The sequence below is a fragment of the Oceanobacillus sp. AG genome (assembly GCF_009746545.1).
GTDB lineage: Bacteria > Bacillota > Bacilli > Bacillales > Amphibacillaceae > Oceanobacillus > Oceanobacillus indicireducens.
This window is the reverse complement of record NZ_WOWT01000026.1, coordinates 1-57671: the sequence shown is the minus strand read 5'-3', so window position 1 is coordinate 57671 and position 57671 is coordinate 1. Positions and strand designations below refer to the sequence as shown.

General features: G+C 41.1%; 67 protein-coding genes and 2 other annotated features. Of the genes, 62 read left to right on the top strand and 5 right to left on the bottom strand.

Annotated elements, in window-relative coordinates; translation table 11 throughout:
• Nucleotides 1–174: 174 nt before the first annotated feature.
• From GN217_RS14070 to rpsI, 62 genes are all read left to right on the top strand, one after another.
• Nucleotides 175–639: a CtsR family transcriptional regulator gene (locus GN217_RS14070; RefSeq protein ID WP_156857296.1), complete on the top strand. Its 465-nt coding sequence runs from the start codon at nt 175–177 to the stop codon at nt 637–639.
• Between the two features lie 25 nt (nt 640–664).
• The gene (gene mcsA / locus GN217_RS14065; RefSeq protein ID WP_308425608.1) at nt 665–1216 is read left to right on the top strand and encodes a protein-arginine kinase activator protein McsA; all 552 of its coding nucleotides are present in this window, start codon (nt 665–667) and stop codon (nt 1214–1216) included.
• Nucleotides 1213–2274: a protein-arginine kinase McsB gene (gene mcsB / locus GN217_RS14060; protein WP_156857294.1), complete on the top strand. Its 1062-nt coding sequence runs from the start codon at nt 1213–1215 to the stop codon at nt 2272–2274. The genes mcsA and mcsB overlap by 4 nt, the downstream gene beginning before the upstream one ends.
• Nucleotides 2275–2286: 12 nt before the next feature.
• The gene (gene clpC, locus GN217_RS14055) at nt 2287–4716 is read left to right on the top strand and encodes an ATP-dependent protease ATP-binding subunit ClpC (RefSeq protein ID WP_156857293.1); all 2430 of its coding nucleotides are present in this window, start codon (nt 2287–2289) and stop codon (nt 4714–4716) included.
• A gap of 395 nt (nt 4717–5111) precedes the next feature.
• A complete protein-coding gene (gene radA, locus GN217_RS14050) occupies nt 5112–6482 on the top strand; it encodes a DNA repair protein RadA (RefSeq protein ID WP_156857300.1) in 1371 nt (456 codons plus the stop codon).
• Nucleotides 6483–6578: 96 nt separating this feature from the next.
• Nucleotides 6579–7676 (top strand): PIN/TRAM domain-containing protein, encoded by a 1098-nt coding sequence (locus tag GN217_RS14045; protein ID WP_156857292.1) that lies wholly within the window; start codon nt 6579–6581, stop codon nt 7674–7676.
• Nucleotides 7677–7931: 255 nt separating this feature from the next.
• Nucleotides 7932–9404 carry a glutamate--tRNA ligase gene (gene gltX, locus GN217_RS14040; protein ID WP_156857291.1) on the top strand — a complete coding sequence of 491 codons (1473 nt, stop codon included), beginning with the start codon at nt 7932–7934 and terminating at the stop codon, nt 9402–9404.
• A 55-nt stretch (nt 9405–9459) separates the two neighbouring features.
• Nucleotides 9460–9675, top strand: a binding site (T-box leader).
• Nucleotides 9676–9779: 104 nt separating this feature from the next.
• Nucleotides 9780–10442: a serine O-acetyltransferase gene (gene cysE, locus GN217_RS14035; protein ID WP_198042671.1), complete on the top strand. Its 663-nt coding sequence runs from the start codon at nt 9780–9782 to the stop codon at nt 10440–10442.
• Nucleotides 10432–11832, top strand: a complete 1401-nt coding sequence (gene cysS, locus GN217_RS14030; protein ID WP_156857290.1) for a cysteine--tRNA ligase — start codon at nt 10432–10434, stop codon at nt 11830–11832. The genes cysE and cysS overlap by 11 nt, the downstream gene beginning before the upstream one ends.
• 2 nt (nt 11833–11834) lie before the next feature.
• Nucleotides 11835–12254, top strand: coding sequence for a Mini-ribonuclease 3 (locus tag GN217_RS14025; protein ID WP_156857289.1), 420 nt, complete (start codon nt 11835–11837; stop codon nt 12252–12254).
• Nucleotides 12247–12993 (top strand): 23S rRNA (guanosine(2251)-2'-O)-methyltransferase RlmB, encoded by a 747-nt coding sequence (gene rlmB, locus GN217_RS14020; protein WP_156857288.1) that lies wholly within the window; start codon nt 12247–12249, stop codon nt 12991–12993. The genes GN217_RS14025 and rlmB overlap by 8 nt, the downstream gene beginning before the upstream one ends.
• A complete protein-coding gene (locus GN217_RS14015) occupies nt 12993–13502 on the top strand; it encodes an NYN domain-containing protein (RefSeq protein WP_188858467.1) in 510 nt (169 codons plus the stop codon). The genes rlmB and GN217_RS14015 overlap by 1 nt, the downstream gene beginning before the upstream one ends.
• A 122-nt stretch (nt 13503–13624) precedes the next feature.
• Complete coding sequence (gene sigH, locus GN217_RS14010; protein ID WP_156857298.1) at nt 13625–14275, top strand: RNA polymerase sporulation sigma factor SigH; 651 nt, start codon at nt 13625–13627, stop codon at nt 14273–14275.
• Between the two features lie 79 nt (nt 14276–14354).
• On the top strand, nt 14355–14504 hold the full coding sequence (gene rpmG / locus GN217_RS14005; RefSeq protein WP_156857286.1) for a 50S ribosomal protein L33: 150 nt from the start codon (nt 14355–14357) through the stop codon (nt 14502–14504).
• Nucleotides 14505–14535: 31 nt separating this feature from the next.
• Nucleotides 14536–14703 (top strand): preprotein translocase subunit SecE, encoded by a 168-nt coding sequence (gene secE, locus GN217_RS14000; protein WP_156857285.1) that lies wholly within the window; start codon nt 14536–14538, stop codon nt 14701–14703.
• 147 nt (nt 14704–14850) lie between these two features.
• Nucleotides 14851–15384, top strand: a complete 534-nt coding sequence (gene nusG, locus GN217_RS13995) for a transcription termination/antitermination protein NusG (protein ID WP_156857284.1) — start codon at nt 14851–14853, stop codon at nt 15382–15384.
• Between the two features lie 322 nt (nt 15385–15706).
• Nucleotides 15707–16132, top strand: a complete 426-nt coding sequence (gene rplK, locus GN217_RS13990; RefSeq protein WP_156857283.1) for a 50S ribosomal protein L11 — start codon at nt 15707–15709, stop codon at nt 16130–16132.
• 391 nt (nt 16133–16523) lie between these two features.
• Nucleotides 16524–17216, top strand: a complete 693-nt coding sequence (rplA, locus tag GN217_RS13985) for a 50S ribosomal protein L1 (RefSeq protein ID WP_156857282.1) — start codon at nt 16524–16526, stop codon at nt 17214–17216.
• A gap of 44 nt (nt 17217–17260) precedes the next feature.
• Nucleotides 17261–17408: a sequence feature (ribosomal protein L10 leader region), on the top strand.
• 54 nt (nt 17409–17462) lie between these two features.
• Nucleotides 17463–17966, top strand: coding sequence for a 50S ribosomal protein L10 (gene rplJ / locus GN217_RS13980; protein ID WP_156857281.1), 504 nt, complete (start codon nt 17463–17465; stop codon nt 17964–17966).
• Nucleotides 17967–18011: 45 nt separating this feature from the next.
• Entirely contained in the window at nt 18012–18377 is a 366-nt protein-coding gene (rplL, locus tag GN217_RS13975) for a 50S ribosomal protein L7/L12 (RefSeq protein WP_156857280.1), read from the top strand.
• Nucleotides 18378–18534: 157 nt separating this feature from the next.
• Nucleotides 18535–19137, top strand: coding sequence for a class I SAM-dependent methyltransferase (locus GN217_RS13970; protein ID WP_156857279.1), 603 nt, complete (start codon nt 18535–18537; stop codon nt 19135–19137).
• Between the two features lie 508 nt (nt 19138–19645).
• Nucleotides 19646–23182, top strand: a complete 3537-nt coding sequence (gene rpoB, locus GN217_RS13965) for a DNA-directed RNA polymerase subunit beta (RefSeq protein WP_156857278.1) — start codon at nt 19646–19648, stop codon at nt 23180–23182.
• A 106-nt stretch (nt 23183–23288) separates the two neighbouring features.
• Nucleotides 23289–26897 carry a DNA-directed RNA polymerase subunit beta' gene (gene rpoC, locus GN217_RS13960; protein WP_156857277.1) on the top strand — a complete coding sequence of 1203 codons (3609 nt, stop codon included), beginning with the start codon at nt 23289–23291 and terminating at the stop codon, nt 26895–26897.
• A 319-nt stretch (nt 26898–27216) separates the two neighbouring features.
• Complete coding sequence (gene rpsL / locus GN217_RS13955; RefSeq protein ID WP_156857276.1) at nt 27217–27633, top strand: 30S ribosomal protein S12; 417 nt, start codon at nt 27217–27219, stop codon at nt 27631–27633.
• 40 nt (nt 27634–27673) lie between these two features.
• Nucleotides 27674–28144: a 30S ribosomal protein S7 gene (rpsG, locus tag GN217_RS13950; protein ID WP_156857275.1), complete on the top strand. Its 471-nt coding sequence runs from the start codon at nt 27674–27676 to the stop codon at nt 28142–28144.
• A 42-nt stretch (nt 28145–28186) separates the two neighbouring features.
• Nucleotides 28187–30265 (top strand): elongation factor G, encoded by a 2079-nt coding sequence (gene fusA / locus GN217_RS13945; RefSeq protein WP_156857274.1) that lies wholly within the window; start codon nt 28187–28189, stop codon nt 30263–30265.
• A gap of 124 nt (nt 30266–30389) precedes the next feature.
• Nucleotides 30390–31580: an elongation factor Tu gene (tuf, locus tag GN217_RS13940; RefSeq protein ID WP_156857273.1), complete on the top strand. Its 1191-nt coding sequence runs from the start codon at nt 30390–30392 to the stop codon at nt 31578–31580.
• Nucleotides 31581–32165: 585 nt separating this feature from the next.
• Nucleotides 32166–32474: a 30S ribosomal protein S10 gene (rpsJ, locus tag GN217_RS13935; protein ID WP_156857272.1), complete on the top strand. Its 309-nt coding sequence runs from the start codon at nt 32166–32168 to the stop codon at nt 32472–32474.
• Between the two features lie 27 nt (nt 32475–32501).
• Nucleotides 32502–33134: a 50S ribosomal protein L3 gene (rplC, locus tag GN217_RS13930; protein WP_156857271.1), complete on the top strand. Its 633-nt coding sequence runs from the start codon at nt 32502–32504 to the stop codon at nt 33132–33134.
• 25 nt (nt 33135–33159) lie between these two features.
• A complete protein-coding gene (gene rplD, locus GN217_RS13925) occupies nt 33160–33783 on the top strand; it encodes a 50S ribosomal protein L4 (RefSeq protein ID WP_156857270.1) in 624 nt (207 codons plus the stop codon).
• The gene (rplW, locus tag GN217_RS13920) at nt 33783–34070 is read left to right on the top strand and encodes a 50S ribosomal protein L23 (RefSeq protein ID WP_156857269.1); all 288 of its coding nucleotides are present in this window, start codon (nt 33783–33785) and stop codon (nt 34068–34070) included. The genes rplD and rplW overlap by 1 nt, the downstream gene beginning before the upstream one ends.
• 29 nt (nt 34071–34099) lie before the next feature.
• Nucleotides 34100–34930 carry a 50S ribosomal protein L2 gene (gene rplB / locus GN217_RS13915; protein ID WP_156857268.1) on the top strand — a complete coding sequence of 277 codons (831 nt, stop codon included), beginning with the start codon at nt 34100–34102 and terminating at the stop codon, nt 34928–34930.
• A 57-nt stretch (nt 34931–34987) separates the two neighbouring features.
• Nucleotides 34988–35266, top strand: a complete 279-nt coding sequence (gene rpsS / locus GN217_RS13910; protein ID WP_156857267.1) for a 30S ribosomal protein S19 — start codon at nt 34988–34990, stop codon at nt 35264–35266.
• 21 nt (nt 35267–35287) lie between these two features.
• The gene (gene rplV, locus GN217_RS13905) at nt 35288–35629 is read left to right on the top strand and encodes a 50S ribosomal protein L22 (RefSeq protein ID WP_156857266.1); all 342 of its coding nucleotides are present in this window, start codon (nt 35288–35290) and stop codon (nt 35627–35629) included.
• Between the two features lie 3 nt (nt 35630–35632).
• On the top strand, nt 35633–36274 hold the full coding sequence (gene rpsC, locus GN217_RS13900) for a 30S ribosomal protein S3 (protein WP_156857265.1): 642 nt from the start codon (nt 35633–35635) through the stop codon (nt 36272–36274).
• 17 nt (nt 36275–36291) lie between these two features.
• On the top strand, nt 36292–36726 hold the full coding sequence (gene rplP / locus GN217_RS13895) for a 50S ribosomal protein L16 (RefSeq protein WP_156857264.1): 435 nt from the start codon (nt 36292–36294) through the stop codon (nt 36724–36726).
• Nucleotides 36716–36916: a 50S ribosomal protein L29 gene (rpmC, locus tag GN217_RS13890; RefSeq protein WP_156857263.1), complete on the top strand. Its 201-nt coding sequence runs from the start codon at nt 36716–36718 to the stop codon at nt 36914–36916. The genes rplP and rpmC overlap by 11 nt, the downstream gene beginning before the upstream one ends.
• 26 nt (nt 36917–36942) lie before the next feature.
• A complete protein-coding gene (rpsQ, locus tag GN217_RS13885) occupies nt 36943–37206 on the top strand; it encodes a 30S ribosomal protein S17 (protein WP_156857262.1) in 264 nt (87 codons plus the stop codon).
• 43 nt (nt 37207–37249) lie between these two features.
• Nucleotides 37250–37618 (top strand): 50S ribosomal protein L14, encoded by a 369-nt coding sequence (gene rplN / locus GN217_RS13880; protein ID WP_156857261.1) that lies wholly within the window; start codon nt 37250–37252, stop codon nt 37616–37618.
• Between the two features lie 34 nt (nt 37619–37652).
• Nucleotides 37653–37964: a 50S ribosomal protein L24 gene (gene rplX / locus GN217_RS13875; RefSeq protein ID WP_156857260.1), complete on the top strand. Its 312-nt coding sequence runs from the start codon at nt 37653–37655 to the stop codon at nt 37962–37964.
• A gap of 27 nt (nt 37965–37991) precedes the next feature.
• Nucleotides 37992–38531: a 50S ribosomal protein L5 gene (gene rplE / locus GN217_RS13870; RefSeq protein WP_156857259.1), complete on the top strand. Its 540-nt coding sequence runs from the start codon at nt 37992–37994 to the stop codon at nt 38529–38531.
• A 26-nt stretch (nt 38532–38557) separates the two neighbouring features.
• Nucleotides 38558–38743, top strand: a complete 186-nt coding sequence (locus GN217_RS13865) for a type Z 30S ribosomal protein S14 (protein ID WP_156857258.1) — start codon at nt 38558–38560, stop codon at nt 38741–38743.
• Between the two features lie 29 nt (nt 38744–38772).
• On the top strand, nt 38773–39171 hold the full coding sequence (gene rpsH, locus GN217_RS13860) for a 30S ribosomal protein S8 (RefSeq protein ID WP_156857257.1): 399 nt from the start codon (nt 38773–38775) through the stop codon (nt 39169–39171).
• A 28-nt stretch (nt 39172–39199) separates the two neighbouring features.
• Nucleotides 39200–39736 (top strand): 50S ribosomal protein L6, encoded by a 537-nt coding sequence (gene rplF / locus GN217_RS13855; RefSeq protein WP_156857256.1) that lies wholly within the window; start codon nt 39200–39202, stop codon nt 39734–39736.
• A 30-nt stretch (nt 39737–39766) separates the two neighbouring features.
• Entirely contained in the window at nt 39767–40129 is a 363-nt protein-coding gene (rplR, locus tag GN217_RS13850; protein ID WP_156857255.1) for a 50S ribosomal protein L18, read from the top strand.
• 24 nt (nt 40130–40153) lie between these two features.
• A complete protein-coding gene (gene rpsE / locus GN217_RS13845; RefSeq protein ID WP_156857254.1) occupies nt 40154–40657 on the top strand; it encodes a 30S ribosomal protein S5 in 504 nt (167 codons plus the stop codon).
• Nucleotides 40658–40670: 13 nt separating this feature from the next.
• A complete protein-coding gene (rpmD, locus tag GN217_RS13840) occupies nt 40671–40853 on the top strand; it encodes a 50S ribosomal protein L30 (protein WP_156857253.1) in 183 nt (60 codons plus the stop codon).
• Nucleotides 40854–40881: 28 nt separating this feature from the next.
• The gene (gene rplO / locus GN217_RS13835) at nt 40882–41322 is read left to right on the top strand and encodes a 50S ribosomal protein L15 (RefSeq protein WP_156857252.1); all 441 of its coding nucleotides are present in this window, start codon (nt 40882–40884) and stop codon (nt 41320–41322) included.
• Nucleotides 41322–42617 carry a preprotein translocase subunit SecY gene (gene secY / locus GN217_RS13830; RefSeq protein ID WP_156857251.1) on the top strand — a complete coding sequence of 432 codons (1296 nt, stop codon included), beginning with the start codon at nt 41322–41324 and terminating at the stop codon, nt 42615–42617. Before rplO ends, secY begins: the two co-directional genes overlap by 1 nt.
• 35 nt (nt 42618–42652) lie before the next feature.
• A complete protein-coding gene (locus GN217_RS13825) occupies nt 42653–43303 on the top strand; it encodes an adenylate kinase (protein WP_156857250.1) in 651 nt (216 codons plus the stop codon).
• Between the two features lie 345 nt (nt 43304–43648).
• A complete protein-coding gene (gene infA, locus GN217_RS13820; protein ID WP_156857249.1) occupies nt 43649–43867 on the top strand; it encodes a translation initiation factor IF-1 in 219 nt (72 codons plus the stop codon).
• Nucleotides 43868–43895: 28 nt separating this feature from the next.
• Nucleotides 43896–44009, top strand: coding sequence for a 50S ribosomal protein L36 (rpmJ, locus tag GN217_RS13815; RefSeq protein ID WP_010095733.1), 114 nt, complete (start codon nt 43896–43898; stop codon nt 44007–44009).
• 18 nt (nt 44010–44027) lie between these two features.
• On the top strand, nt 44028–44393 hold the full coding sequence (gene rpsM, locus GN217_RS13810; protein ID WP_156857248.1) for a 30S ribosomal protein S13: 366 nt from the start codon (nt 44028–44030) through the stop codon (nt 44391–44393).
• A gap of 24 nt (nt 44394–44417) precedes the next feature.
• On the top strand, nt 44418–44807 hold the full coding sequence (gene rpsK, locus GN217_RS13805; RefSeq protein WP_156857247.1) for a 30S ribosomal protein S11: 390 nt from the start codon (nt 44418–44420) through the stop codon (nt 44805–44807).
• 250 nt (nt 44808–45057) lie between these two features.
• Nucleotides 45058–46002: a DNA-directed RNA polymerase subunit alpha gene (locus tag GN217_RS13800; protein ID WP_156857246.1), complete on the top strand. Its 945-nt coding sequence runs from the start codon at nt 45058–45060 to the stop codon at nt 46000–46002.
• Nucleotides 46003–46042: 40 nt separating this feature from the next.
• Nucleotides 46043–46396 carry a 50S ribosomal protein L17 gene (gene rplQ, locus GN217_RS13795; protein ID WP_156857245.1) on the top strand — a complete coding sequence of 118 codons (354 nt, stop codon included), beginning with the start codon at nt 46043–46045 and terminating at the stop codon, nt 46394–46396.
• A 1025-nt stretch (nt 46397–47421) separates the two neighbouring features.
• The gene (locus GN217_RS13790) at nt 47422–48261 is read left to right on the top strand and encodes an energy-coupling factor ABC transporter ATP-binding protein (RefSeq protein ID WP_156857244.1); all 840 of its coding nucleotides are present in this window, start codon (nt 47422–47424) and stop codon (nt 48259–48261) included.
• On the top strand, nt 48237–49109 hold the full coding sequence (locus GN217_RS13785; RefSeq protein WP_156857243.1) for an energy-coupling factor ABC transporter ATP-binding protein: 873 nt from the start codon (nt 48237–48239) through the stop codon (nt 49107–49109). The genes GN217_RS13790 and GN217_RS13785 overlap by 25 nt, the downstream gene beginning before the upstream one ends.
• Complete coding sequence (locus GN217_RS13780; protein WP_156857242.1) at nt 49102–49905, top strand: energy-coupling factor transporter transmembrane component T family protein; 804 nt, start codon at nt 49102–49104, stop codon at nt 49903–49905. The genes GN217_RS13785 and GN217_RS13780 overlap by 8 nt, the downstream gene beginning before the upstream one ends.
• A gap of 10 nt (nt 49906–49915) precedes the next feature.
• Entirely contained in the window at nt 49916–50689 is a 774-nt protein-coding gene (gene truA, locus GN217_RS13775; protein WP_156857241.1) for a tRNA pseudouridine(38-40) synthase TruA, read from the top strand.
• A 175-nt stretch (nt 50690–50864) separates the two neighbouring features.
• Nucleotides 50865–51302 (top strand): 50S ribosomal protein L13, encoded by a 438-nt coding sequence (rplM, locus tag GN217_RS13770; protein WP_156857240.1) that lies wholly within the window; start codon nt 50865–50867, stop codon nt 51300–51302.
• An 18-nt stretch (nt 51303–51320) separates the two neighbouring features.
• Nucleotides 51321–51713 carry a 30S ribosomal protein S9 gene (gene rpsI / locus GN217_RS13765; RefSeq protein WP_156857239.1) on the top strand — a complete coding sequence of 131 codons (393 nt, stop codon included), beginning with the start codon at nt 51321–51323 and terminating at the stop codon, nt 51711–51713.
• Between the two features lie 294 nt (nt 51714–52007).
• Here the strand turns inward: rpsI and GN217_RS13760 are convergent, their stop codons facing one another.
• The 5 genes from GN217_RS13760 to GN217_RS13740 all read right to left on the bottom strand — a co-directional run bounded on the left by GN217_RS13760 (nt 52008) and on the right by GN217_RS13740 (nt 57087).
• Entirely contained in the window at nt 52008–52544 is a 537-nt protein-coding gene (locus GN217_RS13760) for a tyrosine-type recombinase/integrase (RefSeq protein ID WP_156857238.1), read from the bottom strand.
• A 150-nt stretch (nt 52545–52694) separates the two neighbouring features.
• Nucleotides 52695–54539, bottom strand: a complete 1845-nt coding sequence (locus GN217_RS13755) for an FtsX-like permease family protein (RefSeq protein ID WP_156857237.1) — start codon at nt 54537–54539, stop codon at nt 52695–52697.
• Nucleotides 54529–55290: an ABC transporter ATP-binding protein gene (locus tag GN217_RS13750; RefSeq protein WP_156857236.1), complete on the bottom strand. Its 762-nt coding sequence runs from the start codon at nt 55288–55290 to the stop codon at nt 54529–54531. The genes GN217_RS13755 and GN217_RS13750 overlap by 11 nt, the downstream gene beginning before the upstream one ends.
• A gap of 115 nt (nt 55291–55405) precedes the next feature.
• Nucleotides 55406–56398, bottom strand: a complete 993-nt coding sequence (locus GN217_RS13745) for a sensor histidine kinase (protein ID WP_156857235.1) — start codon at nt 56396–56398, stop codon at nt 55406–55408.
• The gene (locus tag GN217_RS13740; protein WP_156857234.1) at nt 56395–57087 is read right to left on the bottom strand and encodes a response regulator transcription factor; all 693 of its coding nucleotides are present in this window, start codon (nt 57085–57087) and stop codon (nt 56395–56397) included. Before GN217_RS13740 ends, GN217_RS13745 begins: the two co-directional genes overlap by 4 nt.
• Nucleotides 57088–57671 lie beyond the last annotated feature (584 nt).

The following is a 57671-nucleotide window of genomic DNA, read 5'->3' as shown; positions in this document are numbered from 1 at the left end:
CTCCGTTTATTTTCATGAAAAGTGTCTAGAATAGAATATTGGTTATTACTTTTCAACGGTTACATTTTGGCGTATAATTAATTTATAGTCAAAGATAGTCAAAGTCAATGTCATTCCTTTTGTTCCGGCATAGCTAGAAATGAGTGATATGTAAGGAGAGGGGAATTCTTAGCAATGAGCAATATTTCAGATATTATTGAAGCATATCTAAAAAAAGTACTACATTCCACAGGAAAAAATGCAATTGAAATTAAGCGGAGTGAAATTGCGGATCAGTTTGAGTGTGTGCCTTCACAGATTAATTATGTGATTAACACAAGATTTACAACGGAAAAAGGGTATATTGTAGAGAGTAAGCGTGGTGGTGGGGGATATATACGGATTATTCGTGTAAAACATGAAGACAAGGCGGAATTGATTGATGGCATTATTAAAATGATTAATCCAAGTATTTCACAGCAGGCAGCAATTCATGTGCTGGAGCGTCTGCGGGAGGAAGAAATCATTACGAATCGAGAAGAAAAGCTGATCTATAGTGCGATTGAGCGGACGACTTTACCATTTCAACTACCGGAACGTGATCAAATTCGAGCACGTATTTTAACGGCGATGCTTAATACTCTAAAATACTATAATTAACTCTATTGTGTTGAGAAGGGGGAAGATGCGTGTGGAATGTCAAGAGTGCCAAAAGCGGCCAGCTACGGTTTACTTTAAACGAGTAATAAATGGGGAGAAAAAAGAAGTCCGTGTGTGCGAAGTTTGTGCTCAGGAAAAAGGTTATATGCAGTCTCAAGATCAAGGCTCTTCTCTCCATGATTTACTTACTGGATTATTTAACTTTGATTCGTATCCATTTGGAGCCCACGTGGCTGATACAAAGCAAACGAAAGAGCTGCAATGCCCGAATTGTAAACTGACCTTTTCCACTTTTAAGGAAATGGGCAAATTCGGTTGTGCAACCTGTTATGAAACTTTTTCGGAAAGCTTAAGCCCGATACTACGACGGGTCCATGCCGGAAATACAACACATGCTGGTAAAATACCAAAGCGAACAGGTGGAAATATACAAAAAAAACGTAAATTAGAGGAATACCGTAACCAGATGAAGAAGTTAATAGAGCAAGAGGCTTTTGAAGAAGCCGCAGTACTCCGAGATAAAATAAAAGCGTTGGAAACGGATGAAGCAGTTAAGAGGGGGGAGAGTGAAGGATGACATTGGAGCACTTTCTAAACGAAGCGATTAGTCCGTGGATGCGAGAGGAGGGTGCTGATAGTGATATCGTGCTGAGCAGCCGGATTCGTTTAGCTCGGAATTTCGCTAATGTTACCTATCCCATCCTAGGCAAAGAAGAGGAATTAAAGAAGGTTCATGATTTCATGAAACAGACATATAATGAATCTTCCTTCCAGGATTACACAGATTTTTACTTTTTATCAACAAAGGATTTATCGGAAATAGAGAACCAGATACTCATAGAGAAGCATCTTATTAGTCCTAGTCTAGCAAGATATCCGCAGTCAGCAGCACTTATTTCTAAAAATGAGCAGGTCTCCATCATGATCAATGAAGAAGATCATTTGAGGATTCAACTTTATTTACCCGGATATCAACTTACTGATGGTCTGAAACAAGCTTCAGAGCTGGATGATTGGATAGAAGAACGGATTGATTATGCGTTTGATGAGAATTTCGGGTATCTAACGAGTTGTCCAACGAACGTGGGTACAGGAATGCGGGCATCCGTGATGATGCACTTGCCGGCCCTTGTTATCACAAAGCAGATGAGCCGTATGATTCCCGCGATTAACCAGTTCGGTTTAGTCGTAAGGGGGATATACGGGGAAGGCAGTGAATCTCTAGGTAATATATTCCAAATATCTAATCAAATTACCCTTGGGAAATCAGAGAAGGACATTATCTTTGACCTGGCAAGTGTTGTCAAGCAACTGATTGAGCAAGAACGACTTGCCCGGAGCTATATTACCGAACAACTTGGAGTCAGTCTGGAAGACCGCATTTTCAGGTCTTACGGAACACTGAAGAACGCCCGAATCATCGAATCAAAGGAAGCTGCTAAATGCATTTCTAACGTGCGTTTAGGTATAGACTTGGGTATTATTGAAAATATATCTAAAAATATATTAAATGAATTAATGATTTTAACGCAGCCAGGATTCTTACAATATTATGCTAATAAACGCTTGATACCACGGGAGCGCGATGTATTTCGTGCTTCGCTCATCAGAGAAAGACTTGAATTAGAGAAATAGGAGGGATGCCAGATGATGTTTGGAAGATTTACAGAAAGGGCGCAAAAGGTACTTGCGCTATCACAGGAAGAGGCAGTTCGTCTCGGACATAATAACATTGGAACAGAGCATATTTTGCTCGGGCTTGTTCGCGAAGGCGAAGGGATTGCCGCTAAAGCGTTGCAATCATTAGGCGTACAAGTGGAAAAAATTCAAGAAGAAGTGGAGAAATTAATCGGAGTCGGTAAACAGCCGATGCAATCAATTCACTATACTCCCCGGGCAAAAAAGGTTGTGGAATTATCACAAGATGAAGCACGTAAGCTTGGTCATTCCTATGTAGGAACGGAACATATTTTACTCGGTCTTATCCGTGAAGGGGAAGGTGTGGCAGCACGTGTCCTCAACAATCTCGGTATAAGCTTAAATAAAGCTCGTCAGCAGGTTTTGAAGCTACTTGGTAGTAATGAGTCTCAAGCTGGCAGAAGAGGGCGTGCAGGGCAACAATCGAATGCAAGTACCCCAACACTAGATTCCCTTGCAAGAGATTTAACTGTAAGTGCAAGAGAAGGTAAAATTGATCCGGTTATTGGTCGTTCTAAGGAAATTGAGCGTGTCATTCAGGTGTTAAGCCGCCGGACGAAGAATAATCCTGTATTAATTGGAGAGCCGGGTGTCGGTAAAACAGCTGTTGCTGAAGGCCTTGCCCAGCAAATTATCGATAATGAAGTACCGGAAACGTTACGTGATAAGCGTGTTATGACGCTTGATATGGGAACGGTCGTTGCAGGGACGAAATACCGTGGGGAATTTGAAGATCGATTAAAAAAAGTGATGGAAGAAATTCGTCAAGCCGGAAATGTTATTCTTTTCATCGATGAATTGCATACATTAATTGGTGCGGGGGGAGCGGAAGGTGCAATTGACGCATCCAATATTTTAAAACCATCCCTTTCCCGTGGAGAAATTCAGTGTATTGGTGCAACGACGCTAGATGAATACCGAAAATACATTGAAAAAGATGCAGCACTTGAACGTCGTTTCCAGCCAATTCAAGTAGATGAGCCATCTGTTGAGGAAACGATTCTCATCTTAAAAGGTCTGCGTGACCGCTATGAGGCCCACCACCGCGTAACGATTACGGATGAAGCGATTGAAGCAAGTGCGAGCCTTTCTGATCGTTATATTACAGACCGCTTTTTACCGGATAAGGCGATTGACTTAATTGATGAGGCCGGTTCAAAAGTTCGTCTTCGTTCCTACACGATTCCACCGAACTTAAAGGAATTAGAACAAAAACTGGCTGACGTAAGGAAGGAAAAAGATGCAGCTGTCCAGAGCCAGGAATTTGAAAAAGCAGCATCTTTACGCGATACTGAACAGCGTTACCGGGAAGAACTCGAGAAGACGAAAAATGAATGGAAAGAGAAGCAAGGTCAAATGGATTCTGAGGTAACTGTTGAAGACATTGCGAGCGTCGTATCGATTTGGACTGGTGTTCCTGTAGCTAAGCTTACGAAGGATGAATCGAAACGTCTTCTTGATATGGAAGAAATACTCCATGAGCGTGTTATTGGTCAAGAAGAAGCGGTGAAAGCTATATCGACTGCAATACGCAGAGCTCGCTCAGGACTGAAAGATCCGAAGCGTCCAATCGGTTCATTCATCTTCTTGGGTCCTACTGGTGTCGGTAAAACAGAGCTGGCAAGAGCCCTTGCTGAAGTGATGTTTGCTGATGAGGATGCGATGATACGCGTGGATATGTCGGAGTATATGGAGAGGCATTCCACTGCTAGATTAGTCGGATCACCTCCGGGGTATGTCGGTTATGAAGAAGGCGGACAGCTAACGGAAAAAGTACGCAGAAAACCTTACTCCGTTGTTCTTTTAGATGAAGTGGAGAAAGCCCACCCGGAAGTGTTCAACATCCTGCTTCAAGTTCTGGAAGATGGACGCTTAACCGACTCCAAAGGAAGAACGGTTGATTTTCGTAACACGGTTATCATTATGACGTCAAATGTCGGTGCAAGTGAACTGCGCCGTAATAAATTTGTCGGCTTCAATGTTGCGGATGAAAGCCAGCAGCATGCTGATATGAAGTCGAAGGTCATGGATGCGCTGAAGAAAGCCTTCCGTCCAGAGTTTTTAAACCGGATTGACGAGACAATTGTCTTCCATTCCTTAGAGAAGAAACATATGAAAGATATTGTTGTACTCATGCTGGAAGAGTTAAAAGAACGATTGCAACAACAAGAAATTGAACTATCAATGACAGATAAAGCAATCGAGAAAATTGCTAACGAAGGATTCGATCCGGAATACGGAGCAAGACCATTAAGACGCTCCATTCAGCAAAATATTGAAAATATGTTATCAGAAGAATTACTGAAAGGAACAGTCGAAAAAGGCAAGACCGTGAAAATCGGACTAAATAATAAGGGCGAATTCATCATACTAAAATAAAACAGCACGACTATCATAGAAAAGCTAGAAGAGCCACCTCTTCTAGCTTTTACTACACTCGAACCCGAGTTCCGCAGTTCAAAGCGCACTTAATTATATTTTTTTACAATATAAGAAACTACTAGGTAAATAAGTAGATACAAAATCAATTTTAAACGTACTTCCAGGAGATCCCCATTACACCGAAGACTCCTGCAGGAAGAGAGGCATATCAGCCGCTTGCGGGAAGCGAAGGTGTAAGGGGGCAGCATGAGCTCTGGACCTTCAAGGGAGTTAGTAACATGCATTTATCACCGAATGTGGCATAATTTAGGAAGATAGTTGTGAAATTGAAACTATTATGTAACCTATGAGAATCAATATTCGTATACAATAGAAGAAGGGACCGAATGAGTTTGGCTAAACGCAAGAATACGTTTGTCTGCCAAGACTGCGGCTATGAATCTCCGAAATGGATGGGGAAATGCCCGGGCTGTGGTAACTGGAATACGATGGTTGAAGAAGTCCAGGCTGGAGCTAGCGGCGGCAGGCATGTCACGACCGGTAAGCGGACGGTCAGTAAACCAGAACCGATTACACAACTTGAATCACAGAAAGAACCACGAATTACAACCGAAATGCGAGAATTCAACCGTGTACTAGGCGGTGGGATTGTTCCTGGTTCACTCGTATTGATCGGTGGGGATCCAGGGATTGGGAAATCGACATTGCTGTTGCAAATATCAGCCCAGATCGCTAAGAAAAAAATGCGTGTCCTCTATATATCAGGAGAAGAATCAACGAGACAAACGAAACTTCGAGCAGATCGTCTAGGTGTCCAAGAAGCGGAATTATACGTATTGAGTGAAACCAATTTATACGATATTGGTCAACAGATTGAAAAGCTGAAACCAGAACTTGTCATCGTTGATTCGATTCAAACGATCTACAGAGAAGAAGTAACGAGTGCACCAGGAAGCGTTTCCCAAGTACGGGAGAGCACTGGGGAACTTATGCGGATTGCTAAATCTAATCATATATCAGTTTTTATTGTGGGGCATGTTACGAAGGAAGGCGCTATTGCTGGGCCAAGATTGTTGGAACATATGGTAGATACAGTTTTGTATTTTGAAGGGGAACGACATCATACTTATCGGATTTTACGGAGTGTGAAAAACCGGTTCGGCAGTACACATGAGATGGGAATTTTTGAAATGCGTGAAGAAGGGTTACGTGAAGTCTTGAACGCTTCGGAAATTTTCTTGGAAGAGCGAAAGGCAGGAACAGCAGGTTCTACTGTCGTTGCATCGATGGAAGGGACGCGTCCTATTTTAGTAGAAATTCAAGCTTTAATATCACCTTCCAGCTTTGGAAATCCACGTAGAATGGCAACCGGGATCGATTCGAACCGTGTTCCGCTGCTCATGGCTGTATTGGAAAAAAGGGTCGGCTTCATGCTGCAGAACCAGGATGCTTATTTAAAAGTAGCCGGTGGAGTGAAGTTGGATGAGCCTGCAATTGATTTAGCGATTGCGATTAGTATAGCATCAAGCTTCCGAGACCAGCCGACAGAACCAAAGGATATTTTTATCGGCGAAGTTGGGCTGACTGGAGAAATTAGGAGGGTGTCCCGGATTGAACAACGTGTACAAGAAGCGGCTAAACTCGGCTTCGAGCGCGTTATTTGTCCACAACATAATTTGGATGGTTGGACGGTACCGAAGGATATTCAAGTAGTTGGTGTTTCCACCATTCAGGAAGCATTAGAAATTGGACTTGCAAGGTGATTTTATCGTTTTTAGTGAAGAAATGAGCTTATCTCTCCTATCCGTAGGGTTATAAATGAAAAATAAAGGTAATAATAAACTTAAGGAGGTGAGAAAATGTTGAAGAAGGTTGTTCGTATCTTTTTTATTGTTCTTGGGGGAACGATTGGTTTTCTATACATCCCCATGATTATTGATTTATTGAATATAGATATGAACTTGCTGAAAAACCCATATTTAGGCATGGCCTTAGGTGCAATTATTTTATTTTTACTCTCCTATGTTATTGTGGATCATGTAGTAAACTTTTTTAAATGGATAGAAGATACCCTGATTAAGCTGCCGGCAATGGATTTACTATTTGGTAGCTTAGGAATGATTGTCGGACTCGTCATATCTTATCTCGGTACGATGCCGCTCCAGGATATCAATATCCAAGTAGTCTCCCAGGTACTGCCGATTTTCATCACGATTATCCTTGGTTATTTAGGTTTCCGTGTCGGTTTTCGCCGGCGGGAGGAATTCTCCAGTTTATTGCGGACAGGGAAAAAGGATAAATTGAAAGAAACTACTGATGAAGGTGACGCGGAGCAAAAAGATGAGGTGCCGAAACCGAAAATACTCGATACAAGTGTTATAATAGATGGCAGGATTGCCGATATTTGCAGTACAGGGTTTCTGGAAGGGACATTAGTGATTCCTCAATTTGTATTAGGAGAGCTGCAGCATATTGCTGATTCGTCGGATGCATTGAAACGCAATCGAGGCCGGCGTGGACTCGATGTGCTGAATCGTATTCAAAAGGAATTACCGATTAAAGTAGAAATCTATGAAGGTGATTTTGAAGAGATAGCTGAAGTGGACAGTAAATTAATCAAACTTGCTAAAGTGACGGATGGAATTGTTGTAACGAATGATTTCAACTTGAATAAAGTGTGTGATCTGCAGCGTGTTCCTGTGCTCAATATTAATGATCTTGCAAATGCAGTAAAACCTGTCGTCCTTCCGGGAGAAGAACTGGTCGTCCAAGTAATCAAGGACGGGAAAGAACAGCGACAGGGGATTGCTTATTTGGATGATGGAACGATGATTGTTGTAGAAGAAGGCCGTGACTATATTGGGAAAACAATTGAAGTCATCATTACAAGTGTCCTGCAGACTTCCGCAGGTAGAATGATCTTTGCAAAACCAAAAACACTTGAAAAAGCACTGTAAAAACGGTATAACTTATTAAGGATAATACTTGAAAAGTGATAACATGTATATTGTTATCACTTTTCAAGCATTCACGGTCTGGAATCCCTCTAAACATGAGTATCTAATTAAGAGGAAGATAAGGGGGAAAGTCCGTAAATACGTGATTCTGTTCAACTATCTTTCAATGGGAGTGAAAGACGCCCCCATTTGAGTGAGGTTTACTATATCACTCATGTTACGGTACATATTTTTTAAAAAGAGAGGGGAAACATCATGACGAATGAGGTTCGGGTACGCTATGCACCAAGCCCTACAGGTCATTTGCATATTGGTAATGCAAGAACAGCATTGTTTAACTATCTGTTCACAAAACATTATAACGGGAAATTTATTATTCGAACGGAAGATACTGACGAGAAGCGAAATGTGGAAGGGGGCGAAGAGAGCCAGCTCCGCTATTTGAAATGGTTAGGTATCGAGTGGGATGAAGGACCGGATATTGGCGGAGAGTACGGCCCATACCGTCAGACCGAGCGTCTTGATTTATACGAAAAATATGTAGACGAGCTCTTGGAGCGTGGCCTTGCATATAAATGCTATATGACGGAAGAAGAGTTAGAACAAGAGCGGGAGGAGCAGAGAGCGAAAGGCCAGGTGCCGAAGTATTCTGGTGCTCATCGCAACCTGACGGACGAGCAAATTGCAGCATTTGAAGCGGAAGGCAGACTTCCGAGTATTCGTTTCCGTGTCCCTGAAAATGAAACTTATACATTCCATGATCTTGTACGTGGCAATATCACATTTGAATCTAGTGATTTTGGTGATTGGGTAATCGTGAAAAAGAACGGTATTCCAACCTATAACTTTGCCGTTGCGATAGATGATCATTTAATGAAAATCACTCATGTGCTCCGTGGAGAAGAGCATATTTCTAATACACCGAAGCAAATGATGATTTTTAATGCTTTCGGATGGACTGCTCCAACGTACGGTCATATGACGCTGATCTTAAATGAGAACCGGAAGAAGTTAAGTAAGCGGGATGAACATATACTACAGTTCATAGAGCAATATCATAATCTTGGTTATCTGCCGGAAGCGATGTTCAACTTTATTAGTTTGCTTGGATGGTCTCCTGTTGGCGAAGAAGAGATTTTCGATAAGGACACGTTAATTGATATCTTTGATCCGGATAGATTATCGACTTCTCCTGCAATTTTTGACCAGCAAAAGTTGAAGTGGATGAACGGAGAATACATTAAGAATGTCGATCTTGAAAAAGTAATCGACCTTGCCATGCCGCATTTAATTGCTGCTGGAAAATTACCGGAAAATATGGATGAAGAAAGGCGCAAGTGGGCGGAGAATGTGATTGCACTTTATCAGGAACAATTGGGTTATGGTGAGGAAATTGTCGAATTGACTGAGTTGTTCTTCACAGAGGAAATTAATTATAACGAAGATGCAATTAAAGTTCTTGAAGAAGAACAAGTCCCAGAAGTTCTTCAAAGCTTCAAAAATAAGTTGGACACACTGGAATCCTTTACGGCTGACGAGATTAAAGCCCAGACGAAGGCAACACAGAAAGAAACTGGTTATAAAGGGAAAAAATTATTCATGCCGATTCGTGTCGCAACGACTGGCCAAACCCATGGTCCAGAACTTCCACAAGCAATCGCACTACTTGGTAAAGAAGTTGTCATGATCCGTCTAGACAAAGTCCTCGAGGAAATAACAGCAAATTGATTGCAGAGCTTTCCGGTTCACAAAATTGGAAAACTGTAATATAGTAATAGTAAATATTGGAGCGTTGAAGAGGAAAAGTAGGAATTTCTTCGTTTATCCAGAGAGAATCACCTTGGCTGCGAGTGATTTTAAACGAAACTTCCGAAGTGCCCCTCTGAGTCTATTATGGAAATAAAGTACATAATAGCGGAACTCTACCGTTACCAAGAGCCTAAGTTGGAAGGAAGCAATTCCTTCAAACAGAGTGGAACCGCGCTTAAGCGTCTCTGTCTAATGCAGAGACGCTTTTTTTATGTTGATTAATTCAATTCACTAACTAGGGTTTAAGCAAGTCATGTAAAATGCTCTTATTCTATAACGAAGGGTGGTTTGACGATGGGTATATTTCAGCGGATGAAAGAAGATATGGATGTTGTCTTTGACCAAGATCCCGCTGCACGAACTTATTTTGAAATTTTTTTAACCTATTCCGGACTCCATGCAATATGGTTTCACCGGGTTGCCCATGCGTTTTATAATCGGCGACTGTTCTTCCTGGCCCGTGCCATTTCACAAATCAGCAGATTCCTGACTGGAATCGAAATTCATCCGGGGGCAAAGATTGGTAGACGCCTATTCATTGACCATGGAATGGGAGTAGTAATTGGCGAGACTTGTGAAATCGCTAATAACGTAACGATTTACCAAGGAGTTACTCTTGGGGGGACTGGTAAAGAAAAAGGAAAGCGCCATCCGACGGTAAAGGATAATGCCCTCATATCAACGGGGGCAAAGGTTCTTGGGGATATTACGATTGGAGAAAATGCAAAAATTGGTGGCGGTTCCGTCGTTTTAAAAGATGTTCCTGCCAACTCCACAGTAGTCGGAATTCCTGGTAAAGTGGTCATCCAAGACGGTGTACGCGTAAAAGACTTGGAACATCATAAATTGCCGGACCCGGTTGCTGATCGGATTGAACAGATGCAACAAGAAATCGATACACTACAAGCAGAGATTGAAAAGCTGAAGAAGGGGAGTCATTTCCAACATGTCGATTAAATTATTTAATACGTTAACTCGAGAGAAAGAAGACTTTAAACCAATAGAACCAGGGAAACTTAAGATGTATGTTTGTGGTCCAACCGTTTATAACTATATTCATATCGGGAATGCCCGCCCTGCGATTGTGTTTGATACGGTGCGACGCTATTTTGAATATAAAGGTTATGAAGTTGATTATGTACTAAATTTTACCGATGTCGATGATAAGATCATTCAAGCGGCTGAGGAGAGCGGCGAGGATGTTCGGACACTTGCCGACCGGTTTATCGATGCATATTTAGCCGACGTGCAGGCATTAGGAGTTAAAAAAGCGACACATCACCCGCGTGTAACAGAAACAATGGATGATATTATTGCGTTTATCGAAGGTTTGGTTGATAAAGGTTATGCTTACGAAGTGGAAGGCGATGTGTATTTCAAACCGCGTTCCTTTAAAGGATACGGAAAGCTTTCCCATCAGTCAATTGATGAGCTACGAGTAGGGGCAAGAATTCAAGTTGGGGAAAAGAAGGAAGATCCACTTGACTTCGCGCTTTGGAAACAAGCGAAGGATGGAGAAGTTGCATGGGACTCTCCTTGGGGAGTGGGAAGACCAGGCTGGCATATCGAATGCTCGGCTATGGCGAAGAAATATCTCGGTGAAACGATTGATATCCACGCAGGTGGTCAGGACTTAACTTTCCCGCATCATGAAAATGAAATTGCTCAATCGGAATCGATGAATGATAAACCTTTTGCGAATTACTGGATGCATAATGGTTATATCAATATCGATAATGAAAAAATGTCGAAGTCACTCGGAAATTTTGTTTTGACGAAAGACTTAATTAAGAAACATGACCCTGAAGCGTTGCGCTTCTTTATGTTGAGTGTTCACTACCGCAACCCGATTAATTTCACGGAAGAATTATTGGGTAGTGCGAAAAACAGTTTAGAACGAATTAAAACGGCTTATCATAATTTGGAACATCGGAAGCAAACAAGCATGAATCTTGTCGATAACAAGGAAGAGTGGCTCAAGAAAATCAAGCAGTTCACCCTTGATTTTGAAAAAGAAATGGATGATGATTTCAATACAGCCAATGCGATTTCCGTATTGTACGATCTTGCAAAAGAAGCGAATATTTATCTCGACCAAGAGCAGACTCACACGTCCGTACTCGAAGCTTTTCAGGAAACGATTGTCACCCTGCTTGGAATTCTCGGTATTGATCTGGAGGAGGAGCAGGAACTCTTGGACGAAGAGATTGAAACGCTGATTGAAGAGCGGAATGAAGCAAGGAAAAATAAAGATTATCAACGTGCAGATGAAATACGGGACCTTCTAAAAGATAGATCAATTATTTTAGAAGATACCGCGCAAGGAGTCCGCTGGAAAAGAGGCTAAGCATGACACTTGAAGCAAAACAAATGAATAGTTTAGCACTTGCTTATATAGGTGATGCTGTTTATGAAGTGTATGTCAGGGAACATTTACTTAAAACGGGTCAGGTCAAGCCCCATCAATTACATCAGAAGGCTGTAAATTTCGTGTCAGCCAAGGGGCAGGCCGCCGTATTGTTTAATTGGTTGGAAACCGGAATGCTTTCTCCGGAAGAAGAGCGCATTGTCGCCCGAGGGAGAAATGCAAAGTCCGGCTCCATTCCTAAGAATAGCAGTGTTCAGACGTATCGCCATAGTACAGGTTTTGAAGCGTTGTTAGGCTATCATTATATCGACCAAAATGAAGACAGACTGTATGAATTGATGCAAGCTGCTGTAACATTCATTACAACAACAATAGAGGAGAGGAAGAACAACAATGAGTGATGAAATAATCATAGGTAAAAACCCCGTCCTCGAGGCACTTTCCTCGGGGCGTTCGGTAAATAAAGTGTTTGTTGCCGAGCATTTGAATCCCAATACCATAAAGAAAATAAAGCAGCTTGCGAAAGAGGCTGGAACAATCGTTCAGCACGTTCCAAAAGCGAAACTCGATAGTATCTCTAATGGAAATCATCAAGGAATAGTTGCATATGTTGCTTCTTATGATTACGGAAACTTGGAAGACCTTTTCGTGCGAGCAGAACAAAGAGGAGAAGATCCCTTTTTTATTATCTTGGACGAGCTGGAAGACCCGCATAATTTAGGTTCTATTTTACGAACGGCGGACGCTACAGGTGTCCACGGTGTAATTATTCCGAAACGCCGCTCTGTTGGTTTAACAGCAACTGTTGCGAAGACGGCAGCAGGAGCAATCGAACATATTCCGGTCGTCCGGGTAACGAATATTGCGGATACAATCGATGAGCTGAAAGAGAGGCACGTTTGGGTCGTAGGCACAGAAGGGGAAGCAACCGAAGATTACCGCAGACTAGACGGAACCATGCCAATTGCAGTTGTTATTGGCAATGAAGGAAAAGGCATTTCACGACTCGTGCGAAAGAAATGTGATTGGACAGTGCGTATTCCGATGTCTGGTGAAGTTTCCTCCTTAAACGCTTCCGTTGCCTGCAGCTTATTATTATATGAGATTTACAGAAAGCGAACCCCACTAGGTGAGAGCTGATGAATATATTATTAGTAGACGGGTACAATATCATCGGGGATTGGGAGGAACTGCAACATCTACGCGATAAAGATATGGCGGCGGCACGGGACCTCCTTATAGAACGGATGGCTGAGTATCAGGCTTTTACCGGGATGAGGGTCATTGTTGTATTTGATGCCCACGAGGCCCCGGGGCGGGAGAGCAAGCTGAAGCAATTTAAAATAGAAGTTATTTACACAAAAGAAAATGAAACAGCGGACGAACGGATTGAACGTTTAATCAAGAAATTAAAAAATGTAAAAACACAAGTTTATGTAGCAACCAACGACTATACGGAACAACGAACGATTTTCGCTCAAGGAGCATTACGTATCTCGGCCCGTGAGCTAAAAGCTGACCTTCGCGATATGGAGAATGAAATCGATGAGCGCTTGAAGGAGCAAGAGAAGAAGCAGCCACAAACAAAGATTATCCTCGATCAAGAGATTCTGGAGCGTTTTGAAAAAATGAGAAGGGGAGAAAATTGAGAAAATAGATTCTTTTCTCCTTTTTATACTAAAAAAGCTCTTGCTATATTGACGAAACCATTACTCCTGTATATAATAACGTTTACAGCTAGCTTATCATATGTGAACGGGGGTAATTCTTGGTGGAAGTCAAGCAATTGGACATAGAGTATTCAGGCTTACACATGCTTGATGATGAAAAACTTATTCATTTAGTTCATCAAGAAGATAAACATGCGCTAGATTTTCTAATCAACAAATACCGCAACTTTGTCCAAGGTAAGGCACGGACATACTTCTTGATTGGAGCAGATCGTGAAGATATCGTTCAGGAAGGAATGATAGGTCTTTACAAAGCAATTCGTGACTATGATAAAGAGAAGCTTTCCTCTTTCAAGGCCTTTGCAGAGTTATGTATCACCAGGCAAATAATTACCGCAATCAAAACTGCCACAAGGCAAAAGCATACCCCGCTAAACTCCTACGTTTCATTGGACAAGCCTATTTTTGATGAAGAATCAGATCGAACACTAATCGATGTAATTGCAGGTTCTAGATCTGTGGATCCTGAAGAATTATTGGTGAATCAAGAGAAACTAGTAGACATGGAGTTAAAACTTTCAGAATTATTAAGCGGGTTTGAAAAGCAAGTCCTTCATCTCTATCTTGATGGGTGTTCCTATCAGGAGATATCTACGAGTTTAGGACGTCATCTCAAGTCGGTAGATAACGCCCTGCAACGAGTGAAAAAGAAGCTGGAGCAACTGATTAAACAAAACGAAATAAAGAGCTGATAGAAAGAGCCGTTGACAGAGAGATAGGAAACGTGCTACATTATTAGTTGAAAAAATACCCTGTTAGTGGGATGATAAGATGAGTAAGAAGATAACTTTAGCATGTGCTGTTTGTTCAAGTAGAAATTATTCAACAAACAAAAATGTATCCACAACATCTACCAGATTAGAAATGAAGAAGTTTTGCAAGCACTGTGGGGAACATACATTACATCAAGAGACAAAGTAGCGCATGAGGTGGAGCTTGGGGGGTACAAAGAATGTTTAAATTCTTAAAGAATGTTTCAAGGGAAATGAAAAAGGTAAGCTGGCCAACTGGCAAGGAACTAAGAAGTTATACCGTAATTGTATTAACGACTGTTATTTTGATCGCCATCTTCTTTTTCATTGTTGACTTCGGAATTTCACAGCTTTTAGAACTTCTTTGAATAATAATCCGTTAACTATGCTATAATGAAAGTAAATATACATTCAAAAGAAAACCCGCAACCAGTCGGGTTTTTCATGTTGGGATAAAACGGGCGTACCCCAATCATATTACCTAAGGGAGGGAAAGGGCAGACTGTCCTGATTAAATGGAGAAAAATTGGTATGTTGTGCATACGTACTCTGGTTATGAGAATAAAGTAAAGATCAACCTTGAAAAACGAGTGGAAACGATGGGGATGCAAGATAAAATATTCCGCGTCGTCGTACCTGAAGATGAAGAAACAGAAATCAAAAATGGAAAAAAGAAAGTAGTTAAAAAGAAATCATTCCCTGGTTATGTTCTCACGGAAATGGTGATGACGGACGACTCCTGGTATGTTGTACGGAATACACCAGGTGTAACCGGATTTGTCGGCTCGAGTGGTCACGGGACAAAACCAACCCCGCTACTGCCAGATGAAGTGGATGCCGTGCTGAAAAGAATGGGCGTCCAAGTATCTGAAGTACAGGTTGACTTTGCCTTGAAAGAGAATGTCAAGGTAAAAGAAGGGCCGTTCGCGGACTTTGAAGGGACAATTGAAAATATTGACCTGGATAAACAAAAACTAAAAGTTCTAGTCAATATGTTTGGTAGAGAAACACCAATCGAACTAGACTTCACACAGGTTGAGAAATTATAAAACAAAGGCGGAAATGCCTTTACAGTAAGTTTTGCGATTCATATCGCGACGGTTGGGGCTGCGATTACTCGACCCACCACCGAAGGGCGTTTATACTAGAACGCCCAATTGTCGCAGCAACATACGAACTTTTCCTTCTAGGACGGGTAGGTAGTTCGATGTTTTAGGCTTTTTAAAAGAAAATAAAACTGTCCCTTGCAATTTTATAATATACATGGTAGAATTTCTATGTTATTTATGTACTTCAATGTTGAAGTGCTTGAGTAAGAGTGGGAGGGGAAAACCCTAATACCACATCACGGACTTTAAGGAGGTGTGTCTCGTGGCTAATAAAGTAATCAAATTAGTGAAATTACAAATCCCAGCTGGTAAAGCTACTCCAGCACCGCCGGTTGGACCAGCACTTGGTCAAGCGGGTATTAATATCATGGGATTCTGTAAAGAGTTCAATGCACGTACACAAGAACAGGCAGGTTTAATTATCCCTGTAGAAATTACGGTGTTTGAAGACCGTTCATTTACATTTGTTACGAAAACTCCACCGGCAGCAGTTCTGCTTATGAAAGCGGCAGGAATTAACGCTGGATCTGGTGAGCCAAACAAAACAAAAGTGGCTACAGTTAAGCGTGATGAAGTAAAAGAAATCGCAGAAACAAAAATGCAAGACTTGAACGCAGCGGATGTTGAAGCTGCTATGCGTATGGTTGAAGGTACTGCCCGAAGCATGGGTATTACAATCGAAGACTAATTTCGGAACTTAGTTAGCTGTGGTCTCCCTGTGAAATCACAGCTATTTCACAAAAGTGTAAGCGGCTGTTTAGGGGCGTACAGGCTGCGCTCGCGGGAGAGTCAGTGGTTCGGCGTTGTCACATACGTGAGCGTACGAACATCCCCTATCCGAATAAGATGAAGGAAACTTGGGCGAATAAGTCTCACAAAGACTGCTCGGCAAGTCTTCTTTATTGATTGAAGGAGTGTGCAGTCTATCAGTCCTTAGTCGCTGAAGCTAGACGAATCGAAACTTTGTGCGTGAAAGACAAAGTGAAGGACTTTGCTGACAGAAGGTCGGAAGGAAGTTCTCTATGGCTTTTATACGTGGGAGGTATAACCGCTAATACCACAATAGAGGAGGATATATAATGGCAAAAAGAGGTAAAAAGTATCAAGAAGCAGAAAAGCTAATTGATCGTTCAAAAACATACGAAATCAATGAAGCTATTTCCCTTGTTAAGCAAACTGCAAAAGCGAATTTTGACGAGACAGTGGAAGTGGCATTCCGTTTGGGAGTAGATCCAAAGAAAGCGGACCAACAAATCCGCGGAGCAATGGTTCTACCACATGGAACTGGTAAAACACAACGCGTTCTTGTTTTCGCAAAAGGTGAAAAAGCAAAAGAAGCAGAAGCTGCAGGAGCTGACTATGTAGGTGAAGCAGAATTCATCGAGAAAATCAACGGTGGTTGGTTTGATTTTGATGTAATTGTTGCGACTCCAGACATGATGGCTGAGGTAGGTAAACTTGGTAGAGTGCTTGGACCTCGTGGTCTAATGCCTAACCCGAAAACTGGAACAGTAACATTTGAAGTGGAAAAAGCAGTCAATGATATTAAAGCTGGTCAAGTGGAATATCGTGTTGATAAGCAGTCTAACGTTCATGTTCCGGTCGGTAAAGTTTCTTTCGAGGACAACAAGTTAGTTGAGAACTTGGAAGCAATCATTGACCAGATTGTTAAAGTGAAACCTCAATCTGCAAAAGGTGAATACATGAAGAACGTATCTGTTGCTTCAACAATGGGACCTGGCGTTAAAGTTGACGTTTCTCCATACAAATAAAAAAACATTGACTTGAATCAAGTCGTTTGATATACTGATTACGTTAAAAAGAATACGTTATACCGTAGACAGCAGGTGCGATTTATCGCTTAATTTCCCGCCGAGGTGTTTTATAAATATCGATCCAAGTACGTTTATTTGGGTAGTGATATAAAGCTCTCATGTCTAACTGAGAGCTTTTTTTATAGACTTGATACGGCAAATGCTAGAAGAACGGTATGGTATAAGTAATTAGGAGGTGGAACAATGTCTAACGTATTGGAACAAAAGAAACAGATTGTACAAGAAATTGCAGATAAGTTCAAAGAAAGTCAATCGTCTGTTGTAGTTGACTATCGCGGACTTGACGTTGCGCAAGTTACTGAATTACGTAAACAACTACGTGAAGAAGGTATAGAATTCCACGTTTATAAAAACACGATGACTCGTCGTGCGGTGGAAACTGCGGAATTAGATGGTCTAAATGATGTACTTACTGGACCGAACGCAATTGCATTCGGTAAAGATGATGTCGTAGCACCGGCTCGTATCCTTAACAACTTCGCTAAGGAGAATGAAGAGCTCGAAATCAAAGGTGGGGTTATCGAAGGGGAAGTAGTTACTTTAGAACAGATTAAAGAACTTGCTGACCTACCGAACTACGAAGGTATGGTTTCTATGTTACTCAGCGTGCTACAAGCACCAATCCGCAACCTTGCTTATGCAGTTAAGTCTGTTGCTGATAAAGAAGAGGAAGAACAAGGCGCATAAAGCCAGAACGTATAAAAATTACAATTAATTAGGAGGATTTAAATCATGACTAAAGAAGAAATGATTAGTGCGATTAAAGAAATGTCCGTTTTAGAATTAAACGACTTAGTAAAAGCTATTGAGGAAGAGTTTGGCGTAACTGCTGCTGCTCCAGTTGCAGTTGCAGGCGGGGCTGCTGGTGGCGGAGCTGCTGAAGAGCAATCAGAATTTGATGTTGTTCTTACAGGAGCAGGCGCTTCTAAGATTAAAGTTGTTAAAGCAGTTCGTGAAATCACTGGTCTTGGACTTAAAGATGCGAAAGACCTTGTGGATAACGCTCCAAAAGCAATCAAAGAAGGCGTAGCGAAAGAAGAAGCTGAAGAAGTTAAAGGTAAGCTTGAAGAAGCTGGCGCTGAAGTAGAAGTTAAATAAGTTTATTCTAATAAAGAGCTCGTCGTTCATGTCGACGGGCTCTTGTTCATAACATTTTTTTCTTCATATATCTATTCCATTACAATCACTTCTAAGGTGCTGGCCGAAAACCTTACCTTACGCACAATAATGATAATTTAGAAGCGTGGTGTTCCGAATGACTGAGCATTACTATTCAAAAAAGCCCCATACAGACAGTTCACCAAAAACCTGGAAAGCTGAATTACGCAATCAAATGTATACTTTCACAAGTGATACGAATGTTTTCTCTAAAAACGGAATTGATTTTGGTTCACGTTTGCTGATTGAGAGCTTTAACGAGCCATCCGTTCGAGGAGACTTATTAGATCTTGGTTGTGGTTATGGACCGATCGGAATTTCTTTAGCAGGAGCTTTTCCTGAAAGAAATATAGTACTCGCCGATGTGAATGAAAGAGCAATCCGGTTAGCGGCAGAAAATGCGGAAGAAAACAATTTAACGAATGTGGAAGTTGTAAACAGTGACCGGTTTTCGGGACTGAAAGAAAGAACATTTGCTGCGGTGATCACGAACCCGCCAATTCGCGCGGGCAAGGATGTCGTCCATGGAATGTTTGCGGGAGCTGAAAGAGCTTTAGTAAAAAACGGTGAATTATGGGTAGTCATCCAAAAGAAACAAGGCGCACCATCTGCACAGAAAAAAATCAACGAACTATTTGGAAACGTAGAAGTCGTTGATAGAAAAAAAGGTTATTATATTCTAAGGGCATTTAAAGTTTGACCTGCCGACTTCATTATGGTAACATACTATAATGCTAAGATTGGCTCCATTTGTCAAGTCCGAACGTGGATTATATGACTGTAAACGTATATTTTATCTGTGGACGGAGACAATGGATGAAGTATTCTAGAGAGCTTGATTAATATTTCTTCATATAGTTTACCAAAATTTAAACGAGTTGTACAACTGTATTTTATTTTCTTAGAAAAATACAGTGCTAAATGTAGGTGTAAACATAGAAGAAGTGCATATGCAATAAAACGAAATTGGTTTATGTTTCCATTCTCGTTTTATTTATTTCAAGGTGCGATCGTCCGTAACCCCTCGCTGCAAAGTGGGGAGATTATCAAATCTTTTTAAGCGGAGGATACGGTAGCTGACACCATGATTAATTCAACTAACATTCAGTGGAAGAAGAGCAAAAACTTCCACTGTAATGAAGTTTTATTTTATGAAAAATCCGTAGAAGATTATCTGCGAAAACATAAGATTTTAAGGGGTGAAGCAGTTGACAGGACAACTAGTTCAATATGGCAAGCATCGCCAGCGTAGAAGCTATGCACGTATCAGTGAAGTGTTAGAGCTGCCAAATTTAATCGAAATTCAAACCGCTTCTTATGAATGGTTCATGGAAGAAGGGTTGCGGGAAATGTTCAGAGATATTTCACCGATTGAAGATTTCACCGGAAACCTTTCATTGGAATTTGTAGATTATAGTCTAGGTGAGCCTAACTATCCTGTAGACGAATCAAAGGAAAGAGATGTGACCTATAATGCCCCGCTTCGAGTACGGGTTCGTTTATTAAACAATGAAACCGGAGAAGTGAAGGAACAAGAAGTGTTCATGGGCGACTTCCCATTGATGACTGAGACAGGAACGTTCATCATTAACGGAGCTGAGCGTGTTATCGTCTCACAGCTTGTACGTTCCCCAAGTGTGTATTTCAGTGACAAATTTGATAAGAACGGTAAACGCGGTGTGCAAGCCACTGTTATTCCGAACCGTGGTGCTTGGCTAGAGTTTGAGACAGATGCAAAAGACGTCGCTTTTGTCCGGATTGACCGGACTCGGAAATTACCGATTACAGTGTTATTACGTGCATTAGGATTTGGTACAGATCAGGAAATCCTTGAATTGCTCGGTGATAATGAGTACTTGAGAAACACCCTTGAAAAAGATAATACAGAAACAACTGAAAAAGCATTACTAGAAATTTACGAACGCCTTCGCCCAGGTGAGCCGCCAACAGTTGAAAACGCGAAAAACCTTTTAGTGACACGCTTTTTCGATCCAAAGCGTTATGACCTGGCACATGTAGGTCGTTATAAAATGAATAAAAAACTAAACATCAAAAACCGTCTGTTCAACCAAGTGTTGGCTGAAACAATTGCTGACCCGGAAACTGGAGAAGTTCTTGCGGAAAAAGGCGATCGTCTAGAGCGTAAATTATTAGACAAATTAATCCCGCTTCTTGAAAGAGAAGAAGATAAGCTGGGAGAGAAAACCTTCAGCCCGCATGACGGTGTGTTAGATGAAGATATTGTACTGCAATCGATTCGAATTATTGATCCGACAGACCCGGAAGGTGAACGGGAGTTAACAATCATTGGAAACGGCGGTGTAGATAGAGATATTAAAAACATTACACCGGCAGACATCCTAGCATCGATCAGTTACTTCTTTAACCAATTGCATAACGTAGGCGATGTAGATGACATCGACCATTTAGGAAATCGTCGTTTGCGCTCGGTTGGCGAACTCTTACAAAACCAGTTCCGAATTGGTTTATCTCGTATGGAGCGTGTAGTGCGTGAAAGAATGTCTATTCAAGACACGTCAAGTGTCACACCGCAACAACTGATTAACATTCGTCCTGTCATTGCATCGATTAAAGAGTTCTTTGGTAGTTCACAGCTATCCCAGTTCATGGACCAAACGAACCCACTAGGAGAGCTAACGCATAAGCGCCGTCTATCTGCGCTTGGACCAGGTGGATTGACTCGTGAACGAGCAGGATTCGAAGTACGTGACGTACACTATTCTCACTACGGTCGTATGTGTCCAATCGAGACACCGGAGGGCCCGAACATTGGTCTAATCAACTCCTTGTCGAGTTATGCAAAAGTGAATAAATTTGGATTTATCGAATCCCCTTATCGTCGCGTTGACCCTGAAACCGGTCAAGTAACAGATCAAATCGATTATCTGACGGCTGATGAGCAGGATAACTATATTGTTGCACAAGCGAACGCTCCATTAGATGAGGATAATCGCTTTGTCAATGAAGAGGTAATTGCTCGTTTCCGTGAAGATAACATCGTCGTATCTCGCGAAAAGATCGATTATATGGATGTGTCGCCAAAGCAGGTTGTTTCTGCAGCGACAGCATGTATCCCATTCCTTGAGAATGATGACTCAAACCGTGCACTAATGGGAGCGAACATGCAGAAACAGGCTGTTCCATTACTTGTTCCGGAATCTCCAATTGTTGGTACGGGCATGGAGTATGTGAACGGTAAAGACTCTGGAGCTGCTGTCATTTGCCGCCATGGTGGAATTGTTGAACGTGTTGAAGCAAAAGAGGTCGTCGTTCGCCGCATTTCTGAAGTCGACGGCAAAGAAGTAGAAGGCGATACAGATACGTACAGAATGGAAAAGTTCCAGCGTACAAACCAAGGAACGTGTTATAACCAACGTCCAATCGTTACAGAGGGAGACCGCGTAACAAGAGGTGAAGTCCTTGCAGATGGACCATCCATGGAACTTGGAGAACTTGCACTTGGTCGTAACGTATTAGTAGGATTCATGACCTGGGAAGGTTATAACTATGAAGATGCGATCATCATGAGCGAGCGACTTGTAAAAGATGACGTATATACATCCATTCATATTGAAGAATTTGAACTAGAAGCTCGGGATACGAAGCTTGGTCCGGAAGAAATTACAAGAGATATTCCCAACGTCGGGGAAGAGGCACTGAAGAACCTTGATGAAGAAGGAATTATCCGAGTCGGGGCTGAAGTGAAAGACGGCGATATTCTGGTAGGTAAAGTAACCCCTAAAGGCGTTACCGAACTTTCTGCTGAAGAGCGTCTACTTCATGCTATCTTTGGAGAAAAGGCACGTGAAGTAAGAGATACATCCCTACGTGTACCACATGGAGGCGGAGGAATTATCCTTGACGTTCGAGTCTTTAACAGGGAAGACGGAGATGAGTTATCACCAGGTGTGAACCAGCTCGTTCGCGTCTACATCGTTCAGAAACGGAAGATCTCTGAAGGAGATAAAATGGCCGGTCGTCACGGTAACAAAGGTGTTATCTCGAAGATTTTACCGGAAGAAGATATGCCGTTCATGCCAGACGGAACACCGATTGATATTATGTTGAACCCGCTTGGAGTGCCATCAAGAATGAACATCGGACAAGTGTTTGAACTTCATCTTGGAATGGCTGCAAGACTACTTGGCCTTCATGTTGCATCACCAGTATTTGACGGGGCAACAGAAGAAGATGTTTACGCCACGATGGAAGAAGCTGGGATGGCACGAGATGCGAAGACCGTCCTTTATGACGGAAGAACAGGTGAACCATTTGATACCCGTGTATCTGTTGGAGTTATGTATATGCTAAAACTAGCACATATGGTTGACGACAAGCTACACGCCCGTTCAACTGGACCATATTCACTTGTTACCCAGCAGCCACTCGGAGGTAAAGCACAATTTGGTGGTCAGCGTTTCGGGGAGATGGAAGTTTGGGCTCTTGAAGCATATGGTGCTGCATACACCCTTCAAGAAATCCTAACCGTTAAATCCGACGACACGGTCGGCCGAGTGAAAACATATGAGTCGATTGTAAAAGGGCATAATGTCCCAGAACCAGGAGTTCCTGAATCATTCAAAGTATTGATAAAAGAACTTCAGAGTTTAGGACTTGATGTGAAAATGCTGAACAGCCAAGAAGATGAAATCGATATGCGTGAGTTGGAAGATGAAGAGGTTCAAGCAGCATCCAAACTCAATTTAGATATTGAAGAAAATTAAGATGTTATGACTATCTAAAATTAAACAGGAGTGAGAATTGATAATGGGCTATCAATTCTCCTTCTCTTATATAAATACAGCACACTAAATAAGGGAGGATTGCCCCTTGCTAGATGTAAATACGTTTGAATATATGAAAATTGGTTTAGCTTCCCCTGAGAAAATCCGTTCGTGGTCTTTCGGTGAAGTGAAGAAACCAGAAACAATTAACTATCGAACGCTGAAACCGGAAAAAGATGGCCTGTTCTGTGAAAGAATTTTCGGTCCGCAAAAGGACTGGGAATGTCATTGCGGAAAATACAAGCGTGTTAGATACAAAGGTGTCGTATGTGATCGCTGTGGAGTAGAAGTGACAAAAGCAAAAGTACGACGTGAAAGAATGGGGCATATTGAACTTGCTGCACCGGTATCCCACATTTGGTATTTCAAAGGAATTCCAAGCCGGATGGGATTAGTACTTGATATGTCACCACGAGCTTTAGAAGAAGTCATTTACTTTGCTGCTTATATTGTTACAGATTCAGGCAACACACCACTTGAGAAAAAACAACTATTATCCGAGAAAGAATATCGGGCGTATTATGATAAATACGGAAAATCCTTTCGGGCTGAAATGGGTGCGGAAGCAATTCGTAAGCTTCTCCAGGATATTGATTTGGATAAAGAAGTAAAAGCATTGCGTGAAGAACTAAAAACTGCTCAAGGACAACGCAGAACGAGGGCAATCAAGCGTCTTGAAGTCATGGAAGCTTTTCGTCATTCCGGAAATGAACCGGATTGGATGGTTTTAGACGTCCTACCGGTTATTCCTCCAGAAATCCGCCCAATGGTACAACTTGATGGTGGCCGCTTTGCAACATCCGACTTGAACGACTTATACCGTCGTGTAATCAACAGAAACAACCGTCTGAAAAGATTACTAGACCTCGGAGCACCAGGTATTATTGTGCAAAACGAAAAAAGAATGCTTCAAGAAGCGGTGGATGCGCTAATTGATAACGGACGTAGAGGTCGACCGGTTACTGGTCCAGGAAACCGACCATTAAAATCTCTCTCTCATATGCTGAAAGGGAAGCAAGGTCGTTTCCGTCAAAACCTGCTCGGAAAACGTGTGGACTACTCCGGACGTTCGGTTATCGTAGTTGGTCCTAATTTAAAAATGTATCAATGTGGATTACCAAGAGAAATGGCGCTTGAACTATTCAAACCGTTCATTATGAAGGAATTGGTTGATCGAGGACTTGCGCACAACATTAAATCTGCAAAACGTAAAATTGAACGGGTTCATCCGGATGTATGGGATGTACTGGAAGAAGTGATTAAGGAACATCCAGTGCTTTTAAACCGTGCACCTACCCTGCACCGTTTAGGAATCCAGGCATTTGAGCCAACACTCGTAGATGGTCGCGCAATTCACTTGCATCCGCTCGTATGTACAGCTTATAATGCTGACTTTGACGGAGACCAGATGGCTGTTCACGTTCCATTATCCGCTGAAGCTCAGGCGGAAGCGCGCCTTCTCATGCTAGCGGCACAGAATATCCTTAACCCTAAGGATGGTAAGCCTGTCGTTACTCCTTCACAGGATATGGTTTTAGGTAACTATTACCTAACACTAGAACGTGAAGGTGCAATCGGTGAAGGAAGTATTTTCAAAGACACGAGTGAAGCGCTCATGTCTTACTATAATGGAAATGTCCACCTGCATACGAGAGTCGCTGTTCAAGCGGGAAGTTTAAATAACAAGACATTTACAGAAGAGCAGAACAACCAACTATTAATTACAACCGTTGGAAAACTGATCTTCAATGAAATACTACCAGACTCTTTCCCGTATATTAATGAACCAACACGGACAAATCTGGAGCAAAAAACACCAGATAAATTCTTTGTAAAAACGGGAGCAGATGTAACAGAATTAATTAAAAACAGTGAAATTGTTAAGCCGTTTAAGAAAGGTTTCCTTGGCGATATTATCGCTGAAGTCTTTAAACGCTTTAAGATTATTGAAACATCTAAAATGCTTGACCGCATGAAGGACTTAGGTTTCAAATACTCGACAAAAGCTGGTATGACAGTAGGTATCTCAGATATCGTCGTCTTGCCGGGTAAAGAGAAGATTCTGGATGAAGCACAGGAGAAAGTCGATAAGGTACTCAAGCAGTTCCGTCGCGGGCTTGTAACAGAAGAAGAACGCTATGATCGTGTTATTGCAATCTGGACACAGGCGAAGGATTACATTCAGGAGAAACTGATGGAGTCCCTCGATAACCAGAACCCGATTTACATGATGAGTGATTCTGGAGCGAGAGGTAACGCGTCCAACTTCACACAGCTTGCTGGTATGCGTGGACTCATGGCTGACCCGTCTGGTAAGATTATTGAACTTCCAATCAAGTCTAGCTTCCGTGAAGGATTAACAGTTCTTGAATACTTCATCTCGACACACGGTGCTCGTAAAGGACTGGCGGACACGGCGCTTAAGACGGCGGACTCCGGTTACTTGACGAGACGTCTCGTGGACGTTGCGCAAGATGTTATTATCCGTGAAGAAGACTGCGGAACAGACCGTGGACTTGTCGTGAAATCCCTGGAAGATGGATCGGAAGTAATTGAACCACTATTTGACCGTTTGGTAGGACGTACAGCATTCAACGATGTTGTTCATCCGGAAAATAAAACAGTCATTGTTGGGCATAACGAAATGATTAGCGAAGACCGGGCGAAAGAAATCATTAATGCTGGTATCGAAGAAGTCACGATTCGTACTGCGTTCACATGTAATACAAAACATGGCGTTTGTCAGAAATGTTATGGACGAAATCTTGCAACGGGTTCGGATGTGGAAGTTGGAGAAGCGGTTGGTATTATCGCTGCTCAGTCCATTGGTGAACCAGGTACACAGTTAACGATGCGTACATTCCACACTGGTGGGGTTGCAGGAGATGATATTACCCAAGGTTTACCGCGTATTCAAGAATTATTTGAAGCGCGTAATCCAAAAGGGGAAGCCGCAATTACGGAAATCGCAGGTACTGTCCAAGAAATTAAAGAAACGAAAGACAAGTACGAAATTGTGATCCAAAGTCCGGTTGAGCAACGCTCCTATTCTGTGCCATATAACGCCAGAATGAAAGTGTCAGAAGGTGACCAAGTGGAAGCAGGTCAAGAACTGACAGAGGGTTCAGTTGACCCGAAAGAATTACTACGCGTAAAAGGTGTCGAAGGTGTTCAAGATTACCTATTGCGTGAAGTGCAACGGGTATACCGGATGCAAGGTGTTGAAATTGGCGATAAGCACGTCGAAGTAATGGTACGTCAAATGCTTCGTAAAATCCGTGTTATTAACGCAGGAGATACCGACGCTCTGCCAGGCGCCTTGTTAGAATTACATCAGTTCAGGGAAATTAACAAACCAGTACTTCTAAACGGTGGAAATCCTGCGATTGGAAAACCAGTCCTGTTGGGGATTACAAAAGCTTCTCTTGAAACAGATTCCTTCTTATCTGCCGCATCCTTCCAAGAAACAACACGTGTTCTTACAGATGCTGCAATTAAAGGAAAACGTGATGAGCTCCTCGGCCTGAAGGAAAACGTCATTATCGGTAAGCTTGTTCCGGCAGGTACAGGTATGCAACAATACCGCACAATTGAAGCTGGATTAGATCAGCCTGAATTAGAGGAATTCGAAGAGACGGAAGAAACTGTACAATAACCGGTCGAAAGGTTTAAGCTAAATAAGTGAAAAAATCTGGAAGCACCTGAAAATTTACAAAGAAAATATTGACTTTGAAAAGCGTCAATGTTACTATATTCAAGGTGCTTCCGATTCCACTTGTTATTTTTAGAGGATCGAAGCAAACGTTTAAGAAGTTGGTGCTTCACTATAGCAATAAAGAAAAGTTTTGGTGGATTTTCTACCAATCATTCTTTTTTACCTTAGAATGAACCACCTGGATGTGTGGTGTTACATCTCACTTCTAAATAGCACATTGCAATTATTTATAAATGAAGAGAAAGGAGGAAAATATAAAATGCCTACAATTAACCAATTAATTCGTAAAGGTCGTGTGAGCAAGCCGAAAAAGTATGACTCTCCTGCACTTAACGTAGGATACAACAGCTTTAAAAAGCAGTTCACAAAACTAAACTCCCCGCAAAAACGTGGTGTATGTACTCGTGTTGGTACACTAACTCCTAAGAAGCCGAACTCAGCATTACGTAAATATGCACGTGTTCGTTTATCTAATAATATGGAAGTTACTGCATACATCCCTGGAATTGGTCACAACTTACAAGAACACAGCGTTGTTTTACTTCGCGGTGGACGTGTAAAAGACTTGCCTGGGGTACGTTATCACGTAGTCCGCGGTGCACTTGACACTGCAGGTGTGGAAGGACGTATGCAAGGACGTTCCAAGTACGGTGCGAAAAAACCGAAAGAAAATTAATAATGCTTGAAATCAGATAGAGAAGAAAGGAGGTAGACATATGCCACGTAAAGGACCAGTACCTAAGCGCGATGTCTTACCAGATCCACTTTATAACTCAAAATTAGTTACTCGCCTCATCAACCAAATTATGGTTGACGGGAAGAGAGGTAAAGCGCAAAAGATACTTTATAAAGCATTCAACCTTGTTCAAGAGCGTACAGGACAAGATCCAATGGAAGTTTTCGAACAAGCAATGAAGAATGTAATGCCTGTACTTGAAGTGCGTGCACGTCGTGTTGGGGGATCTAACTATCAAGTACCGATTGAAGTTCGTCCAGAACGTCGTCAAGCTTTAGGTTTACGTTATCTTGTAAATTACTCCCGTCTGCGCGGTGAGAAAACAATGGAAGATAGACTTGCTAATGAAATAATCGATGCTTCTAACAACACGGGCGCAGCAGTTAGACGCCGTGAAGAAATGCATAAGATGGCAGAAGCGAACAAAGCATTCGCTCACTATCGTTGGTAAGATTAAACTAATAAAAGCACTTAATAGGAAGGAGAAGAATACATGGCTAGAGAGTTCTCCTTGGAAAAGACGCGAAATATTGGGATTATGGCACATATCGATGCTGGTAAAACCACTACAACCGAGCGTATTCTTTTCTATACAGGACGTATTCACAAACTTGGTGAAACGCACGAAGGTGCGTCACAAATGGACTGGATGGAGCAGGAGCAGGAACGTGGAATTACAATCACATCCGCTGCTACAACAGCTCAATGGAAAAACCATCGAATCAATATTATTGATACTCCAGGGCACGTGGACTTCACAGTTGAAGTTGAGCGTTCACTAAGAGTTCTTGATGGTGCGGTGACGGTTCTTGATGCACAATCTGGTGTTGAACCGCAAACGGAACAAGTATGGCGCCAAGCTACAACATATGGTGTACCAAGGATGGTATTCATTAACAAAATGGATAAAACAGGTGCTGATTTCTTATATGCAACTAAAACGTTGGTAGACCGTTTAGGTGCGAATGCACATCCAGTTCAAATGCCAATTGGTGCAGAGGACGAATTTAATGGAATCATTGACTTAATCAAAATGGAAGCTCACTTCTATAAAGATGATTTAGGTACAGTCGATGAAGCAACCGAAATCCCTGCTGAGTTAAAAGACCAGGCTGAAGAGCTTCGTGCAGAATTAATCGAAGCTGTTGCTGAAACAGACGAAGATTTAATGATGAAATATCTTGAAGGTGAAGAGATCACAGAAGATGAATTGAAAAAAGCAATTCGTCAAGCTACTCTATCCGTAGATTTCTACCCGGTATTCTGTGGTTCTGCATTCAAGAACAAAGGTGTACAATTACTTCTTGATGGTGTAATTGACTACCTTCCAGCTCCAACAGATGTTGCTGCAATCGAAGGTATCGTTCCAGGATCAGAAGAAGAAGTTACACGTGAATCAGATGACAATGCACCATTTGCTGCGTTGGCATTTAAAGTAATGACTGACCCGTTCGTTGGTAAATTGACATTCTTCCGTGTTTACTCTGGGATGTTAGAGTCCGGTTCCTACGTGAAAAACACAGTGAAAGACAAACGTGAACGTGTTGGTCGTATCCTTCAGATGCACGCTAACTCCCGTGAGGAAATTTCTGTTGCTTACGCTGGAGAAATTGCCGCAGCAGTTGGACTAAAAGACACTGCAACTGGGGATACGCTTTGCGATGAAAAAAACCCAGTTATCTTAGAGTCTATGGAATTCCCTGAGCCGGTAATCCAGGTAGCAATTGAGCCGAAGACGAAAGCAGACCAAGATAAGATGGGGACAGCGCTAGCGAAACTTGCTGAAGAGGATCCGACATTCAAGACGGAAACAAACTCGGAAACTGGTCAAACGATCATCTCGGGAATGGGTGAACTTCACCTTGACGTTATTGTTGACCGTTTGAAACGTGAGTTCAAAGTAGAGGCTAACGTTGGTGCACCACAAGTTGCTTACCGTGAAACATTCCGTACACCTGCGGAAGTAGAAGGTAAATTCATTCGTCAATCTGGTGGACGTGGACAATACGGACACGTTTGGATTAAGTTTGAGCCGAATGATGAAGGTGCTGGATTTGAATTCAAAAACGCTATTGTTGGTGGGGTTGTTCCTCGTGAGTATATCCCATCTGTTGAGCAAGGTATCGAAGAAGCACTTGAAACTGGTGTATTAGCTGGATATCCATTAATCGATGTGAAGGCAACACTATATGATGGTAGCTATCACGATGTTGACTCTAACGAAATGGCGTTTAAGATTGCAGCTTCAATGGCATTAAAAGCAGCGAAGAACAAATGTAATCCAGTTCTGCTTGAGCCGATGATGTATGTTGAAATTGTTATTCCAGAGGAATACATGGGAGACATCATGGGTGACGTAACTTCCCGTCGTGGACGTATTGAAGGAATGGAAGCTCGCGATAACGCACAGCTTGTTAAAGCGTACGTGCCACTCTCTGAAATGTTTGGTTACGCAACAGCTCTACGTTCTAATACTCAAGGTCGGGGTACGTATACAATGACATTCGATCATTATGAAGAAGTACCGAAGAGCATCTCTCAAGAAATTATTGAGAAAAACGCTGGACAATAATTGATTTTTTTACGGAACTAACGTATAACAATTAGTGAGGACTAGAGAATAATCTATCTTAATTATTCCTTAGTTAGCATAAAAAATATAATTACTTTTATTTAATTAAAGGAGGAACTATAAAATGGCTAAAGAAAAATTCGACCGCTCCAAACAGCACGTTAACGTTGGAACTCTTGGACACGTTGACCATGGTAAAACTACACTAACTGCTGCAATTACAACTGTAATGGCAAAAGTAAACGGTGATGGTGACGCAAGAGGTTACGACCAAATCGACAACGCACCAGAAGAAAAAGAACGTGGTATTACAATCGCTACTTCTCACGTAGAATACGAAACTGAAACTCGTCACTACGCACACGTTGACTGCCCAGGACACGCAGACTACGTTAAGAACATGATCACAGGTGCTGCACAAATGGACGGTGCTATTCTAGTAGTATCTGCTGCTGATGGCCCAATGCCACAAACTCGTGAGCACATCCTACTTTCTCGTAACGTTGGAGTGCCTGCATTCGTAGTATTCCTAAACAAAGTTGACATGGTTGACGACGAAGAATTACTTGAATTAGTAGAAATGGAAGTTCGTGACCTATTAACAGAATACGACTTCCCAGGTGACGATGTACCAGTTATCGCTGGTTCTGCTCTTAAAGCACTTGAAGGTGTTGCAGAGTACGAAGAGAAAATCGTTGAACTAATGAAAGCTGTTGACGAATATGTTCCAACTCCAGAACGCGACACAGACAAACCATTCATGATGCCTGTAGAGGACGTATTCTCTATTACAGGTCGTGGTACAGTAGCAACTGGCCGTGTTGAGCGTGGAGAAGTTAAAGTTGGAGATGAAGTTGAAATCATCGGTCTTAACGAAGCTCCAAGTAAAACAACTGTTACAGGTGTTGAAATGTTCCGTAAGCTTCTTGATTATGCAGAAGCAGGAGACAACATCGGTGCATTGCTTCGTGGGGTAGCTCGTGAAGACATTAGCCGTGGTCAGGTTCTTGCTAAGCCAGGATCAATTACACCACATACAAACTTCAAAGCTGAAGTTTATGTTCTATCAAAAGAAGAAGGTGGACGTCATACTCCATTCTTCGGTAACTACCGCCCACAGTTCTACTTCCGTACAACAGACGTAACTGGCGTTGTTCAACTACCAGAAGGCGTTGAAATGGTAATGCCTGGTGACAACGTTGAAATGAGCGTAGAACTTATTTCACCAATCGCGATTGAAGACGGAACTCGTTTCTCTATCCGTGAAGGTGGACGTACAGTAGGTTCTGGCGTAGTTACAGAAATCACTAAATAAGTCTAAACCTATAAAAAAACAGGCAACTAGATTAGTTGCCTGTTTTTTTATGTAGGTAAATCAGCAAGATGCATTTCTTTTCAGGGTCTGCAGTCCCGATGCCTCTCGCTTTTTCTTTTCGCGGGCGTTCTGTGGCAACGTCTGCATTAGCATGTCCTGTGCGCTGAGGATCATCAGCTGCCCGCAGAAAGCGAAAGTGTATGAGAGCGGTGGAGCTTGATAGAAGCGACTATCTTAGAGAAATATGCTTTAAACCGTTTATATTTCTCTAAAAAGAAGGGTTATTATCATCTATATGCTCGCAATTTTAAAAAATATGCATTTCCCTTGAAAAAACTTGCGAAAAACCTTGATAAAGTCTTGCAATTCAACGGAAACCTGCGTATAATATATAGATGTGCAATCGAATCGTGAGTAATAAAAAGGATTGCTTTGACAGACATTTATGTGTATAATGTTAATGTTGGTCAAAAAAAGGCGATGAAGTGAAAGGTTGTTGGCACACCCGGCCGCTTTGCCATGGCGCTGTGCTGAGAAATTTTCATGGAGTATGTCTATATTAATATGGGCGAAGGAGGGAAAATAATGGCAAAAGAGAAAATCAGAATTCGTTTGAAAGCTTATGATCACAGTATCTTAGATCAGTCAGCATTGAAGATTGTTGAAACGGCAAAACGTTCGGGAGCAAACGTGTCCGGACCGATTCCATTACCGACAGAGAGAAACGTATTTACCGTATTACGTGCGGTTCATAAATATAAGGATTCTCGTGAGCAATTCGAAATGCGTACTCATAAGCGTTTGATCGATATTGTGAACCCAACACCAAAAACAGTAGACTCATTGATGAGATTAGATCTACCATCTGGTGTTGATATTGAAATTAAATTATAATTTAAGTTTTTATAGGAGGTGTAACGGATGACGAAAGGAATCTTAGGTCGTAAAATCGGCATGACTCAGTTATTCTCTGAAGCTGGTGAATTAATCCCTGTAACAGTTATTCAAGCTGAGCCAAACGTCGTATTACAAAAAAGAACAGAAGAGAATGACGGATATACTGCCATTCAATTAGGTTTTGCAGACAAGAAAGAATCACGTGCGAGTAAAGCGGAAAAAGGTCATGCTGAAAAAGCGAGTACCAATCCTAAGCGCTACGTTCGTGAAATCCGTACTGCTAATATCGATGACTATGAAGTAGGTCAGGAAATTAGCGTTAGTACTTTTGAAGCCGGAGAAAAGATTGATGTAACAGGAACTTCTAAAGGTAAAGGATTCCAAGGTAACATTAAGCGCCACAATCAAGCTCGTGGTCTAATGAGTCACGGATCCCGCTACCACAGAGGTCCAGGTGCAATGGCTATGGCGGCAGACCCATCAAGAGTATTCAAAGGTAAAAAATTGCCAGGACAAATGGGTCGCGAACAAGTGACAATTCAAAACCTTGAAGTAGTAAGTGTGGATGAAGAAAGAAACCTACTACTAGTTAAAGGAAATGTTCCAGGCGCGAAAAAATCTTACGTTAAAATTACAAGTTCAATAAAAGGAAATTAATCATTAGAAGAAGGGAGGATTTGTCATGCCAAAAGTAACATTGTTTAAACAAGATGGAAGTAATGCAGGAGAAGTAGAATTAAACGAAGCAGTTTTCGGCATTGAACCTAACGAACACGTGTTACACGAAGCAGTTGTTATGCAACGCGCATCAGTTCGCCAAGGTACACACGCTGTTAAAAACCGTTCTGCAGTAAGCGGTGGTGGTCGTAAACCGTGGCGTCAAAAAGGAACTGGACGTGCGCGTCAAGGATCCATTCGTTCACCACAATGGGTTGGCGGTGGCGTAGTATTCGGACCTACACCACGCAGCTACAGCTACAAGCTGCCAAAGAAAGTTCGTCGCTTAGCTCTTAAATCCGCTTTAGCTTCTAAAGTAAAAGAAGAAGGCATCTTTGTTTTAGAGTCACTTGCAATTGAGACACCAAAAACAAAAGAAGTCATTAATTTACTAGATGCATTAAAAGTAGATGACAAAGCATTAATCGTGACTGCTGATAGAGAAGAAACTATCGTTCGTTCAGCAAACAACCTTCAAGCAGTTAAAGTACTTACTGTAGAAGAATTGAATGTTCTCGATTTAATAACGTATGACAAGTTAGTTATTACGAAGGAAGCGGTCGAAAAAGCAGGGGAGGTGCTTGCATAATGAGAGATCCACGTGATATTATAAAGCGCCCTGTCATTACAGAACACAGTGCTGATTTAATGGCAGATAAGAAATATACTTTTGAAGTAGACCCTAAAGCGAACAAGACAGAAATTAAAGACGCAGTAGAACTTATCTTCGGCGTTAAAGTAGAGAAAGTAAATACGCTTAACCTTAAAGGTAAACTTAAGAGAATGGGCCAATATAGCGGGTACCGTTCAGATCGCAAAAAAGCTATCGTAGAGCTTTCGGAAGACAGTAAAGAACTGGACTTCTTTGAAGGCTAAAAATCATTTAGGTGAAGGAGGGAAAAAAGATGGCGATTAAGAAGTTTAAACCAACTTCAAATGGTAGACGTAATATGTCTGTATCATCATTCACAGAAATCACTACGGATACCCCAGAAAAAACCTTGTTAGCTCCACTCAACAAACGAGCTGGACGTAACAACCAAGGAAGAATTACTGTTCGTCATCAAGGCGGCGGTCACAAGCGTCAATACCGTCTTATCGATTTCAAACGTGACAAAGATGGAATACCAGGACGCGTTGCTACAGTTGAATACGACCCGAACCGCACAGCAAACATTGCATTAGTTCATTATGCAGATGGAGAAAAACGTTATATCCTAGCTCCAAAAGGAATTCAAGTAGGTCAAGTAGTTGAATCAGGTGCTGAGGCTGATATTAAAACAGGTAACGCTCTCCCGCTTGAAAATATTCCGGTAGGAACGATTATCCATAACGTAGAATTAAAACCAGGTCGTGGCGGTCAATTAGCTCGTTCAGCTGGTGCAGAAGCACAAATCTTAGGTCGCGAAGGTAAATACACACTCGTTCGTTTGGCATCAGGAGAAGTTCGTTTAGTGTTAAGCACATGCCGTGCAACAATTGGTCAGGTTGGAAACATTGAACATGAACTAATCCGTGTTGGTAAAGCAGGACGTTCTCGTTGGTTAGGCAAGCGCCCAGCAGTTCGCGGATCTGTTATGAACCCGAATGATCACCCGCACGGTGGAGGAGAAGGTCGTTCACCAATCGGTATGCCGTCACCATTATCACCATGGGGCAAACCAACACTTGGTTACAAGACACGCAAACGCAACAAGCCGTCTAATAAGTATATCGTTCGTAAACGTAAAAAATAAATGAATAGGACGGGAGACGAATAACCCCGTCTCTAAGCTCTGGAAGGAGGTTTATCCATGGGTCGTAGTTTGAAAAAAGGACCTTTCGCAGATGACCATCTATTGAAAAAGGTGGATGAAATGAACGAGAGTGACAAGAAACAACTGATTAGAACTTGGTCTCGCCGTTCTACAATCTTCCCATCCTTTGTTGGTCACACAATTGCAGTATATGATGGACGCAAACATGTTCCGGTCTATATAACAGAAGATATGGTTGGACATAAATTAGGTGAATTCGCGCCAACTCGTTCATTCAGAGGACACTCTGGTGACGATAAGAAAACAAATCGCTAATTTGAGAGGAGGCTACTTCGCATGCAAGCAAAAGCTGTTGCAAAAACGGTTCGTATCGCTCCTCGTAAGGTACGTTTAGTCGTTGATTTAATTCGAGGAAAAGATGTTGGTGAAGCAATCGCAATCTTAAAGAACACACCTCGCAGTGCTTCCCCAGTCGTAGAGAAAGTGTTGAACTCTGCAGTCGCAAACGCAGAACACAACTACGAAATGGATACAGACAACCTGGTTGTTTCCGAAGCATATGTAAATGAAGGTGTTACATTGAAACGTTTCCGTCCACGTGCTCAAGGACGTGCAAGTCAAATTAATAAACGCACAAGCCACATTACAGTTGTGGTAACTGAAAAGAAGGAGGGGTAGTTAGTGGGTCAAAAAGTAAATCCAACGGGTCTTCGCGTAGGAATCATTAAAGACTGGGAGTCAAGATGGTACGCTGATAAAGACTATGCAGACTTACTACATGAGGATATTAAAATTAGAGAATTCCTTGATAACCGCTTAAAGATTGCTGCTGTTTCTTCTGTCGAGATTGAACGTGCAGCAAACCGAGTGAACATTACGATTCACACTGGTAAGCCAGGAATGGTAATTGGTAAGGGCGGTTCAGAAGTTGAAGCTCTACGTAAAGAATTAAATAAATTAACTGGTAAGAGAGTTCACATCAACATTGTGGAAATTAAAAAGGTTGATCTTGATGCGAAACTAGTTGCTGAGAGCATCGCGCGTCAATTAGAAAACCGTATCTCATTCCGTCGTGCGCAGAAGCAAGCTATTCAACGTACAATGCGTGCTGGTGCACAAGGAATTAAAACTCAAGTATCTGGACGTCTCGGCGGTGCGGACATCGCTCGTGCAGAACATTACAGTGAAGGAACAGTACCACTACACACATTACGTGCTGATATTGATTATGCTCACGCTGAAGCTGATACAACGTACGGTAAGCTTGGCGTTAAAGTGTGGATTTATCGTGGGGAAGTCCTTCCAACTAAAAAAGAAAACTAAGGAAGGGGGCACTTTGTATGTTAATGCCTAAACGTGTAAAATATCGTAAACAACACCGTGGTAAAATGAGAGGCCAAGCAAAAGGCGGTACAGCAGTCTCATTTGGAGAATACGGTCTACAAGCTACAGAAGCTAGCTGGATTACAAGTCGTCAGATTGAAGCTGCCCGTATTGCAATGACACGTTACATGAAACGTGGCGGAAAAGTATGGATTAAAATTTTCCCGGATAAACCTTATACATCAAAACCATTAGAAGTACGTATGGGTTCCGGTAAAGGTGCTCCAGAAGGCTGGGTAGCAGTAGTAAAACCAGGGAAAATTTTGTTTGAAATCGCAGGAGTGAATGAAGAAGTAGCACGCGAAGCTTTACGTCTTGCTTCTCACAAATTGCCGATTAAAACGAAATTTGTAAAACGTGAAGAAATTGGTGGTGAAAGCAATGAAGGCTAAAGAAATAAGAGAATTAACCACTGCCGAAATTGATGAAAAGGTAAAATCACTAAAAGAAGAATTATTTAATTTACGCTTCCAGCTTGCTACAGGTCAGTTGGAAAACACTGCACGTATTCGTGAAGTACGTAAATCAATTGCTCGTTTAAAAACCGTTGCACGTCAACGTGAATTAACCGCAAATAACTGACTTGAAGAGAGGAGGTTTAATCAAGTATGTCTGAACGTAACAATCGTAAAGTATACACAGGCCGCGTTGTTTCTGACAAAATGGACAAAACCATTACTGTATTAGTTGAAACGTATAAAGTTCATAAATTATATGGTAAACGTGTAAAGTATTCCAAAAAGCTCAAAGTACATGATGAAAACAACCAAGCGAAGACTGGTGACATCGTGCGCATTATGGAGACACGTCCACTCTCAGCTACAAAACGTTTCCGCCTAGTGGAAATCATAGAAGAAGCGATCATTATCTAATTTAAGTTGATTCGGAACAGATCCGAAGGGAGGTAACAGTGTTATGATACAACAAGAAAGTCGTTTGAAAGTTGCAGATAACTCTGGTGCTCGTGAACTACAGACAATTAAAGTTTTAGGCGGATCAGGCCGTAAGACTGCGAATATTGGTGATGTAGTAGTTTGCTCAGTGAAAAAAGCAACACCAGGAGGCGTTGTCAAAAAAGGTGACGTCGTTAAAGCAGTTATCGTTCGCTCTAAATCTGGTGCGCGTCGTATAGATGGTTCATATATTCGTTTTGATGAAAATGCTGCAGTAATTGTCCGTGATGACCAAAGCCCAAGAGGTACTCGTATCTTCGGCCCGGTTGCACGTGAATTACGTGATGCTAAATTCATGAAAATCGTATCTCTTGCTCCAGAAGTATTATAAGTGAATCTTTCGTTACTAAGGAGGTGCGTCAAGCATGCATGTAAAAAAAGGTGATAAAGTAAAAGTATTATCCGGAAAAGACCGCGGCAAAGAAGGTACAATTCTTGAAGTGTATCCAAAGAAAGACCGTGTACTTGTCGAAGGAGTTAACATGGTACAGAAACACGCGAAACCTTCTCAAGAAAACCCACAAGGCGGTATTCTAAACCAAGAAGCTGCAATTCACGTGTCCAACGTACTACCAATTGACCCTAAATCCGGTGAGCCAACTCGTGTTGGTTATGAAGTTCGTGACGGAAAGAAAGTAAGAATCGCTAAGAAATCCGGAGAAGCGTTAGATAAATAAGTTTCTAGTTGAAAGGAGGGCGCCAAGATGAACCAATTAAAAGAAAAGTTTCAAGATGAAGTTACACCATCTTTAATGAATAAATTTAACTATAAATCTGTTATGCAAGTACCAAAAATCGAAAAGATCGTAATCAACATGGGTGTTGGTGACGCGGTACAAAACTCAAAAGCATTGGATAGTGCTGTCGAAGAACTATCATTAATCTCTGGTCAGAAACCACTAATCACTCGTGCGAAGAAATCAATTGCTGGTTTCCGTCTACGTGAAGGAATGCCGATCGGCGCAAAGGTAACCCTTCGTGGTGAGCGCATGTATGAGTTCCTACAAAAGCTAATTGCAGTATCACTTCCACGTGTACGTGACTTCCGTGGTATTTCCAAAAATGCTTTTGATGGACGTGGAAACTACACACTAGGTGTGAAAGAACAACTCATTTTCCCGGAGATTAACTACGATAAGGTAAATAAAGTACGCGGACTGGATATCGTTATTGTAACAACAGCTGATACAGACGAAGAAGCTCGTGAACTATTATCTGAGTTAGGCATGCCTTTCCAAAAATAAGTTCCAAGCAATAAGGAGGGAAAATAGTGGCTAAAAAATCAATGATTGCAAAACAAAAACGTAAACAGAAGTATAAAGTTCAAGAGTATACACGCTGTGAGCGTTGTGGCCGTCCACATTCTGTAATTCGTAAATTTAAACTTTGCCGTATTTGTTTCCGCGAACTTGCCTATAAAGGTCAAATTCCTGGTGTCAAAAAAGCAAGCTGGTAAACCCCAATTTGGGAAGGAGGTAATGATGAATGGTAATGACAGATCCAATCGCAGATATGCTTACTCGCATTCGAAATGCGGTTACAGTAAAACATGAAAAATTGGAGCTTCCTGCTTCAAAGATCAAAAGAGAAATCGCTGATATCCTGAAACGTGAAGGTTTCGTTAAGGACTATGAATATATTGAAGACAACAAACAAGGTGTACTGCGTATTTTCCTGAAATACGGTGCGAACGAAGAGAAAGTAATTACAGGAATCAAACGTATCAGTAAACCAGGTTTACGTGTCTACGCGAAAGCTGATGAAGTACCACGAGTGTTGAACGGATTAGGTATTGCAATCGTGTCTACTTCACAAGGTGTACTATCGGATAAAGAAGCCCGCAGCCAACAAATCGGTGGCGAAGTGCTTGCATACGTCTGGTAATATTTTTTAACCCAAGGAGGTGCAGAAAATGTCTCGTATAGGATTAAAGCCGATTGAAATCCCAGAAGGGGTAGAAGTGAAGCTCGATGGTAACAAGGTATCCGTTAAAGGACCTAAAGGAGAGCTTTCAAAAGAAATTCATCAAGATATTGTTGTGAAATTGGAAGATAACGTCTTAACATTAGAACGTTCAAGCGACCTTAAAGAGCATCGCTCCCTACACGGAACGAGCCGTACGATGATTGCGAACATGGTTGAAGGTGTGACAAAAGGATTCGAAAAATCACTTGAAATCACTGGTGTTGGTTACCGTGCACAAATGCAGGGCAATAAACTAGTAGTTAACGCAGGTTATTCCCATCCGGTAGAAATCGACGCTATTGATGGAATTGAAATTGAGGTTCCTAAAAACACAGAGTTAACCGTAAAAGGTATCGATAAAGAATTAGTTGGAGCAGTTGCAGCGAACATTCGTGCAATCCGTCCGCCAGAGCCATACAAAGGCAAAGGAATTCGTTATGTTGGCGAATACGTACGCCGTAAAGAAGGTAAGACTGCTAAGTAAGATTAGTTAGGTGAGGAAGGAGTGACCTTGATGATCACAAAACCAGCTAGAAATGAAATGCGGAAAAAGAGACATGCACGTGTACGCAGAGACGTAATTGGTACTGCTGAACGTCCACGTCTGAACGTATTCCGCTCTAATAAACATATCTATGCACAGTTAATCGATGACGAAAATCGTGTTACAGTTTCCAGCGCATCTACTGTTGATAAAGAATTGAACATCTCAGAAGGTGGTAACATAGAAGCTGCGAAACAGGTAGGAGAGGCTGTTGCAAAACGCGCAATTGAAAAAGGTGTCAAAACTGTAGTATTCGACCGTGGAGGCTATTTATATCACGGACGCGTTAAAGCATTAGCTGAGGCTGCTAGAGAAGCAGGTCTCGAATTTTAATCGACAAAGGAGGTTACCATTTTAATGAATAATCAAATCGATGCGAACAAATTAGATTTAGAAGAACGTGTTGTATCCATCAACCGCGTTTCTAAAGTTGTTAAAGGTGGACGCCGCATGCGTTTTGCTGCATTGGTTGTAGTTGGCGACAAGAACGGCCATGTCGGTTTCGGTACTGGTAAAGCTCAAGAAGTACCAGAAGCAATCAAGAAAGCAGTAGACAACGCGAAGAAGAACTTAATTCGTGTACCATTTGTAGGTACTACAATCCCACACGAAATTATTGGACGTTTTGGTTCTGGTAACGTAATGATGAAACCAGCTACTGAAGGTACTGGAGTTATCTCCGGTGGACCAGCCCGTGCGGTTTTAGAGCTTGCAGGTGTAGGGGATATTCTTACAAAGTCACACGGAGCAAGTACTCCAATTAATGTGATCCGTGCAACAATCAATGGGTTAGAAAATCTGAAAACAGCAGAAGAAGTAGCGAAACTACGTGGAAAGTCTGTTGAAGAACTGTTAGGATAAGGAGGGAAACAATATGTCTAACAAATTAGAAATCACCCTCAAACGCAGTGTTATTGGCGGTACTGAAGTACAACGCAGAACTGTTGAAGCACTCGGTTTAAAGAAAATCCGTCAAACAGTGGTACTTGAAGACACACCAGTAACCCGTGGTATGATTAATAGAGTATCCCACTTATTAGACGTGAATGAAGCGTAAGAAATACTAGAGATAAGGAGGTGCTCCGATGAAACTTCATGAATTAAAAGCAAACGAAGGTACTCGTAAAGAAAGAAACCGTGTTGGACGCGGAATGTCTTCCGGGAACGGTAAAACTTCCGGCCGTGGACAGAAAGGGCAAAAAGCTCGTTCCGGCGGTCGTACACGTCCAGGATTTGAGGGTGGACAAACACCTTTATTCCAACGTTTACCTAAACGAGGCTTTACGAATATTAACCGTAAAGATTATACAATTGTAAACTTAGATAAATTAAATCAATTTGAAGAAGGCACTGAAGTTACACCAGAGCTATTACTTGAAGATGGTGTCGTGAGTAAGTTAAATGCAGGTATCAAAGTACTTGGTAATGGCACGATTGATAAGAAGCTCACAGTAAAAGCTCATAAGTTTTCTCAAGCTGCAAAAGAAGCGATTGAGGCTGCGGGCGGTAAAACTGAGGTGATCTAATGTTTCGCACAATCTCCAATTTCTGGCGTGTCGCTGACATTAGACGGAAAATACTATTCACGCTAGCCATGCTTGTTATTTTCCGTCTTGGCACATTTATTCCTGTACCATTCACAGATAGGACAGCACTTGGTTTTATGACAGAGCAACAAAACGTATTCGGATTTCTTAATACGTTCGGTGGAGGGGCATTACAGAACTTCTCCATATTCGCTATGGGGATTATGCCTTATATCACGGCATCCATCATAATGCAGCTTTTGCAAATGGATGTTGTCCCGAAATTTACAGAGTGGAAGAAACAAGGAGAAATGGGCCGTAAGAAAATTGCTCAAGTCACGCGCTATGGTACAATTGGGCTTGCGTTTATTCAAGGAATAGTCATGTCAATTGGGTTTAATGCAATGGCAGGCGGCTTACTAATCCAAGATCCGGGCTTTGGGAAATTCTTGATAATAGCTGTGACATTAACAGCAGGAACAGCCTTCCTTATGTGGTTAGGTGAACAAATTACTGCTCATGGAGTAGGGAATGGAATTTCCATTATCATCTTTGCAGGAATTGTTGCTGCTGTACCAAATGGAGTTAGTCAACTATTCAGCCAGTATTTCGTAAATGCCGGGGATGAACTATTCATCAACATTATTATCGTAGCCATTATTGTACTTGTTATTATCGCAGTAACTGTTGGTGTAATCTACGTCAACCAGGCACTGAGAAAAATTCCAGTACAATACGCAAAACGCCTCGTTAACCGTTCACCGGTTGGAGGGCAATCCACTCATCTACCGATTAAAGTAAATGCTGCCGGGGTAATTCCGGTCATCTTTGCAGTTGCTTTCATGGTAGCTCCAACGACAATCGCTGGTTTTTATGAGGGAAATTCTTTTGCAGATACGATTATGATGATCTTTGATTATACACAACCGATCGGAATGGTTATCTATACAGCGTTAATTATCGCATTCACCTATTTCTATACATTTGTTCAGGTGAATCCGGAACAAATGGCAGAGAATCTGCAGAAACAAGGTGGGTATATTCCGGGTATCCGTCCAGGACACAACACGGAAAACTATTTATCACGCGTATTGAAACGCCTAACATTTGTAGGAGCGCTTTTCTTGGCTGCTGTTTCCATACTGCCTATTATATTAGGAAGTCTTGCGAACTTACCACAATCCGTACAAATCGGCGGAACAAGCTTACTAATTGTTGTAGGGGTTGCATTAACAACTATGAAGCAACTTGAAGGCCAGCTAGTGAAACGTCACTACAAAGGTTTTATCAAGTAATTTCCTGCCGACATTGAAGAAGCGAGGGGAAACGATTGAATTTGATTTTAATGGGTCTACCTGGTGCTGGTAAAGGTACTCAGGCAGAGAAAATAAATGAAAAATATAACATCCCTCATATTTCTACAGGGGATATGTTCCGAGCAGCAATTAAAGAAGGTACAGACCTGGGAAAAAAAGCTAAAGAATATATGGATCAAGGAGCACTTGTTCCAGATGAAGTAACGACTGGAATCGTGAGAGAACGTCTAATGAAAGACGACTGTAAAGACGGCTTTCTTCTGGATGGATTTCCAAGAACGATTGCTCAGGCGGAAAGCTTGGAAAAGATTCTCTCCGAATTAAATGAAACCATTGATTTCGTGTTACACGTAGATGTTCCAGCAGAAAACTTAGTGGAGCGTTTATCTGGCAGGCGGATTTGTCCAACTTGTGGAACAGCTTATCATGTGAAATTCAATCCTCCGAAAGAGGAAGGGATTTGTGATAAAGATGGTTCAGCATTAATCCAGCGTGATGATGACAAACCAGAAACGGTGAAGAATCGCTTAGCTGTAAACCTCGAACAAATGCAACCATTACTCGATTTCTATGAGAATAAAGGCTATCTTGCTCGAGTAAATGGAGATCAAGACATTGAGATTGTTTTCCAGGAAGTTCAGGAAATACTGGATAACAAAGCGTAACAGAGGATGACCGGATTAGGTGCAATTCTGGCCTTCTGACGTTATAATGAAGGGCGTAGTAACTTACAGATAGCTATAACTTTAAAAGCTCATCTGAAAGCTTAAAACGTAACGTACACAGATCCCGGAAACTGCGGGTTAAAAAGGTACATTAATATTAGCGGATGGAGTAAATCGAAGCAGATGCAGCTTGAGGTAACTAATTATTACTAGGGCTCGACAGCTTTTCTCCACATATCCCAATAGCCTTCTAGAAACTGATCATGTCACAATTGGGAAATTGCGATTTACCATCCTGACGAGTACTTGGGCTTGTGACTGATTTAAAGGAAGGAGATCAAACGAATGGCAAAAGATGATGTTATTGAAGTAGAAGGTACTGTAACGGAAACACTGCCGAACGCAATGTTTCATGTCGAACTCGAAAACGGTCATACTGTTTTAGCGCATGTATCTGGAAAGATTCGTATGCACTATATCCGAATTTTACCAGGTGACAAGGTTACAGTTGAACTTTCTCCGTATGATTTAACAAGAGGTCGAATTACGTACCGTTATAAATAATGCTCCGATCTTAAAGGAGGTAATAAGGATGAAAGTAAGAGCATCTGTAAAACCAATTTGCGAAAAATGTAAAGTAATTAAGCGAAAAGGTAAAGTAATGGTGATTTGCGAAAATCCAAAACACAAACAAAAACAAGGTTAATATAGGAGGTGCATGATCTTGGCACGTATTTCAGGTATTGATATTCCACGTGATAAACGAGTCGTTATTTCATTAACGTACATCTTTGGAATTGGTAAAACGACTGCAAAACAAATCCTTAAAGAGGCAAACGTTTCTGAAGATACTCGTGTACGCGATCTAACAGAAGACGAACTCGGACGTATTCGACGAGCTGTAGAGTCTGTTACGATTGAAGGGGACCTACGTCGTGAAGTATCCCTCAACATTAAGCGTCTGATTGAAATTGGATCTTACAGAGGTGTACGTCACCGTCGCGGTTTACCGGTTCGTGGACAAAAGACAAAGAACAACTCTCGTACGCGTAAAGGCCCACGTAAAACAATGGCTAACAAGAAACAGTAATAATTGAAAGGAGGCACATTTTAGATGGCTCGTAATACAAACACACGCAAACGCCGTGTCAGAAAACAAGTAGAAACTGGTATTGCACATATCCGTTCTACATTTAACAACACAATTGTAACGATTACTGATGAAAAAGGAAATGCTGTATCTTGGAGCTCTGCAGGTGCACTAGGTTTCAAAGGTTCACGTAAATCTACTCCTTTTGCAGCTCAAATGGCAGCTGAAACTGCAGCTAAAACAGCAGTTGAAAATGGTATGAAAAGTCTCGAAGTAACCGTTAAAGGACCAGGAGCAGGACGTGAAGCAGCAATTCGTTCCCTTCAGGCAGCAGGCCTAGAAGTAACGGCAATTGTTGACGTAACACCGGTTCCTCATAATGGTTGTCGCCCACCAAAACGTCGTCGTGTATAATTCACTGTAGTTCGGTTATTTAAGGGCTGATTCGTTAGCTTTTTGGATAACATCGTATAGATTTTGTCACCCTGTCTATACTGGGTTATAATGGTAAAATTATACTCTGCACGTTTTATTAACGATAGATAGGTATGTACAAAGGAAAGACAGGTAGTGCAAGATTGCACGGGCTGCCTACTTGAGGAATTTCGGTTAGACGATCTGTGTCTAGCCGGGGTTTTGACGTTTTTAAGGAGGGTTTTATTGAATGATTGAAATTGAGAAACCAAAGATTGAAACGGTTGAAATTAGTGATGATGCTACATTTGGAAAATTCGTAGTTGAACCTCTTGAGCGTGGATATGGTGCCACTCTTGGAAACTCCTTGCGTCGTATTTTGCTGTCCTCACTTCCGGGTGCTGCTATTACTTCAGTTCAGATTGACGGAGCATTGCATGAATTTTCCACGGTTGATGGCGTGGTTGAGGATGTAACAACGATCATTTTGAATTTAAAAAAGCTCGCACTTAAAATCTACTCTGATGAACCAAAAACATTAGAATTAGATATCCAGGGTAAAGCTAATGTGACTGCTGCAGATTTAACTTATGACAGTGATGTCGAAGTAATGAATCCAGATCTTCACATTGCAACGGTTAACGGTAAAGGTCGCTTGTATATGAAGATGACTGCTGAACGCGGTCGCGGCTATCGCCCGGCTGAGGAAAATAAACATGAAGAACAACCAATTGGAGTCATTCCGGTAGATTCGATTTTCACACCAGTAGAACGTGTAACCTACCAAGTGGAAAATACACGTGTTGGGCAAGTTGTAGACTTTGATAAATTAACATTCGAAGTTTCAACAGACGGAAGTATCCGCCCGGAAGAAGCTATTTCTTTAGGTGCAAAGATTATTTCTGAACATCTGAACATCTTTATCGGACTGACAGATGAAGCTCAGAATGTCGAAATCATGGTTGAAAAAGAAGAAGACCAAAAAGAAAAAGTAATGGAAATGACGATTGAAGAACTTGATCTTTCTGTAAGATCATATAACTGCTTGAAGCGTGCTGGGATCAATACTGTTCAGGAACTAACAACGAAGACTGAAGAGGACATGATGAAAGTACGTAACTTAGGTCGTAAATCATTAGATGAAGTAAAACAAAAGCTTGCTGATCTTAGTTTAGGTTTACGAAATGACGATTAAAGCAGTCACCTTGAGATTTTGGAAAAAGGAGGGATAGTCCATGACTAGAAAGTTAGGACGTACCACAGATCATCGTATGGCACTACTTCGTAACCTTGCATCTGATTTAATTATTCATGAACGCCTGGAAGTAACAGAAGCAAAAGCGAAAGAGCTTAGATCTGTAGTGGATAAAATGATTACACTCGGAAAACGTGGCGATCTTCATGCACGTCGCCAGGCAGCAGCTTTTCTTTACAATAAAGAAACTGCAGAAGACAACTCAGTAATTCAAAAGCTTTTCGATGATGTTGCAAAACGTTATGAAGACAGACAAGGCGGCTATACGCGCGTACTTAAACTAGGTGAGCGCCAAGGTGATGGAGCGCCCATGGCAATCATTGAATTAGTTTAATCAAAAAACGGCAAGGGCAGGACGATATCTCTCCACAGAGGTGAATCCAAGCCCTTTTTTGTTTTATACTCAACTTCATCAAGAATTCCCAGTCAATGAAGTCTGTGACGTTTTCATTCAGCGTAAGTGCAACGTTCTCTGGAGGTCCGCAGTCCAGACACCCCTCGCTTTCCGCGGGCGGCTGGTGAGCCTCCTCGTGGGCAAGCCCACTGTGGGGTCTCACCAAGCCTGTCCTCCCGCAGGAGTCTCGAGGTGTCTGGACTGCTCCCAGGGAAGGCCTGATCTGGAGCACTATTTATTATTCTTCGATTAGAACATTCATCATAGTTAGTGGGATAGTCTCTCCAATAATGAGAAAAACGCTCTCTACCAGTTCAGTTACCCAGAGGACGGTGACTCCTACGGGAATAGCACGAGTCCGAAGACCCCGCAGGAAGTGCTTTTCTTCCGAGGAGGCTGAGGCCGTGCCCGTGGAAAGCATCCGTTCTCTGGGCAACTGAACGGCAATCAGGACGCTATAAAAGGAAACGAGCAAAACACTTACGCTGAATGAAAGCATTCAATGGTTTTTAAATTTTGCTATTGCTGCTGTTTCTGGCTGCGAAGGTTTTAAAGATAGGGTTTGTTATCAATGCCCGTATGAAGCTTGTATCATGTTGGTAGGGTGTTGAGGACGCTCCTCAACGACCGACTGGATTCTGTTTTTGGAGTATCGGTCGTTGATGAGGCTTTTCAACTCCCTAATGGCTGTTATTTTATGTGTCTTCGTTGTTGATAGATCTTCTCAGTGCCCAATAGCTTCTGTTTCTTCTGTTTGGGTAGCTGATAGGATTGCTTGAAATAGATGCGAACTATTATCCTTATAATAAATTTAAAACGGGATTACAATTAGCAGAGAAGAGTGGAGTACCTTTCTTCGTGAAAATCTTTGACAGGGGATTTAGATACTGATTCTCCGTCTAGATTGAGATATACTAATACATAGAATAGAAAGGTCCGCATTTGGAGCGGAGGAGGCTGATAAGATGAGGAAGGCATTGATTGAGTTTCGGAATGTGTCGTTTCGCTATGAGGAGAACTCACCTTGGGTTTTGAAAAACTTATCGTTTACAATTTATGAAAATGAATTTGTTGCGATTATCGGACATAACGGTTCAGGTAAATCAACTATCGCAAAACTAGTGAATGGCCTACTATTTCCCCAACAAGGGGAGATTTTAATAAATGGTATTACCGTGAATGAAGAAACGATTTGGGATATCAGGCGGGAAATTGGGATGGTATTCCAAAATCCGGATAACCAGTTTGTTGGTGCAACGGTACAGGATGATGTAGCGTTCGGAATGGAAAACCGGGGTATTCCTCGGGAAGAGATGATTAAAAGAATTGAAGAAACACTTCAAGCTGTTCGGATGTCGGATTATCGTCTTACAGAACCGCATCGACTTTCTGGTGGCCAGAAACAACGAATCGCCATTGCGAGTGTATTGGCGATTTCACCTAAAGTGCTGATCTTAGATGAGGCGACGGCCATGCTTGATCCAAAAGGAAGAAAAGAAATCATGGATACTGTTTCGGAGTTGAGTGAACAACGCGGACTCTCGCTTATTACGATTACCCATGATCTTGCAGAAGTTGTTCAGGCGGAACGGGTTATTGTCATGAATCAGGGTGAGATATGGGCAGAAGCGACGCCGAGGGAGATTTTTTCAAAGCGTAAAGAGCTGAGAGAAATCGGGCTTGATGTCCCATTTGTCGCCATATTGGCAGAGGAATTAAAACAAGTCGATGTAAAACTTACGAAAGAACCATTAAATCAAGAGGAACTACTGGAGGAACTATGGACATTACATTCAAGAACGTGACATATATCTATCAACGTAATTCACCCTTTGAGCATAAAGCGGTCGATGACTTGTCATTCCATATTCCATCTGGCTCATTTGTAGCAATTATTGGCCATACGGGTTCAGGTAAGTCGACCTTAATCCAGCATCTGAATGGACTATCTGCCCCAAGTGAAGGGGAAGTGCACATCGGTGATTTCAAGCTGACCAACGAGGAAAAACCGAAAAACATGAAAGAACTGCGGAGTCGGGTCGGAGTGGTGTTCCAGTACCCGGAACACCAGCTATTTGAAGAGACCGTCGCAAAGGATATTGCTTTTGGACCGGAAAACTTTGGCGTCCAGCAAGAAGAAATTGAGAAACGGACGAGGCAAGTTATCCGCCAGGTGCATCTACCGGAAGAGCTGCTGGAACGCTCCCCCTTCGATTTGAGTGGGGGGCAGAAACGACGAGTTGCAATAGCTGGCGTATTGGCAATTCAGCCGGAAGTGCTCGTGCTTGATGAACCGACTGCAGGCCTTGATCCCCGAGGGCAGAAAGAAATTATGGACATGTTTTATGAATTGCATAAGCAGGAAGGCCTGACAACGATTCTCGTCACTCACAGTATGGAGGATGCCTTGAAGTATGCGGATCATATCCTGATTTTAAACAAGGGAAAGAAGTTTATGGAAGGAACCCCCGTTGACGTGTTTAGTCAAAAGGAAGCACTCCAGAGTGTCCAGCTGGATGTTCCGGAAGTCGTGGAGTTTCTGATTAAGTTCGAGAAAAAAATCGGCAAACCGATTCCATTCCATAATCAGTCGATGAAAGAACTTGCAGAAGAGATCCAGCAAGTTGTAAAAGGAGTGGATTTTCATGAGTAACTCCTTAATCATCGGTCAATATGTTCCAGGGAATTCACTCATTCACCGTTTAGATCCCCGAACGAAAATAACAATTATCTTTTTCTTTGTCTTTATCGTCTTTTTTGCAAATAATGTGCCGAGCTATGGGATTTTAATTGTATTTGCTTTAACTGCGATGTTTACGAGTAAGGTACCAATTCGTTTTATTATGAAAGGTCTAATGCCGGTTTGGTTTCTGATCGTTTTCACCTTTATTCTCCATCTGTTTGTCACGAAAGAGGGGACAGTCGTTTTTGAATTGGGGATTTTCAAGTTTTATTCGGGAGGAATTATTCAAGGGTTCGCTATCTCAATCCGTTTCTTTCTCTTGATCCTTGTTACTTCTTTATTAACATTAACGACGACGCCGATTGAGATTACGGACGGAATTGAGGATATGTTACATCCATTGAAGCGATTTAAATTCCCTGTGCATGAACTCGCGTTGATGATGTCGATTTCTTTACGCTTCATTCCGACACTGATGCAGGAAACGGATAAAATATCAAAAGCGCAAGCCTCTCGTGGGGTTGACTTCCGCACGGGACCGTTAAAAGAGCGGGTGAAAGCAATTGTCCCGTTACTTGTGCCCTTGTTCATCAGTGCATTTAAACGGGCTGAGGAGCTGGCAATGGCAATGGAAGCCCGGGGCTACCAGGGTGGGGATAATCGAACGAAATTAAGAGAATTAAAAGTTACAAAGCTCGATATAATGGGTTATATCGTCTTTATCCTCGTGGTAGCTACTCTATTTGTAACAAGAATGTATGGGTGAGGGTTGCAAGATGAGACGAATAAAATGCACGCTAGCCTATGATGGCTCGGGATTCTTTGGCTTTCAAATCCAGCCGGATAAGCGAACGGTGGCAGGTGAACTGGAGAAAAGCTTACAGAAAATGCATAAGGGACAAACCATTCGCATCCATGGTTCAGGTCGTACGGATACTGGTGTTCATGCGAAAGGGCAAGTCATCCATTTTGATTCCCCGCTTCAGTTGCCTGTGGAAAATTGGAAAAAAGCCTTAAACGCACTGCTCCCGGAAGACATTTATATAACGAAGGTGGAAATCGTCACAGATGCCTTCCACGCGCGTTTTGACGCTATAGCTAAGGAATATCATTACTTCGTGCGAACGGCGCCAGAACGGGACGTATTTAGCCGGAATTATACCTATCACTTTCCGCACGCACTCGACGTCGACAAAATCAAGGAAGCATGCACCTATTTCGAGGGAACGCATGATTTTACTACATTTTCTTCGGTGAAAACAAGTGTCAAAGGAAACAAAGTTCGTACGCTATATACTGTAAGCTGTGAAACGAAGGAGTCTGGTCTTCGCTTCATATTTCATGGGGATGGTTTCCTGTATAATATGGTTCGTATAATTGCCGGCTTCCTTCTCGATGTTGGTCAAGGAAAATGGGAACCAGAGGAAATACCAGGTTTAATCGCGGCAAAAGACCGCAGTAAAATAGGCAAAACAATCGGTCCAGAAGGTTTATATTTAATGCGGGTAGTTTATCCCGATGCAATCGTTCGTAAAACTTCTGCTGAATGAGGTTTCTTTTATAGAAAAATCAAGAGAAACCTTGACAAACCTACCCATTATGTTATATTATGATTTATGGCATTTTATTTCTAAACCATGATTAGCCCCGGAATCTAATTATGTTTTAAGAAACTTAAAATACAAAATATGAAACGGATTTTATATATATGGAGGGAAATCTATCATGCGCACAACATTCATGGCAAATGAAGCGAACATTGAACGCAAATGGCTTGTTGTTGATGCAGAAGGCAAACGTCTAGGTCGTCTTGCGAGTGAAGTTGCTACTATCCTTCGTGGAAAGCATAAACCAACTTATACTCCGCATGCAGATACAGGAGACTATGTCATCGTCATCAATGCAGAGAAAATCGAATTAACTGGGAACAAAGAGAACGACAAAATGTATTACCGTCATTCTAATCATCCAGGTGGACTGAAAGAGCGTAACGCAGCAGATTTACGTGCTAAGCACCCTGAACGTATGATCGAGCTTGCAGTAAAAGGTATGCTGCCAAAAGGTCCATTAGGAAGCAAAATGGGTAAAAAATTACATGTTGTTGCAGGTCCAGAGCATAAATATCAAGCACAAAAACCAGAAGTATACGAGCTTCGTGGGTAATCAAAGGAGGTAAATTCATTGGCACAAGTACAATACTACGGCACAGGACGTCGTAAAAAATCAACTGCACGTGTACGTTTAGTACCAGGTTCAGGTAATATCACAATCAATGGTCGTGAAGCAAGAGAATATTTCCCATATGAAACACAGCTTCTTATTCTAAACCAGCCATTAGTTGCAACAGAAACAGAAGGAACATATGACATTCTAGTTAATGTTCACGGTGGTGGATTCACTGGTCAAGCTGGTGCAATTCGTCATGGAATTTCTCGTGCGCTATTACAAGCCGATCCAGAATATCGTGCTTCATTAAAACGTGAAGGTTACTTGACTCGTGACCCTAGAATGAAAGAGCGTAAGAAGTATGGACTTAAAGGCGCACGTCGTGCACCACAGTTCTCAAAACGTTAATCTTAATAAAAACATTGATATATCAACGTTTACAGGCTATCTTACCAAAAGTGAGATAGCCTGTTTTTGATTGGGGAAAAGTTAGTGAATGTAATTTTTTTGAGAAAGTTGAGCCTTTCGCTTATGATCTGTTTTTATCCTTATTGGTTTGGGCATGTGCGGTTCGTGCCTGGAATTTTTATCTCGTCCGTCACTTTCTTCTGTGCTTTCGGTATCTTTGTTCAAGTAACTCGCCAAAAGTTTATTCAAGTTACCGTCTGCATCTTCTATGACATGCAAATATACATCGCTGTACTAACCCGTGCTTGTCCTGATCTTATTTGTATATCTTTCATTCTCGCACCAGAAGTAAAAAGCATTGATGTGTGTGTGTCTCAATCCATGTAATTTGATGTTATTCACCTTAAAATTTTTACAGGCATAATAAAGCCGATCATTTAGATAGGCTAAACGCATTGGTTTTAAATCGCTTGGCCGAGGGAATAAAAATTTTTCGACTTTTGGATTCCCGTGTTCTTCATGTAATAGTTGATTTAATTTCTTCAATTTTATTAAAACCTCGAAAGTTTCTTCATCCAAACTAATCGCTCGAATACTATTTTTAGTTTTTGGTCGTAAGAGTCGATGGACTCCATCAATCCGTATCAAATTTTTAGTAATATGCAACTCCTTCTTTTCCTCGCATAAATCAGTTTCAAGCAATGCGCCCAATTCACCTTTACGGATTCCAGTATATAGCAAGGTTCGAAACATGGCGAACTCCCGGCAAGGAAATTCCTGTTCTGAACGTTCTAGGAAGTAGTTGACTGTTTCATGATCCCAAAACTCCACTCTTTGGTCCTCATCTGAACTGCTATATCCGTAATTTGTTCATCTAAAATTAAATACAGTAATTTAAGAGTGCGAAAATATTAATTATAGCACTCTGTTTTTTTATGTTACTAAACAGAACTACTACTTGCTGGTTAAAATCGGACATTGTTAATTCACAAGTTTATTTAAATAACCCCTCCTAATAAAGAAAAAGCTTATTATAAACAGCAGTAAAAATATACCTAAGCCCATTGCTGTTAGTTGATAAAATACCAATGAGATATGGTTATGCATGCCGAGCAACGTTGCAAATAAAATAAAAGCTGCTATTGTAAAAGGGATAAAAATTAAGGTAGCCAGCTCTTTTGTTACAACAGATGTTAATTCTTTAATGGAATAACCAACTTTTCTAATGCCTGAAAATTTTTCTCTTTCCCGTTCAAGCGATGTTTGGAGGTAAAAATAAAGAATACTCATTGCTGCGCTCATAAAAATCAGACTAAGCATAAAACCAATGAAGAACATAATGCTTTTTACAAACTTCTCTGCTTCATATAATTCAATTTTCGAAGCCATTAAGCGTATATCCGGTTCTGTAGTAATTTTTGATAAAATCGTTTTAGCCACATGGACCTTGTTTGTCCAATCATCCAATTCATAAGCAAATATTTTATAATCTGGATACTCAATTGTTTCATATACTTCATCAGGAACGATATAATATACATTTTGCAACTGGGATGTTAAAATATTTCTTTTTTCTATACCCGTAAATTCAAGGTTTCCAAATGGGTAATCATGAATGGACTCTTTGTCAGGGGAAACACCTTCTTGACCAGCTGCAACAAAATACTCATTATCGTTTAGCGTTATAGGCTTATGCTGGCCAAGTTGATTGAAATTCGAAACGGACATAAAAGCAATCCTACGATCTTCATCCGTTTTAAAGCCAGAATAGTATGCTTCATAATTACCTGCTCTATCTAAGGACTCTTCTATAAATGCTATATCTTTCCGAGCTTCTGATTCGTTACCGGGGTAAGAAGTATATTGGAAACTATAAGGATATAACCCTTCTGTTTTTTCCTCTACGCTGTAGTAAGAGCTGTATAGTACGCTTGTACTTATAAAGGCACCTAATAGTAAGACGGTTAATAAATAAATGATATGGGCATGTGAACGCCCATTTGCCTTTAAGTTAGAAACAAAAAGCATATTAGTTTTTCTAAAATACGATGGATGCTTTTGCCATAAACGAATGGCTAATAACATTCCTTGTGTGACTGTAAAGTAAATGGCTAATAACAGACTAATAAATAACGCAATGTAAGAAATAATTCCAGAGGGATCCACCCAATTCAATTCCTTCATCATGGAAAAGAGCAAGAACACACTAACGATGATGGATAGGATTAATTTAATTGGTGCAGGTTTAATCAGCTTTTCTTGTGTAATATCTGCTTTTAATAGTTGAACAATTTCTTCATTTTTAATCATACGTGTCATTAGTTTAGTAACAATTAAGAATAACAGAGAAAATAAAACAATTGTTATTAGGATGGCTTGAATTGGGACATACATGTCAAAGATTTCCGCACGTAAGATCTTTTTGGCAACCATTAAAAATAAAGGTGCAATAATAAGCCCACACACAATAGCTGTGATAATTGCTACACCAGCAATGATCATATTTTCTCTAAAAACTATTTTGCGGATTTGCTTCATGGAAGCACCCACCATCATAAAGGTTCCTAGCGTTTTCGTTTTCTTTTTCAAAAAAGCGAATAACGAATAGATGATAAAGACAATAGAAAAAATATAAATAAAGAAGCTAGCTAGTACCATTGTTACTCCTAGTGTACTTGTTGTATCCAATTCCGACATCATTGGATGAAAAGCTGTAATTGAAAACATTAAAAAAACTAATATAGAAAACACACTGCTTAAAAAGTAGGAAATGTATGTCGACTTATCCCGTAAAATATTTTGAACAACAATATGATTAAAATTCATGCTGCCCACCACCTAGAAATGTGAGTGTGTCCATAATTTCTTGGTAAAATTGCTGTTTGTTTTTGCCTCGATGTATCTCGTTATAGAGAATACCGTCTTGTATAAAGATGACACGCCCCGCAAAACTGGCAACGTATGCATCATGTGTCACCATTAAAATGGCTGTATTAAAGGTTTTATTTATCGATTCAAATAATGTCATTACACCATTCACAGATTTAGAATCCAAGTTTCCAGTCGGTTCATCTGCTAATAATAATGTTGGATTATGAATAACCGCCCTTGCAATCGCCACACGTTGCTTCTGTCCACCAGAAATTTCAAACGTTCGCTTTTTTAATATTTCCTCAATCCCTAAAAATTCAACGACTTTCTCTAAACTCTGTTTCATTTCTTTCTCTGTTACGGAATCAAGTGTTAAAGGTAGTAATATATTCTCCTCTACTGTCAATGTGTGGACAAGGTTAAAGTCCTGAAATACAAAGCCTAATTCTGTACGTCGAAACCTTGCTAATTCATCATCATTTAATTTATACGGATCTTTTGAATTGATTATGATTGAACCATTCGAAGGGCGATCGATGGTGGAAATGCAATTAAGGAAGGTCGTTTTTCCACTGCCAGACGGGCCCATCACCGCAACAAATTCTTTCTCCCCTAAATGAAAATCGATGCCTTTTAATGCTTTATATGTGATTTCTCCCGTATATTCTTTTTGTAGTTGCTTTACATTTAAAATTGTATCTGTCATTACGGTTTCACTCCTTGGTGTTCTTTGATACATAGTATAAACAAACCGCTCTCCCCATAAAATCTTTGAACATGACAGCAATATGACAAAATTGTCATATTCAAAAACGGCTACCTTATTTGGCAGCCGTCATACTTCCGGAAAAATCAATCATAAAGATCGTTTCATTATGAGCAGAGGATAACTTATATGGATGATGCAGTGTAGAAAGTATTTTCTTAACTAAATATAGTCCGATACCAGTCGCTTCACCTTGGATGCGTCCCTTTGTTCCAGTGTAAAACAATTCAAACACACGGTTAATTTCACTTTCTGGTATCGCTTCGCCTTTGTTCTTGATCGATAACTGACTATTTTCATAACGAATGAGAACGAAGGATTTTTTTTCACCATATTTGACTGCATTACTTAATAGCTGGTAGATAACAATCTTAAGCCATTTACGATCAGAATAAATTAAGATATTTTCTTCAATTGTACTTTTGGGGTATACTTCCATCTCAATAAAGTAATCTTTTAAATCGTTAGCTACTTCTTGGACTAAACTTTTTAAGGATATCGGTTCAATCTTTAGATCAGCTAATAATTGGGATGATCGGCTATAAGTTAATAGTTGATTTAAAGAGAAATTCACTTTATCGCATTCTTTTTTTACCTTTTGCCATTCTAGGAATAAATTGGGTTCCCTTACTTGATTTGTTTGTATAAGTAATTGAATGACAGAAAGCGGTGTTTTCATTTGGTGAACAGTTTGGGAAATCATTAGTTGCTGTTCATGTAGGAAATCTTTGTGTTCATCCTCTTTTGAAAGAAAAAGGGACTGAATTAACTGCATTTGATTTGCATATGCCTTTTCAACCGGGGCTTGGGGATGGTGAATCAAAAAATCATCTGCTCCTATTCCCTTTCTATTCAAACGTTCATACATTTTTTTGCGTCGAATATATCGAAATAAAAGAAGAATGGCTAATAAAATGATAGCTAAAAAGATAAAGTAGGCATAATGATTGCTCAAGTCATCAAGTCGATGAATAACAATCGGCAAACAAATCATCGTTATAATGTAAAGAGCTATAAAGCTTAAATGATCACGTAAAAAAAGCTTCATAAGCTTTGCTCCGTTAATTGATAGCCAACCCCTCGGATAGTTGTTATTACCAATGATGAATGAATAGCTTCTAACCTTTTGCGTAATCGAACAATATTGACTGTTAGTGTATTTTCTTCGACGAATGTCTCATCATCCCATATGGCTGCCAGCAGCTGCTGTCTCGTCACAACATTCGGGAATGCTTCAAAAAGGACAGAACATAACTGAAGTTCCTTTATTGTCAATGTTGTCTCGTGTTCGGGTGTAAATAGTCGAATAGTATCCAAATTTAAAGTTGTATTTCCCTCTTTCAACATTCGAGTTTGCGAATCCTTCGCATATTCTCCATATACTCGACGAATTTGTCCATTTATTTTTGCTAGAACTACATCCATTAAAAAAGGTTTTGTTATGAAGTCATCTGCCCCATTTTCGATACCATACACTTGATCTAACTCACTCATACGAGCAGAAAGTATCATAATGGGACAATTAGATACTTGCCTAATTTTTCGAGACCAATAATAGCCATCAAAGGCGGGAAGATTAATATCCATTATAACAAGGTGCGGTTGGAATTCTTGGAAAGTATCAAGTACTCTTTCAAAATCCTCTACAATATAGCAATCATAATTATATTTTTCAAAATGATTCTTTAATGTATTCGCAATATTCACTTCATCTTCAACGATTAATAGTTTATACATTGCATCCTCCTGTGTATTGGTGACGAATGATCTCGCTTATTTTCTATTTTTGATCTACCATTTCAATATGATTATAGAGAAAGTTCTTTTTTTATTTCTAACAATCATTGAATTTCATATTGTCTATTTATTTTTTCATTTCATCTTCAAGGTTCGATAGAATGTTTTAAGCAATCTGAATAGAATATTTTCTATATTTTTTTGATGTTTATTCTAAAGCGGATTGATTACGACCAAGAAACAACAATATAATTTCATTATTTTCCATTTCTCCACTCCTTTCTTTGATATTTAGCACTCAATTTTAAAGTAGGAATCTAACTGGAAGTGTTGTAGATTTTTAATATAATTTTAGTTCATCGAATGAATTTCATAATTCCTAGCCCTTGTCTCCCAACAAGTTCAAGAGACGAAAAAAGAAGTACCTCCCCAAATCATGTATAATGGTAATGGACCAACAAAACCATAAAAAGACTGAAGGAGTGCTTCTTATGACCATTATACGACAACCAAGCCTATTTGGCATCCAAGAATTATACAACATGGAACCTACCCAAAAGTACGAAGCGATTATTTCTACGATA

Coding starts and splice junctions, on each gene's coding strand:
- GN217_RS14070 (WP_156857296.1), top strand. CDS start 175: ATGAGCAATATTTCAGATATTATTGAAGCATATCTAAAAAAAGTACTA.
- mcsA (WP_308425608.1), top strand. CDS start 665: ATGCGTGTGGAATGTCAAGAGTGCCAAAAGCGGCCAGCTACGGTTTAC.
- mcsB (WP_156857294.1), top strand. CDS start 1,213: ATGACATTGGAGCACTTTCTAAACGAAGCGATTAGTCCGTGGATGCGA.
- clpC (WP_156857293.1), top strand. CDS start 2,287: ATGATGTTTGGAAGATTTACAGAAAGGGCGCAAAAGGTACTTGCGCTA.
- GN217_RS14045 (WP_156857292.1), top strand. CDS start 6,579: ATGTTGAAGAAGGTTGTTCGTATCTTTTTTATTGTTCTTGGGGGAACG.
- gltX (WP_156857291.1), top strand. CDS start 7,932: ATGACGAATGAGGTTCGGGTACGCTATGCACCAAGCCCTACAGGTCAT.
- cysE (WP_198042671.1), top strand. CDS start 9,780: ATGGGTATATTTCAGCGGATGAAAGAAGATATGGATGTTGTCTTTGAC.
- cysS (WP_156857290.1), top strand. CDS start 10,432: ATGTCGATTAAATTATTTAATACGTTAACTCGAGAGAAAGAAGACTTT.
- GN217_RS14025 (WP_156857289.1), top strand. CDS start 11,835: ATGACACTTGAAGCAAAACAAATGAATAGTTTAGCACTTGCTTATATA.
- rlmB (WP_156857288.1), top strand. CDS start 12,247: ATGAGTGATGAAATAATCATAGGTAAAAACCCCGTCCTCGAGGCACTT.
- GN217_RS14015 (WP_188858467.1), top strand. CDS start 12,993: ATGAATATATTATTAGTAGACGGGTACAATATCATCGGGGATTGGGAG.
- rpmG (WP_156857286.1), top strand. CDS start 14,355: ATGAGTAAGAAGATAACTTTAGCATGTGCTGTTTGTTCAAGTAGAAAT.
- secE (WP_156857285.1), top strand. CDS start 14,536: ATGTTTAAATTCTTAAAGAATGTTTCAAGGGAAATGAAAAAGGTAAGC.
- nusG (WP_156857284.1), top strand. CDS start 14,851: ATGGAGAAAAATTGGTATGTTGTGCATACGTACTCTGGTTATGAGAAT.
- rplA (WP_156857282.1), top strand. CDS start 16,524: ATGGCAAAAAGAGGTAAAAAGTATCAAGAAGCAGAAAAGCTAATTGAT.
- rplJ (WP_156857281.1), top strand. CDS start 17,463: ATGTCTAACGTATTGGAACAAAAGAAACAGATTGTACAAGAAATTGCA.
- rplL (WP_156857280.1), top strand. CDS start 18,012: ATGACTAAAGAAGAAATGATTAGTGCGATTAAAGAAATGTCCGTTTTA.
- GN217_RS13970 (WP_156857279.1), top strand. CDS start 18,535: ATGACTGAGCATTACTATTCAAAAAAGCCCCATACAGACAGTTCACCA.
- rpsL (WP_156857276.1), top strand. CDS start 27,217: ATGCCTACAATTAACCAATTAATTCGTAAAGGTCGTGTGAGCAAGCCG.
- rpsG (WP_156857275.1), top strand. CDS start 27,674: ATGCCACGTAAAGGACCAGTACCTAAGCGCGATGTCTTACCAGATCCA.
- fusA (WP_156857274.1), top strand. CDS start 28,187: ATGGCTAGAGAGTTCTCCTTGGAAAAGACGCGAAATATTGGGATTATG.
- tuf (WP_156857273.1), top strand. CDS start 30,390: ATGGCTAAAGAAAAATTCGACCGCTCCAAACAGCACGTTAACGTTGGA.
- rpsJ (WP_156857272.1), top strand. CDS start 32,166: ATGGCAAAAGAGAAAATCAGAATTCGTTTGAAAGCTTATGATCACAGT.
- rplC (WP_156857271.1), top strand. CDS start 32,502: ATGACGAAAGGAATCTTAGGTCGTAAAATCGGCATGACTCAGTTATTC.
- rplD (WP_156857270.1), top strand. CDS start 33,160: ATGCCAAAAGTAACATTGTTTAAACAAGATGGAAGTAATGCAGGAGAA.
- rplW (WP_156857269.1), top strand. CDS start 33,783: ATGAGAGATCCACGTGATATTATAAAGCGCCCTGTCATTACAGAACAC.
- rplB (WP_156857268.1), top strand. CDS start 34,100: ATGGCGATTAAGAAGTTTAAACCAACTTCAAATGGTAGACGTAATATG.
- rpsS (WP_156857267.1), top strand. CDS start 34,988: ATGGGTCGTAGTTTGAAAAAAGGACCTTTCGCAGATGACCATCTATTG.
- rplV (WP_156857266.1), top strand. CDS start 35,288: ATGCAAGCAAAAGCTGTTGCAAAAACGGTTCGTATCGCTCCTCGTAAG.
- rplP (WP_156857264.1), top strand. CDS start 36,292: ATGTTAATGCCTAAACGTGTAAAATATCGTAAACAACACCGTGGTAAA.
- rpmC (WP_156857263.1), top strand. CDS start 36,716: ATGAAGGCTAAAGAAATAAGAGAATTAACCACTGCCGAAATTGATGAA.
- rpsQ (WP_156857262.1), top strand. CDS start 36,943: ATGTCTGAACGTAACAATCGTAAAGTATACACAGGCCGCGTTGTTTCT.
- rplN (WP_156857261.1), top strand. CDS start 37,250: ATGATACAACAAGAAAGTCGTTTGAAAGTTGCAGATAACTCTGGTGCT.
- rplX (WP_156857260.1), top strand. CDS start 37,653: ATGCATGTAAAAAAAGGTGATAAAGTAAAAGTATTATCCGGAAAAGAC.
- rplE (WP_156857259.1), top strand. CDS start 37,992: ATGAACCAATTAAAAGAAAAGTTTCAAGATGAAGTTACACCATCTTTA.
- rpsH (WP_156857257.1), top strand. CDS start 38,773: ATGGTAATGACAGATCCAATCGCAGATATGCTTACTCGCATTCGAAAT.
- rplF (WP_156857256.1), top strand. CDS start 39,200: ATGTCTCGTATAGGATTAAAGCCGATTGAAATCCCAGAAGGGGTAGAA.
- rplR (WP_156857255.1), top strand. CDS start 39,767: ATGATCACAAAACCAGCTAGAAATGAAATGCGGAAAAAGAGACATGCA.
- rpsE (WP_156857254.1), top strand. CDS start 40,154: ATGAATAATCAAATCGATGCGAACAAATTAGATTTAGAAGAACGTGTT.
- rpmD (WP_156857253.1), top strand. CDS start 40,671: ATGTCTAACAAATTAGAAATCACCCTCAAACGCAGTGTTATTGGCGGT.
- rplO (WP_156857252.1), top strand. CDS start 40,882: ATGAAACTTCATGAATTAAAAGCAAACGAAGGTACTCGTAAAGAAAGA.
- secY (WP_156857251.1), top strand. CDS start 41,322: ATGTTTCGCACAATCTCCAATTTCTGGCGTGTCGCTGACATTAGACGG.
- infA (WP_156857249.1), top strand. CDS start 43,649: ATGGCAAAAGATGATGTTATTGAAGTAGAAGGTACTGTAACGGAAACA.
- rpmJ (WP_010095733.1), top strand. CDS start 43,896: ATGAAAGTAAGAGCATCTGTAAAACCAATTTGCGAAAAATGTAAAGTA.
- rpsK (WP_156857247.1), top strand. CDS start 44,418: ATGGCTCGTAATACAAACACACGCAAACGCCGTGTCAGAAAACAAGTA.
- GN217_RS13800 (WP_156857246.1), top strand. CDS start 45,058: ATGATTGAAATTGAGAAACCAAAGATTGAAACGGTTGAAATTAGTGAT.
- rplQ (WP_156857245.1), top strand. CDS start 46,043: ATGACTAGAAAGTTAGGACGTACCACAGATCATCGTATGGCACTACTT.
- GN217_RS13790 (WP_156857244.1), top strand. CDS start 47,422: ATGAGGAAGGCATTGATTGAGTTTCGGAATGTGTCGTTTCGCTATGAG.
- GN217_RS13785 (WP_156857243.1), top strand. CDS start 48,237: ATGGACATTACATTCAAGAACGTGACATATATCTATCAACGTAATTCA.
- GN217_RS13780 (WP_156857242.1), top strand. CDS start 49,102: ATGAGTAACTCCTTAATCATCGGTCAATATGTTCCAGGGAATTCACTC.
- truA (WP_156857241.1), top strand. CDS start 49,916: ATGAGACGAATAAAATGCACGCTAGCCTATGATGGCTCGGGATTCTTT.
- rplM (WP_156857240.1), top strand. CDS start 50,865: ATGCGCACAACATTCATGGCAAATGAAGCGAACATTGAACGCAAATGG.
- GN217_RS13755 (WP_156857237.1), bottom strand. CDS start 54,539: ATGAATTTTAATCATATTGTTGTTCAAAATATTTTACGGGATAAGTCG.
- GN217_RS13750 (WP_156857236.1), bottom strand. CDS start 55,290: ATGACAGATACAATTTTAAATGTAAAGCAACTACAAAAAGAATATACG.
- GN217_RS13745 (WP_156857235.1), bottom strand. CDS start 56,398: ATGAAGCTTTTTTTACGTGATCATTTAAGCTTTATAGCTCTTTACATT.
- GN217_RS13740 (WP_156857234.1), bottom strand. CDS start 57,087: ATGTATAAACTATTAATCGTTGAAGATGAAGTGAATATTGCGAATACA.